Consider the following 57,671-nt stretch of genomic DNA (forward strand, 5'->3'; position numbering starts at 1 on the left):
CAGATCAACGTAGGGCGTTATCACTCCTGGGTGGTGTCGCAGCATGACCTGCCGGCCGAACTGACCGTTACGGCTATCGATGAAAAAGACAACTCGATCATGGCGCTCCGTCACCGCACGCTTGATGTAAGGGGCGTACAATTTCACCCCGAATCGGTACTGACCGAGTATGGCAAGGAGATGCTGCGTAACTGGTTAGCCCCTCAGCATGCTGAAGAGGGTGTTGCTGCTACCGAATCGGTAATGGCCTGAATTTAAGTATGTCATCCCGGGACACGACGCACGCTCTGATCAACACGGATCGCTTCGTGCCTCGCGATGACGGTAACATTTGACGATATGACCATCTTAGATAAAATAGTCGCTAAAAAGATCAAAGAGGTAGAGGCAGCCAAGCTGATCACGCCGCTCAATCACCTCGAAGAACGGGACATGTTCACACGAGAGACCTTGTCGTTCCGTGATTTTTTGCTTGACCCATCGCGTACGGGTATCATTGCCGAGTTCAAGCGCAAGTCGCCTTCAAAAGGCATCATCAATGATCAGGTGAGTGTTAAGGATGTGACCACTGCGTACAATGAAGCGGGAGCTTCGGCCTTATCGGTACTCACCGACCGCCACTTTTTTATGGGTGCCAAAAAGGACCTGCTGGAAGCACGCAAATTCAACAAGATCCCGATCCTGCGTAAGGATTTCATGATCGATGAGTACCAGATCATTGAGGCCAAGACCTTAGGTGCCGACGTGATCCTGCTGATCGCTGCTATATTAACGCCAGATCAGATCAAACGATTCGCATCACTGGCCAAAAGCATAGGTTTAAGCGTATTGCTTGAGGTACATGACCGTGAAGAATTGGACCGCAGCCTGGATGACAACGTAGACGCCGTAGGGGTTAACAACCGCAACCTGGCCGACTTTACCGTATCGGTAGATACCTCGTTCGAACTCGCGCCGCACATACCCGATCGTTTCCTGAAGATATCAGAAAGCGCGATCAGCAATGTGCAGGTGATCGGTCAACTGAAAGAGGCCGGCTTCAACGGCTTTTTGATCGGCGAGAACTTTATGCGTCAGCCTGATCCGGGTACGGCCATGCTGGCCTTCGCTTCGGCGTTGCGCTGATAAGTTCAGGTCAAATGATCTCCGCGATATCAGGATGATAGTGCTGGCCGCTTTTACTTGCTTATAGACCTGCGGGCAGACGAGTTTTTGGTGCCTAAAACGTAGGAGGAAGGCCCGGTCACGCCCGTTCGGTCGGGCATCTATTTGGCAATGATCGGCGGGACTTAGATCTTTAGCCTAACCTCCCATTGATCATACGGCATGGATCAAAGCAGTATTCTTGATCTTAGATCATGTATAAAGCGATCCAGTATATCGCTTTCAGCTATATCGCAGGTAAGCATTTCTAAAACATCGCTCACCATAACGCCCCCTGATCAGCGACTTGCCGTTCATGATCTTAGGGTGGGTAGTTACCTGTTCGAGCAATATTTCCTGATGCGTTAACATATTCGTAATTTTGCAACGTAATGTGATCAATTATCTACCTCCCACTTATTGCCACTGTTATTTTGGCATCCATTTTATTCTAACAAAGTACTTTATGCCCTGTTATTCAATTTGGCATAATGATCGATAAACATTAATTAATGAAGCAAAAATCATATGATACTGCTGTGAAGCAGGAGACCGCTGTGCTGGTGGGTGTGATCACGCCCGGACAAACTGACGCACAGACCAAAGAATATTTAGAAGAGCTGGAGTTTTTGGTGATGACCGCCGGTGGCAATACCGTAAAGACATTTACCCAACGCATGCAGCGCCCCGACCGTGCCACCTTTGTGGGTACCGGTAAACTGGAAGAGATACAAGCTTTTGTAAAGGCCGAAGAGATAGACATCGTAGTATTTGATGACGAGCTTTCGCCATCGCAGTTGCGTAACATTGAGAACGAGCTGCAGGTGAAGATACTGGACCGCAGTAACCTTATCCTCGACATTTTTGCCAACCGTGCACAAACGGCTCAGGCCAAAACGCAGGTAGAACTGGCTCAGCTGCAATACCTGTTACCCCGCCTTACGCGTATGTGGACCCACTTGGAACGCCAAAAAGGTGGTATCGGTATGCGTGGACCGGGTGAGTCGCAGATCGAGACCGACAGGCGTTTGATCCTGAACAAGATATCGTTGCTGAAGGAGCGCCTGCGCCAGATCGATAAGCAGAACGAGACCCAACGCAAGAACCGCCATCAATTGGTGCGTACGGCGTTGGTAGGATACACTAACGTGGGCAAATCCACGATCATGAACATGATATCCAAATCGGAGGTATTTGCCGAGAACAAACTGTTTGCTACGCTGGATACTACGGTACGTAAGGTAGTGGTGGAGAATTTGCCGTTCCTGCTGTCAGATACGGTAGGTTTCATCCGCAAGCTGCCTCACCATTTGGTGGAATGCTTTAAATCGACCCTTGACGAGGTGCGCGAGGCCGATATACTGATCCATGTGGTGGATGTGTCGCATCCTAACTTTGAGGACCAGATCAACACCGTGAACGAAACGCTGAAAGATCTGGGGGCCATCGACAAACCGATGATCACCGTGTTCAACAAGATCGATGCCTACAAGCCGCAGCAGATCAACCCTGATGAGCCTACCGAGCCGTTGACGCTCGAAGATTTCAAGCACAGCTGGATGGCCAGCAATAACAGCCCGGCCATATTCATCTCGGCGCTTAAAAAGGAGAACGTTGACGAGTTCAGGAAGCTGTTGTACGATAAGGTGATCGCCATACATACCGAGCGTTACCCTTACGATCATCTGTTATACTAAGGCGACAAGTCGCTCTTCTGTAAGCTATTTATTCCCAAGCGGGCTGTTCATCACAGCCCGCTTTTGTTTTGGCCTTTTTATTTGGATCAAAGGACGTTTTGTGATCAGCGTGCGCCGTTATTAGAGTTTATTTAGAATTATTAAAAATAAGTTCGGTTTTTTAGAAGGAAGTCATACTTTTGGGCATTGTTTATAACAAGTCTAAATAAATGAAGCCGCTATACCAACACATCCTTATTATTTTTACTTTTTTGGCGATCACTGCGACCGCCGTTAACGCCCAGACCTACGGAACCTTGAAAGGCAAGGTGACCACTTCTGACAATAAGCCGGCCGATAACGTTTCGGTAGGCCTACGGGGTACCAAGTATGGCACCATGACCAATGAGAACGGTGAATACACCTTTAGGGCGCCAGCAGGTGAGCACACGCTGGTGGTATCGCAGGTAGGTGTGCAAAGCGTAGAAACATCAGTGAACGTTATCGCAGGTAAAACATCGACCGTTCCAACCCAGACCCTGAGCAGTAGCGTGGCCGAGTTGAAAGAGGTTAGCATCAGTGCCGAGCGTAAAGGGCGTTTCACCCGTAAAGTGAGTACCGATGCGGCCAAGATACCGCTTACCAACCTCGAGAACTCGCAGGCCTACAGCACCATCACCAATGAATTGCTTAAAGAGCAACAGGTCTTTACCGTAGATGATGCGTTGCGCAACGCACCTGGCATTCAAAAACTTTGGGACGCTACCGGTCGTGGCGGCGATGGCGGCTCGTACTTTACCCTGCGTGGTTTTGTGGTACAAAGCAGCCTGCGCAACGGCGTTGCCGGCTTAGTGACCAACACGGTGGACGGCGTGAATACAGATAAGGTTGAAGTGATCAAAGGCCCATCAGGTACTTTGTACGGTAGCACGCTGCCATCATTTGGTGGCTTGATCAACCGTGTGACCAAAAAGCCCTACGAGACCTTTGGTGGCGAGGTATCGCAAAGCGTAGGCAGTTTTGACTTCGGTTTAGGTAAATACAGTTTGAACCGTACCACTATCGATATCAATACCCCAGTAACGAAGGACGGAAATGTACTGTTCCGTTTAAATGCCGCACACAATTACCGCAGCAGTTTTCAGAACTATGGTCAGGCCAACAACTTTGCTATAGCGCCAAGCCTTTCTATCAAAGCCAATGATAAGCTGTCGTTCCTGGTAGAGTCGGAGATATTCTTTGGTCGCAGTTCGTCAATGCGTCCGTTCTTCTTCTTTTATGATACTCCCAAAGCCATGGGTGTAAGCAAGGTGAGCGATCTGAACATCGATTACAACCAGGCTTATGTCAATGACGACATCACCCAACGCTCACGCAGCATCAACAACTTTGTGCAGGCCAATTACAAGTTATCTGACAAGATCACGTCGCAAACCGTGTTCACCTCATCGAACAGTTTCTCTAATGGGGCAAGCCCATATTTTTACCTCGTGACCGACGAAACGGCCATCAACGGTACCACATTGCCTAATCCTGCGGGCCAAAACAACTATATTCTGCGTTACGATCAGTCGACCGCTAACAGCAACTTCAATGCGATCGAAGTGCAGCAAAATTTTAACGGAGACTTCAACATTGGTCAGTTCCGTAACCGTTTCGTAGTAGGCCTGGATTATCAGCACGTGAACTCTAACCAGTTCTATTACGGTAACTATTATGGCGTAGCGCCAATGAACAGCAGCACGTTCAACTACGGTAACATGAACCGCGCTGCCCAATATGCACTTACTCCAAAACAGTTCAACGATTCGAACACCTATCCTTACATCTACAAGACCAGCACTTACAGCGCTTACGTGTCTGACGTGTTCAACATCACCGAGCAATTACTGGCTTCAGCAGGTGTGCGTGTGGATCGTTTTGAGAATGGCGGCAGCTACAACATGGCAGGCGGTGTAACTGCCGACCCGTTCAAGCAAACCGTGTTCTCGCCTAAATTCGGTTTGGTTTACCAGGCCATTAAAGAGCAGCTTTCATTCTTTGGTAACTACCAAAATGGTTTCGTGAACCCACGCCCATACCAGGATGTTACCGGTGCCTTCATCGCACCAAAAGCTCAAAATGCCAATCAACTGGAAGGTGGTGTTAAGGTGGCCCTGTTCAATGGTAAACTGAACGGTACCGTGAGCTATTACAACATCAAGCTCAACAATATGCTACGCAGCTTACCGGCCACTACTAACGTGCCTAACCCGCAGGTGCAGGATGGTACCCAAAAGTCGGAAGGTTTCGAGACCGAGATCATTGCCAACCCATTTGACGGTTTGAACATAGTAGCCGGCTTTGCCTATAACTACTCTAAGATCACAAAGGCCGCTGCCGATGTAGGCCTGCGCCCTAACACGGCAGGCTCTCCTTACCTGGGTAACTTTTATGTGAGCTACCGCCTGCCGCAAACCGCCGTTAAGGGCTTAGGCTTTGGCTTTGGCGGCAACTATGCTAGCGAGAACAAAGTGATCAACAGCGAAAGCTCAGGCACTTTCTCACTGCCATCGTACACCGTATTGAACGCCAACGTTTTCTTTGATCGTGCTAAATACCGTTTGGGTTTGGCCGCCAACAACGTGGGTAACAAAAAGTACTATACCGGTTACACCACCATCAACCCGCAGGATCTGCGTCAGTTCATCCTGACCGCTGCCTATAAATTCTAAGATCATTTAAGTCCCCGGCCGCATCCATAAATGTGGCCGGGCTGTTTTTACACTCAACTCCCCCTTATTAATGAGAACATTTTACTTGAAGCTAAGCACCGTTATGGTGTTACTGATGGCCACTGTTAGCGCACTTGCGCAGCAAGGACGCGGTACGGTAAAAGGAAAGGTACTGACCTCTGACAACCGCCCGGCCGACAACGTGAGCGTTGGATTGAAAGGTACCAAACATGGCACCCTTACCGCCGAGAACGGTGAGTATAACTTCAAGGCACCGGCAGGTTCATATACTTTAACCGTATCGGCTATTGGCGTACAAAGCCAGGAGGTTTCGGTCACGGTAACGGCCAACCAAACGGTCACACTGCCTACCATCAGTATCAATACCAGCATGTCGCAGTTGGAGGCGGTGAACGTGACCGGCGGCAAGACCAATAAGTTGGCTACCCGCAAAAGTCCTTATGTGGCCAAGCTGCCGCTTACTAACCTCGAGAATCCGCAGGTATACACCACCATATCGAAAGAATTGCTCACGGAGCAGATCAATACTAATTTTAGCGACATCTTAAAGAACTCATCGGGTGTGGACAAGCTATGGTCATCAACCGGCCGAGCCGGTGACGGTGCCGCTTACTACCAGGTACGTGGTTTTTCGGTTCAGCCCACGCTAACCAACGGCATTACTGGTTTGACCAACGGCGACCTTGACCCCGCCAACATCGAGAAGGTGGAAGTGATCAAAGGCCCGTCGGGAACGTTGTTCGGCGGTGCATTGACCAACTTTGGCGGTCTCATTAACGTGATCACCAAAAAACCGATCGATACGGTTGGTGGTTCGGTAAGCTATACTACGGGTAACTACAGCCTGAGCCGTTTAACGGCCGATGTTTACGGCCCGGTTAGTAAGGACAAAAAATTACTGGCCCGCATGAACGCGGCCTACCACTATCAGGCCAGCTTTCAGGATGCCGGTTTCCGCAAGTCGTTCTTTGTGGCGCCATCACTGGAGTATCGCGCCAGCGAAAAACTGACCCTCAACTTTGATGGCGAGTTCTACAACTATGAAGGCACCAACCCTCTGTCGGTGTTCCTGAACCGTGCCCGTCCGCTGATCGCGCGTAACCCGAGTGAGCTGCAGTTCGATTTCAAGCGCTCATACACCAGTAACGATATCACCATCAAAACGCCTACCGTTAACCTGCGCGCACAAGCCACTTACAAGATATCTGATCAGTGGACCTCGCAAACCAACCTGTCGCGCAGCAACCGTAAGGCCGATGGTATATACCAGTATGTGTCGTTCTCTGATGTGACCTCTACCGCTGCCGGCACCATTGCCAATGATACCCTGTTAAGCCGCCTGGCCAGTTTGCAGAACTCGGTAAGCACGGCCATCGATATCCAACAGAACTTTATCGGCGACTTCAAGATCGCGGGTCTGCGTAACCGCTTAGTGGTAGGGCTCGACTTTTTGAACCAGATCACCAACAACAGCAACTCGCCGTACCTAACTTTTGACAAGGTAAGCACCGCCCGTAACGATGCCCGTTACACCGGCCTCAACTATGCTACCTTTATGTCGCGCCTGGGCGCATCTACCGCGGCCTATACCAAGAACCGCACGGTGAGCGATGTTTACAGCGTTTATGCTTCGGATGTGTTCAACGTGACCGAGAGCTTGATGGCCATGGCCAGCTTACGCGTGGATCGTTTCGATAGCCGCGGATCATACAACTTTGCCACCAACATGATGGCTAACAACAGCGTGTATAAGCAAACGGCGGTATCGCCCAAGTTCGGGCTGGTTTACCAGATCGTGAAGGACCAGGTATCGGTGTTCGGTAACTACATGAACGGTTTCCGCAACGTGGCGCCGGTAACGCAGCCGCTTAATGATATTTCGGGCGTGTTCAAGCCGCAACAGGCCAACCAGATCGAAGGTGGTGTTAAAGTGGACGTGTTCCAGAACAAGCTCAACTTTACCGCCAGTTACTACGACATTAAGGTGAACAACACCACTCGTACCGCACCATTGGTACGCAACGGCACCACTTACAACATCACCATACAGGATGGTAAACAAGTAAGCCGTGGTTTTGAGATGGACCTGATCGCCAACCCGGTGATGGGCCTCAACATCGTGGCCGGTTACAGCCACAACAACAGCAAAATGACCGAGAGTGCCGCTTCGGTACTTGGCCGTCGCCCGGTAAGCGCAGGACCTGCCGACCTGGTGAACGCCTGGATCAGTTACACTCAACCTACCGGTAAACTGAGCGGTTTAGGTGTGGGCTTTGGGGGTAACTATGCCGGCAAGAACATCGTTTCGAACGATGCGGTTGTGGGCCAGTTCACGCTACCATCATACACCGTATTAAATTCGACCGTATTTTACAATGCTAAACAGTTCCGCTTAGGCTTGAAAGTAGACAACCTGACCAACAAGACCTATTACAAAGGCTGGACCACTGTAGAGATGCAGCAGCCCCGCGCCGTAGTAGCTAACGTGAGCTTTAAATTTTAACAACGCACGTGTAAAGCCCTTGACCCATATGACCGCTTTTAAAAAAGCTGTATTGTTCATACACCGCTGGCTCGGATTTATCTCCGGGCTTGTGGTGTTCATAGTGAGTATCACCGGGTGCTTGTTCTGCTTTCAGGATGAGATACAGGACGCCATGTACAGCTACCGGCATGTACCGGTGCAAACTAAGCCTTACCTCATGCCCTCGCAGGTGCGCAAATTGGGGGAGGCCAAGGTATCAGGCGGCAAAGCGGGATTGGTGACCTACATGGGCGCCGACAGGCCAGTGATCGTACGGGTGAACGATGCCAAAAAGGCCTTGCACACCTTGTACTTCGACCCCTATAGCGGCAAGTTCCTGCATGATGAGGACCTGCGCACCAACTTCTTCATCATCGTGGAGTTCATTCACCTGTACCTGTTGCTGCCGGTCAAGATCGGTAAGCTGGTGGTAGGTATATCGGTCATCATTTTTGTGGTGCTCATGATCACCGGGCTGGTGCTGTGGTGGCCTAAACGCAAAAGCGACCGGAAGCGTAGTTTCACCATCAAATGGAACGGCCGCTGGCGCCGCGTGAACTATGACCTGCATAACGTATTGGGCTTTTACGCCACGGCCATTGCCATCGTTCTGGCCATCACAGGGCTGTCGTTCAGTTTTGAATGGGTGAACGATGGCTTGTACAAGGCTGCCAACCTGGGTCGCACTTATCCTAACGAAAAAAAGGAATACCACTCCGACTCATTAAGCAAAGGCCATATTACGTCGCTACCGGCAGTGGACGTGGCCTATACTTACATGCGCCAGCGATCGCCCCAGGCACAAATGTACCTGCTCTTTGAAGGTGCCGGGAGCGATGGTGCGTTGTATGGCACCGCGTATGCCAGGTCGTTACATTTTGGGCATAGCGATCTGTACAGCTTTGATCAGTATACCGGCAAGGTGCTGCACTTTTTGCCCAACGCTAAAAAGAGCGCAGGTCTGCAGCTTAACAACCTGAACTATGACATCCATGTGGGGCAGATCGCTGGGTTGCCGGGTAAGATCATTGCTTTTTTGGTGAGTTTCATCAGCGCCAGCTTACCCATTACCGGGCTTATCATTTGGCTGGGAAAACGCAAAAAAGGCACCAAGACCAAAAAGGCCCGTAACCTGTCGCACAAAAGAGCCAAAGCTCATGTAAGGTCTAACCCCCGAAACGACATCGCTCAATAACACTGAAAGACATATAGAACGCCGCCCGTCGCATGACAGGCGGCGTTCTTTTTTGGAAGGGTAGCCTGTGCAAAAGCTGTTGATCTATTCATAACAAAAAGATCACAAACCTTTTTATTTGCAATGCTGATATTTGAAGGCTTAACTGATAGTACGTTGAATAACATGAGGATCAAAAATATACTGCTGGCCGTTATGGCATTTTCGCCGTTGTTAGCATCGGCACAAAAGGCAAAACCTTCGGCACCTGCAGCCGTTACACTGGCCCGCCCTAAACTGGTGGTGGGCATTGTGGTGGATCAAATGCGCTGGGATTACCTGTACCGTTACAACGACCGCTACACCGCCGGCGGCTTCAAACGCCTGTTAGGAGAGGGCTTCACCTGCGAAAATACCCATATCGATTACCTGCCCACCGAGACCGGCCCGGGCCACAGCTGTATCTATACCGGATCGGTACCTGCCGTGCACGGTATCGCTGCCAATAACTTTTACGATCAGGCCACCGGCCGCATGTTATACTGTGCAGGTGACACCTCCGTACAAGGGGTAGGCACCACTTCGGATGCCGGTATGATGTCGCCGCGCAACCTGCTGGCCACTACTATCACTGATGAGTTGCGCATGGCCACCAACTTCCGCTCTAAGGTGATCGGCATCGCACTGAAGGATCGTGGCAGCATCTTGCCTGCGGGCCATAACCCTACCGGTTCATACTGGTTCGATGATGTTACCGGTAACTTCATCACCAGCACCTATTACACCAAAAGCCTGCCCGAGTGGGTCAACAAGTTCAACGCGTTGAAACTGCCCGACAGCTACTTGTCCAAATCATGGACCACCCTATACCCGATCGATACTTACAAGCAAAGCACTGCCGATAATACCCCTTACGAGGGCGCTTACCGCGGCGAGACGGCACCGGTATTCCCGCATGACCTTCCTGCCATCAGGAAACAGGGCCAAGGCTACGCCGTGATCCGTTCATCACCATCGGGCAACACGCTTACGTTGGATATGGCCCGCGCCGCATTGGACGCCGAGCAACTGGGTAAAGGCACGCAGACCGACTTCTTGGCCGTGAGCCTTTCTTCTACCGATTATATCGGTCACCAGTTCGGCCCTAACTCGATCGAGGCCGAAGATATTTACCTGCGCCTTGACCGTGACCTGGCCACATTCCTTTCTTACCTGGACAGTAAAGTGGGCAAAGGCAATTACACCGTGTTCTTGTCGGCCGATCATGGCGCTAACCATAACACCACTTACCTCAAAGAAAATAAGATGCCTACCGGCCTGTTCGATGGGGCGGGCGCTACCACGCAACTCAACGCCATCCTGAAAAAGCAATTTGGCCTGGACCGCGCGGTATTGGGTATCGATAACTACCAGGTGAACTTCAACAACGTGGCCATTGCCAAAGCCGATGCCGATATGGAAAAGATCAAGGCCGCCAGCATCGCCTTTTTAAGCAAACTACCCGGCGTCATCTATGCCGTAGATATGTCACGTGCTAACCAAAGCTCGGTGCCTGCCGATCTGCGCGAACGCATCGTGAACGGCTACAGCCCTGCCCGCAGCGGCGCCATACAACTGGTGCTTAACGCAGGTTGGTACGCCGGCCGTGGCCGCACCGGTACCTCGCACGGCGTAAGCTCGCCTTATGATACCCACATACCGCTGGTATTTATGGGCTGGGGCATACAACATGGCAGCCTCAACCGCGATACGCACATGACCGATATATCGGCAACGTTGGCCGCGCTGCTGCACATCCAGATGCCAAGCGGCTGCATAGGCAAGGTGATACCCGAAGCTTTGAGCAGAAAATAAACAACTGCGCCCGATTTATGTATATTTGAATAAGTTGGCAAAAGACACACCGCCCGGCGTGTCTTTTGTCGTTTTACCAGTATATACACCCTTCATGAAAATCATTATACACGGCGGCTTCTTTAGCGAGTCGAACACTAACTATGAGGTAAAGGTGGCCAAGCAACAGGCCCTTACTGACATTGTTAAGCAAGGCTACGAGTACCTGCGTACGCATACCGCACTGGAGACCGTGACCTATACCACCAGCCTGTTGGAGGACTGCGACCTTTTCAATGCCGGTACCGGATCGCAGATCCAAAGCGATGGCAAGATCCGCCTTAGCGCCTCACTAATGGATGGCGTTACCTCCAAGTTCTCGGGCGTGATCAACATCGAGGATGTGAAGAACCCTATACTGATCGCACAAAAGCTGATGGGCTATGATGACCGTGTACTAAGCGGCAACGGAGCCCAGGTATTTGCCCGTGAGAACGGCTTTGACCACTACAACCCGGAAACGCCCCAGCGCAGGCAGGAGTACGAGCAAAAGCTGCATGATTCGATCCGCTTAGGTACCGTAGGTTGCGTGGCTTTAGATGCGCAGGGTAACCTGGCCGCTGCTACCTCTACCGGAGGTAAAGGCTTCGAGATACCGGGCCGTGTGAGCGATTCGGCCACGGTGGCGGGTAATTACGCCAATGGCTTTGCAGGCATATCATGCACCGGTGTGGGCGAGGATATCGTAAGCGGTGCCATAGCCGCCAAGATCGTGACCCGTGTTACCGATGGGATGAAATTACAATTGGCTGTTGAAAAAACTTTAACTGAAGTGCAACCTTTTGACGGCTTTGTAGGTATAATCGGGCTGACAGCAAATGGAGAGGTTTACCACGCTGATACTCATCCCTATATGGTATGGGCGTGTTATGATGAAGGTGTAGAGGTTTTTAGCTGATCAGCGATCAAAATATCATATACCGGATCATATTAAATGGTACATTTGCTTACTAATTAACAAGATCGAACTATCCAAACCAAAGATCCGTCAATGAAAGTAATTTTACTGGCTTTAGTGTGCACCGTTCAAAGCTTTACCGCATCGGCACAATTGTTCTCCTTTTTGCAACGCCACACCCGCGATCAGCGCGTGCTGGCCGTTACAAGCGCTCCTTTCAATATCAAGGCCGCTAAATTGAACAAGGGCAAGGTGAGCAGGCAGGTGATGGGCAGTAATGAGTACAGCCTGGGCCTTAATGAGTACACCGTGATGAAAACCGCCCAGCATCAGATGCGTTTCAGGCAGTATGAGGATGCCAGCTATAGCTTTGCTGAACTGGCGCGTATTTACATCCAGCTCAATAAACTTTCGGAGGCAAAATGGTTCTTTTTACAAAGCAGCAACCTTTCGCGCCAGCAAAATAATGACCGCCTTACCATCTCTAACCTGATGGAACTGGCCAACATTAAGGCCACCATTGGCGACCTGGCCCTGGCCCAGCAGGATCTGGACGAGGCCCGCACCATGGCCACCGGCCACAACTGGACCGATGATGTGCTTGCCGTTAAACGTACCGAAGAAAATATAGACCGTAAAAAGCTGGCCGCGCTTAAACCTGCCGACAGTGCCTTATCAAAGAACGCACAGGCCGCTTTGTAAGATAACAGCCGTGTTATTTAAGCAGTTGCGCAAGTAAATTACTTAAAGGTAAAAAAGAATAACGCGGCAAAACATTGTGCTACAATATTACATTAGTATACAAGAGACAGCTCCTTAGCTGTCTCTTTTTTTGTTTACTTTACGCGTTGTATAATATAGGCACTAATATTGATGTTTTATAGAATGGTCATCGACCTGAAAACCATAAAAGAGATGTTCAAAAGATCTTACATGTTCCTGGTGGTTGGTGCGGCCCTGGCGTGCCAAGCTGCTACCAGCCCATCCAAAGTTGTTGATGGGTCAAATAACCTACAACCTGATCAGCAGCAAAGCCTGGTACTTAAGGAGGTGGCCTCGCTCATATCTAACTACAATTACAAAAAGGTGCCGTTAAATGACTCATTGTCGGCCGTGGTGTATGACCGCTACCTGAAAGCGCTTGACGAGAACCACAATTACCTGCTGGCAACCGATATCAAGGACATCGAACGTTTCCGTAAGGGATTGGATGACGACATGAAGGCCGGTAACCTGAATAACGTTTTCTACATTTTTAACCTTTACCAAAAACGCTACCTCGAAAGGATCAACTACTCGCTCACACAGATCGACAATAAGTACGATTACAACAAGAACGAGAGTTTTACTTACGACCGCGAAAAAGAACCCTGGATGGCCAACACCACCGAGATGAACAAGCTTTGGAGCCAGCGCGTAAAGTATGACCTGCTTAACCTGAAACTGGCTAGTGCCGATGTGACCAAGAATAAGGAGACCCTGCGCAAGCGTTACCAGAACCTGATCTCGCAATCAAAAAAATTGTCTAACCAAGATGTGTTCCAGGTGTACATGGATGCCTTTACCGAATCCATTGATCCGCACACCAACTACTTTAACCCGGCCAACGCGGCCAACTTCAATATCGAGATGTCGCGCTCGCTTGAGGGTATCGGTGCATCGCTGATGTCGGAGAACGAATATGTGACCATCAAGACCATCGTACCGGGTGGCCCTGCCGATAAGAGCAAGCAAATCAACATTGACGACCGCATCATTGGTGTGGCTCAGGGTAAGGATGGCGAGTTCCAGGATGTGGTGGGCTGGCGTTTAGATAATGCTATTGCCATCATTCGTGGTACCAAAGGCACCGTGGTAAGGTTGAAGCTTTTACCTAAAGGTGTATCAGCCTCTATGAAACCAAAGATCGTGGAGATGGTACGCGAGAAGATCGTTTTGAAAGATCAGCTGGCTAAAAAAGAGATACGCACTTATAACTCCAATGGTAAGACGGTGAAGATCGGTATCATCAATGTGCCGGCCTTCTACATAGATTTTAACGCTTATCGCGCTAAGGACCCTAACTACCAAAGCACCACCCGCGATGTGAAACGTATACTGGATACGCTCAAGAACATGAACGTTGATGGTGTGGTGATGGACCTGCGCCAGAACGGTGGCGGATCGCTGATCGAAGCCATAGAGCTAACAGGCCTGTTCATCAAGAACGGCCCTGTGGTGCAGGTACGTGATACCCGTAACCGCGTAGAGGTGAACGAGGACGAAGACCCTTCAGTGACCTATTCGGGCCCTATGGCGGTACTGACCGACCGTTTCAGTGCATCGGCCTCTGAGATATTTGCAGGCGCTATACAAGATTATGGCCGTGGCCTGGTGATCGGTACTCAAACCTATGGTAAGGGTACGGTACAAAGCGCCATTGAGCTGGACAAGGTGATCAACCCATCATTGAAAGAGATGATCACTGCACTGGCAAAAAAATCAAGTGGCACCGGTGCCGAATCCAAATTCGGTCAGCTGAATCTTACTGTGGCTAAGTTCTACCGCATCAGCGGCAGTTCTACCCAGCACAAAGGCGTAATGCCTGATATCACTTTCCCATCGGTTATCCCGTTAGATAAATATGGTGAGGATACTGAGCCATCGGCACTGCCTTTCGATATGATACAGAAAAGCAACTACACTAAGGTAGCCGATCTGAGCAGCGTGATCCCGCAATTGACCAAACTGCACGAGCAGCGCATGGCGAGCAATGCCAACTACAAATACATGCTGGAAGATATTGCCGATTACAAAAAGCGTGCTGCCGAGACCAGCGTGACCCTGAACGAGCAGGACCTTAAAAAGCAGCGCGACAGCGAAGAGCAAAAGACCTTTGAACGCAATAACCTGCGCCGCCAGGCACTTGGCTTAGCCCCGCTCAAAAAAGGCCAGACACGCCCTAAGAACGAGGACCTGGACTTCCTGAAGATGGAGGCCGGCCAGATACTGACCGACTTTGTGAATATGGAAAAAGCCGCCCGTTATACCAATAACATGGCGCCATCGCAACCGTAACAAGGTTAGATCATATCATCACCCGAACGCCCGGCTTTTGGCCGGGCGTTCGTTGTTTAAAGTAATTTATTATGATCCCAACGCCGTTACAATAAACTAACAAAGATCGGTCGAATATCGTCCGATAGCTGGGAGCCAGTCTGAAGCACGTGAACACGCTGACAGTCTACACTACAGATCTGTAAGCAATATCTTAACTACTGTTTCTGATCCGCGGCGTCAGGGATGTTGCGGGGACCTAAGTATTAAGTGCAAGCGCAAAACGAAGTAGCTTCGTTCCTCTCAACGTCGTTGTGAAAAGTAGCCGCCCTTTTATTTACCCGTGATCATTTTCCGGTGCTCCAGGCCCCATTCGGCCAAATGATCGATAATGGTCTGCAGGGTCTTGCCGTACTGGGTGAGGTTGTAATCGACCGTTACCGGTTGGGTGTTGTGTACCGTGCGTACGATCAGCTTGTTCATCTCCAGTTCTTTCAGTTCCTTGCTCAACATCTTGTTGGAGATACCTTCCACATCATTCAAAATATCCGAGAAACGACGTTTGTTATAATAACAGATGGATGAGATAATGGATATCTTCCATTTACCGTTCAACACATCCATGGCATCGTGCACGGCCATGATCTGCTTTTTGTGTCCGGGGTTACATACATATTCGGCCATAAGTTACCTGGTTACTCAAAAGTTACTGTTACTTTTGGTTACAAAGTAACTAAAATAAATTTAACTATTGTAGGTTTGCTCCTGTAAATCATTAAAACACATACCATGAATTTTTCAGGAAAAAATGTAGTGATCACCGGCGGCACCACCGGCATTGGGTTAGCCACCGCCAAAGCATTTATCAATGCCGGAGCCAAAGTTTGGATCACCGGCCGTAAAGCAGAGAACCTGCAGAACGCAGCAAATGAGATCAATAGTCCCGAATTGAACACGATCGTATCAGATACATCGAAGTTAGCAGATATCCAGTTATTAGAAAAAGCTATTGTCGAAAGCGGTAACAAAATCGATGTGCTATTCCTGAACGCGGGTATAGCTACCTTTACCCCGATCGAACAGGCCACCGAAGCAGATTTTGATGCCCAGTTCAACACTAATGTTAAAGGGCATTTCTTCACTTTGCAAAAGCTGATCCCGCACTTGGCCAGCGGATCGGCCGTGATCTTTACGTCGTCAACAGTGGCTACGGCCACCGGCGTGGGTACCAGTGTATACTCGGCAACCAAAGGCGCCCTGAACAAGATAGCCCAGATCGCTGCTAACGAACTGGCCGACCGGAAGATCCGCGTAAATATCGTAAGTCCGGGCCCTATACAAACCCCCGGTTTAGAATACGCCTTACCTGCTGAAGCCAAGCCACAACTGGCCGCCGCCACAGCATTACAACGTTTGGGGGAGGCCGATGAGGTGGCAAAAACAGTATTGTTCCTGGCCTCAGATGATGCCAGTTTTATTACCGGCACCGAATTACTGGTGGATGGCGGTTACATCAACTATGCGCTTAAGTAAGCGGCATTGATGTTTGGAATGAGAAGCGGCAGCAATGCCGCTTTTTTTGTTACCAAGATCTTAAGATGAACTTTTTGGCCAGGAAATACCGGGCTTAGTGTATTAAAACGTGTTACACCGGTGTAACAAAATTCCCCACTTTTCCCCAGTTTTGGCCGTTACGAAATTCGTAAAAATCCAACTTTTTCAAGAAAAAGCATACAAAAAGGCAGAATGTAACACCAAATGTAACACTCTAACACGCAAATGTAACACCGCTTTGGTGTACCGGGGTGTGGCAAATGTAGGCTTAATGACCGTAAGGTCGGGGTAATTACGAATTTGGCAATGAAGGGTTGATCAGCATTGGTATGACCGGAACAATAGGGTCTACCTTAGGGATAGGGAGTTCATTTGGTAGCGATTCGTCGTCGTCGTCAAAGAAGAACAACACCTGGTCATTATGCAGGCAAATGATGCTGCCATCGGGTTCGGTAAAAAGCTCGATCTTATTTTCCATGCCTGTGTGCCTGCAAGTTACAAATGTAATGGATTTCTCCGAATGGTGAAAACACCCATTTATAAGGTTATGAATAGTGCTTTAAGTACTGCTCTAAACAAAAAAAGAACGCCTCACATCAGGGTATGATGGAGGCGTTCTAGAACATTGGAATGAAGATCCGAGAATATCTTATCTCAAGCCATAAAATATCCTGAAACCTTGCATGATCTTATGGCTGCCATCAAAGGCCACACCATAATCTACCCTGAACACAAAGCGCTGTACGCCTATATAAGCCTCGGTATAGTTGCCTTTTACCGATTGTATCAACTGGTTGTTACCCACACCCGAATAGTTGCTGTGGTTGGCTTGCGCCAGGTAATTCACACCCACCAGTTCTTCCAGCTTTAAAGCCCTGATGTACGGGATCTTGCTCAGGAAGTTTCCCGCAAAATTGTGCTCGTAATGTGCCTCCACAAATGAGCGGTCGGTGCTGTAGGTATAGAACGGCAAGAAGTGGAAGTTCCCGATCGTTGGGTTGAACACCGTACCCTGGTTACCAAAGAAGTGGTTATAATCCATAAAGTACAGGCTGCGGTGGTTCAGGAAGGTACCGGCCGTTAATTTGAATGCCGAGAAGCCTAAGAGGCCAGTTTGCAAGTGGTCGTCAAATATATCGAGCGATAAGAAATCATAGTTAACATCAGACCCTAAAACCCCGTTGATACCCTTACGGTAGTTCAACCGAACCTTAGGATACTTGGCCGGTTCGTAGAACTTGCCATCAGGCCTAACCACGTATTGCTGCCTGAAGGTGTACGTAAGCGATGCCTTGAAAGTAAGTGCCTGGTTGGTAGGGAACAATGGTGACTCCACTGTGGGCGGGTTAGCTAACGGGTTGTTGGCCGTGTATTCCCTTTCCTTGTTGTTAAAAATGTGGTTGAATGAGGTGTTATACAACTGCTGTCTTTCGGCATATGACAACTGCGACTCCAGGAACAGACCGTTCTGGATCTCGCGCTGCCAGGCCACCACACCAAATTTGGAGCGATATAGCTTCACAAAGTTCCTTTCAGATACCAGCGAGCTCAGCGTATTGAAGAACAGGGAACGGGTACCAGCATTGTTGAGGTCGAGCACATCGCTACCAAAGCGCGCCGAGAACGCACCGCGGTTAGATGGATCGTAATTGTACGTAAGCCCCACGTTAGCACTGAACAGCTTGGCTGCAAAGCCATAACGCAGCATCGGCGTCACACTGAACGACTGGCCATTATCAAAGCCTTTGATATAATGCGGACGCAAACGAATACCCCAGCCTTCTACAGTGTTATAAAAAATGGTCTCGTGAGGTGGGTACAGGTATAGCGATTGCCTGGTCTTACGGTCGTAATACTGGTAACCGAATATCAGGTTAGTAAAGGCGCTGAAATGGTTACGTTGCCGCTCGGCCGAATCCAGGTAAGCAGTGGTATGCTGAATGGCAAAAAGGCTATCTTTCTTTTGGTAATCGCGGGCCTCGAGGTCGGTCAGTGGCACAGGGCGGTTATCGGTCCAGTAACGTTTATTACGCGAGTTGGCTACAGTATCGATGCGCATCACCTCACCGTTAAAAAAGTCCTTAGGGAACTTGGGGTCAAGGTTGTAATTGTTGTATACCGCTAAGTAGTAGCCTTTGAACTTAAAGCCCAACACATCGCCCCTAAAGTTGAATTGCGTTGAGGTAGGCAACCATACGCTATCCGTGATCGGGATGTATTGCTGGCTGATGTCCAGCGTATCTACCAGGTTAATGTTGGCGTCCTTCTTGGTCACAAAAAGGTCTACGCTGTATATACGCCAGTCCTCCTCGATCACATAGATGTTGCCCTGGTAAACGGCCTCGTTATGGCGTTTGGGGATCACTTGTATCTTATCGATCTGCCTGCCGCTCTTGATCGAACGGCCCACCAGTTTATAGTTATAAAAGTGGCGTGCATTATCAGCAAATGGCGATACAAAGGCCCGCGAGCTAAGACCTTGGATCACAAAGTCGTTGTCATAGAAGCTTACCTGGAGGTCTGACGCCTTGTTGTAGCTGAACGCTGCATTGGCACCTGCCGTTTTAGAGGCGATCATGACCTCGCGCACCCGGTCAGGATTCTTGAAATTGTATTTTGAAATGGATTCTGATTGGTATATGATACCTTTTCCGCTGGCATCCAACTGCAGGGCGTTAGCCACGCTACGGTTCATTAATGATGCCGGCGAACTCACGATGCTCTGCAAACCTTTTACAAATACCGCACAAGAATACTCGTCTACCTGATCTTTGTGATATTTGCGTTTAGCGATCACCTTTTCCATAATGCCTACCGCAGGGTCGGTCTCCTTACCGGTGCCAGGTTCGGCCTGCAATACGAACGGCTCATTGTATAGGGTAACATTGCGCTCTTCCACCCGGCTGGTGATGGTCACTTTTTCATTGTGTTCCAGATAGCCTACGCAGCGGTAAACAAGGGTATACGTACCGGCAGGGAGTTTGAACTCGTACTCGCCGTCCTCATTAGTGATCGAGCCGTAGGTAGAATTGCGGATATAGATCGATGCGAACGGCACAGGGGCGTTCTTCTCATCGGTGATCTTACCCGAAAGGCGAAAAGTTTGTGCCGATACCTCAAAGGTAAGAATTATAAAAAATAGGAAAAGTAGGTGTGCTCTCATCGTCTGATATTCATGTATATATATTCATTGTGAGTAAAATGTTTGTTTTGGCTATAATTAATTTGGTCGCATGGCATTATATGTCCTTCGTCATATATAATTTTTAACTTTGCGGCTTAACCATTTGTCATGTACGAAACACTAAGACCGGTTTTACAACAGGAGCTCGCCGAGATAGAGAATGCAGGGCTGTATAAGAGAGAGCGGGTGATCACCTCACCGCAAGGTGCTGATATTGAAGTACTGGGCGGGCAGGAAGTGATCAACTTTTGTGCGAATAATTACCTGGGTCTTTCGTCGCACCCGAAGGTTATTGAAGCGGCCAAAAAAGCCATCGATGATCACGGTTACGGGTTGTCATCGGTACGTTTCATTTGCGGTACGCAGGATGTACATAAGGAGTTGGAAAAAAAACTTTCTGAGTTTCTGGGCACTGAGGATACGATCCTTTACGCTGCGGCCTTTGATGCCAACGGAGGTGTGTTCGAGCCATTGTTCAACGATCAGGATGCAATCATTTCTGACGAGTTGAACCATGCTTCGATCATTGATGGTATCCGGTTGTGTAAAGCGCAACGCCATCGCTATAAACATGACGACATGGCCGATCTGGAAGATAAACTAAAGGCCACCCAAGAGCTGCGTCACCGCATCATCGTTACTGACGGCGCGTTCAGCATGGACGGTACCATAGCACAATTGGATAAGATCTGTGACCTGGCCGATCGCTACAATGCCTTAGTGATGATCGATGAGAGCCATTGCTCAGGTTTCATGGGCAAGACCGGCCGTGGTACGCACGAACATCATAATGTGATGGGCCGTATCGACATCATTACCGGTACGCTGGGTAAAGCATTGGGTGGTGCATCTGGTGGTTTTACCTCGGGCCGTAAAGAGATCATTGACATGCTGCGCCAACGCTCACGACCGTACCTGTTCTCTAATACTTTGGCGCCATCTATAGCAGGTGCGTCCATCACAGTTTTAGATATGCTGACCGAGGCTACCACCCTGCGCGATAAACTGGAAAGCAACACGCAATACTTCCGCGCCAAAATGACCGAGGCCGGTTTCGATATCAAGCCAGGTGTACATCCGATCGTGCCGGTGATGCTGTACGATGCCAAGTTATCGCAACAGTTCGCCGCTCGTATGCTGGAAGAAGGTATCTATGTGATCGGCTTCTATTACCCGGTGGTGCCACAGGGCAAAGCACGTATCAGGGTGCAGATATCTGCCGCTCATGACCAGGAGCACCTTGACAAGGCCATTGCCGCCTTTACCAAGGTGGGCAAGGAACTGGGCGTGATCAAATAGGTATAAATTTGGCTATATTTGTGTAGGAGGATAAGTCATGACCACGATCCAGTTGACATTGAACGTTGAGGACGGTATAGCCGAAAAATTAAAGGCTTACACTCAAAGACAACATACTGATCTTAATAAGCTTGTTGAACATCTTTTGGGAGAGGTTGCAGATGAACAGCAGAAGTTGGAGCTTGCTCAGGCTCAGCGTTCGACGAAAACACTTAAGGATTATCCTGAATGGCTGCAAAAGTTAGTGCTTTCCAAAGAACCAACACCGGACTTCGACCATAAAAAAGAATATGGTAAGCACCTTGAGGAGAAATACGGTCTATGACAAGGGTGTTTGTTGACTCTGATATATTATTAGACTTCATTTTACAACGGGTACCATATTTTAACGTAGCAGCAGATATCATACAGTTGAGCGGCGAGGGGTCCGTAAAATGCTTTTCATCAGTTCACGGCATCGTTAATGTTCACTATTTCGCGAAGAAGATATTTGGTGAACAAGCAACGAGAGCGATGTTGCTTGAGATCATGAAATTGGTAGACGTTGTTACAGAAAATAGTAACGCTGTTAAACAAGCGCTCACGTCCGAGTTCTCTGACTTTGAAGATGCCGTTCAGTATCAAGCAGCATTAAATGCAGGAGCCAACTACATCATCACCCGCAACCTCAAAGACTATAAACACTCGGCCATACCGGTCATGACGGCCGAGCAATTTTTAAGAACAATATACAAAGCCTGAAATGCAGGAACAAATAGATCGATATACCGCCGAGATAGAAGCTTATAACCCGGCAAACGCTGAAGAACTGGAAGCTTTCCGGATCAAATATTTAGGTACTAAAGGACTCATCAAAGACCTTTTTGAGCAGTTCAAGACCAATACCACCCCTGAAGAGAAACGTACTTTAGGTAAAGTGCTTAACCAGTTCAAGCAATTTGCCGAAGGTAAATATCAAGCGCTAAAAGAACATTTTGATGCCCAGGTGGTGACCGGCGGCAACCAACAGGACCTGACTCTGCCGGGCGAGGGTTTTGCGGTAGGCTCACGCCACCCGCTATCACTGGTACGTAACGAGATCATCGACATTTTCAAACGTTTAGGTTTCGTGGTGGCCGAAGGCCCTGAGATCGAGGACGACTGGCACAACTTCTCGGCACTGAACTTCCCTGAAGAACACCCTGCCCGCGATATGCAGGACACTTTCTTCATCACTAAAGATGGTAGCCGTGATAGCATCGCGCTACGTACCCATACCTCATCGGTACAGGTGCGCATGATGGAGAGCGGTAAGCCGCCGTTCAGGGCCATTATGCCGGGCCGTGTTTACCGTAACGAGGCCATTTCAGCACGTGCGCACTGCTTCTTCCACCAGGTAGAAGGCTTGTACGTGGACGAGAACGTTTCGTTCGCCGATCTAAAGCAGACATTGTTCCATTTCGTACAGGAGCTTTACGGCGAAGGTACCAAGGTAAGGTTTCGCCCGTCGTACTTCCCGTTCACTGAGCCATCGGCCGAAATGGATATCTCTTGTACCATTTGTAAAGGTGCCGGCTGTAACATGTGCAAACACACCGGTTGGGTAGAGATATTGGGCTGCGGCATGGTAGACCCTAACGTGTTGGAGAATTGCGGTATAGATAGTGAAAAATATACTGGCTTTGCCTTCGGTATGGGTATCGAACGTATCACCAATCTCAAATACGTGATCCGCGATCTTCGCTTGTTCTCCGAGAATGATGTACGCTTCCTGAAGCAGTTCAAGGCTGATATAGTTTAGTATGATGAAAAAGTGGTATAGCTTGTTGTTGATCCTGATAGGTATTGCCGGCTGTGGCAAGGATGATGGCAGCTATATACCCAACGTATCGGTCAATTTCCAGGCACCGCTTACTGATCCGCGACTCACCCGTTTGGGCAGTCCGGGCAGTGCCGTTGCCATAAGTGGCTATGGCGTGGCCGGGTTGATCATTTACCGCACCACATCAGGCGGTTACGTGGCTTACGATCGTTGCAGCAGCTATGAGCCCGAAAAGCGTTGCGCCGTGAATCTTGATGATACCGGCCTCACCGCTACCGATCCCTGCAGCGGTTCAAAATTTCTGCTAAGCGATGGGTCGCCTGTTAAAGCTCCTGCCTCGCGGTCGTTACGCACATACCTTGTAAGTGTGAATAATTTTAACTTAATTGTGTCTAACTGATACATGGAAGCCGATAAAATAAGAGAAAGCATCAAACGATCCTCGCAGGAGCTGTTTCGCAAATTCGGGTACCATAAGACCAGTGTTAACGAGATCGCCAAAAAGACCAAGATCGCCAAGGCCACCATCTATAAATATTTCGAGAGTAAAGAGGCTATTCTGCACTCACTGCTAATGGACTATATCCAGGTGAGTGTAGATGACCTTATCAACGGCGATTCGCCTGAACTGGATGAGGAAACGCACCTGAGTAACCTCATCATGAAGACCTGCCGCCTCTCGTATACGGTGTGCAACGAGTTCATCGGGTGGGATTTCATCCGCGAGTCTACCAACTCGCAGGAATTCCTGCGCAACCTGTCTAACGAGTTGGAGGAATTACTGGTGAGCTCTTTTAACCAGATAGCAGGCAGTATGCGTAAGCACAGCGGTTACCAGCAACGTATCCGTTTCCTGATCAAGTGCAGCAAGAACATCGTATTCAGCTTTGCGTTCACCTCCGTTAGCGATAGCGATGTGCGCAAAAATTTCGTTTCCTTCCAAAAAGAGATACTGCCTTACCTGGTAAAAGCCGCGATCACCGTAGGTTAATGGGCGCTGATCAGATCTGGCCGGCATAACATTCAAAACCGCATTTACACGTATTTTTCCTACTTTTAAGCGCTTTTACCGAAGCTTTACTTTACCTGATGGATCTTATACACACTTTGCTCGGGCCTGATATCAAGGCCGGTCTGCTCATTATCCTCAACCTCATCGTTATTGAAAGTCTGCTTTCTGTGGATAATGCTGCCGTGCTGGCTACCATGGTGCTTGATCTGCCTAAAGAGGAGCGCAAGAAAGCGCTTAGATATGGTATCATCGGCGCCTATGTGTTCAGGGGGATATGCCTGTTGCTGGCCGCTCAATTGGTCAAGGTATGGTGGTTAAAACCATTGGGTGGTCTATACCTGCTATACCTGGCGTTCAACTACTTCAAAGAAAAGCTATCGGGCAATAAGGGTGAGGAAGAAGAGGTCGACAAACAGAAAAGCTGGTTCTATAATTCCACGGTGGGCTTGGTCGGTAACTTTTGGGCCACAGTAGCTTTGGTAGAGGTGATGGACCTGGCCTTCTCTATCGATAACGTTTTTGCGGCGGTAGCCTTTACTGATCACATGTTCCTGATCTATACCGGGGTGTTCATTGGTATACTGGCTATGCGCTTTGTGGCACAGGCTTTTGTACGGCTGATGGAAAGGTTCACCTTTTTGGAGACCGTTGCCTTTTTGGTGATTGGCCTGCTCGGTATCAAACTGGCCGCATCGTTATATACTCATTTTTATAAAGGCTCGCCAGCGGCCGAATTCATTGAGAGCGAGAAGATGGACCTTTTCGTTTCCATATTCACGGTGGCGATCTTCGTGATCCCGGTCATTACTTCCCTGCTGTTCAACGTGCCCAAGCGCCATGAAGTGGAACCTGAGGTAGCGGACAAGGCGGATAATGTGCTCGACAACAGCTGATCATTTTCCGGTATCATTCATCAGCTATCGTACCTTTCTAATTGATCGTTATAACATTTAATATTTGCATGACCTAAAGCTCAGGTAAAAACCATTAGCTTTGATCATACATTTACCTGTTAATAGCTAGATCATGGAAATAGGCGTAGATAGTTTTGCATCGGCCATGTATGGCCGCAACTCGCTCAGCAGCGTTGACGCGATGGAACAATTGCTTGACCGCATAGCTTTTGCCGATGAGGTAGGGCTTGATGTGTTCGGCATTGGGGAACATCATAAAAAAGAGTTCCTGGATTCGGCCACGGCCGTGATCCTGGCCGCCGCCGCCGCCCGTACCAGCCGCATTAAACTCACCAGTGCCGTTACCGTGCTTAGCGCCGCCGACCCGGTGCGCGTATATCAAAGCTTTGCCACCCTGGATCTGATCTCAAAAGGTCGTGCCGAACTGGTGGTAGGGCGGGGTTCATCCGTAGAGGCGTACCCACTTTTTGGATTCGACCTGGACGATTACGATGCCCTCTTTAAAGAAAAACTGGAACTATTACTAAAAGTGCGCGACCAGGAATTTGTGACCTGGCAAGGCCGCTTCAGGGCACCTTTGCATAATTTGCCGGTTTACCCCCGTTCGCTGCAACCTAAACTGCCGGTGTGGCTGGGTGTGGGTGGTACGCCTGCATCATTCATTAGAGCCGGTTCTTTAGGTCTTCCACTAATGGTAGCCGTGATCGGTGGCGATACGCACCGCTTCCGTCCGCTGATCGATCTTTATCGTGAGGCAGGTCAAAAAGCGGGCTTTACGCCTGACCAACTGACCGTAGGCCTGCATTCGCCGGGTTTTGTAGCCGCTACCGACGAAGAGGCCGTTGAGCTATATTACCCCGGTTACGCAGAATTATGGACCCGACTGGGCCGTGAGCGTGGCTGGCCACCGGTTACCCGTTACCATTTCGACTCATTGATCGCACCAAAAGGTGTACTGGTAGTAGGCAGCCCTCAAACCGTTGCCGAGAAGCTATTACGCCACAGTGAAGCCTTGGGTGGTGTTGACCGCTTTACTTTCCAGATGGATAACGCCGGCCTGACCCACGAGCAACTAATGAGTTCGATAGAGCTGATCGGCCAGAAGGTGATACCGCTGGTGAATAAGGCAACCGCCTGACCTGCTTAGCAGGGAGGGTTACCTGATCAAATATGGTCAGGTAGTTCTTTCAATGAATTGATCTTGATCACATCCTTCACGTCGGCAAAAAGGCCAAGGGTATCATATAGCACGGCTTTCATGCCCAGGTCACGTGCGGCTTGTATCTCTGAGGCATCGTCGTCGCCTACCACTAATACTTCTTGTGGGGCAAAGCTGTTAGCCTCGGCGATCTTTTTAAAGCGGGCCTTCTTGTTCTCATTGGTCTTCATCGGGTCAATGATGTGTATCTCCTCAAAATCTCCTTCAAGCTTTAGCTGCGTTACCTTGCTTTGCTGCATTTTGGTAAAGCCTGCGGTGATCAAAAAGCGGCGCAAAGGAAGCTCACGGGTAGAGGCATAATCGGCAAAGGGTGACATGGGCATATCGCAGGTCAGATCCTGCAACATATCGATAGCCTTTTGAGTGAGTTCCTTGCTGAGTCCATGCTTTTGGGCCACCTGCTGAAAAGGCTTACGTTGTATCTCGGCCTTGATGGCTTCCAGGTCATCCAGTTCGCCGCTTTGTTCGATCAGCCCGAACAACGGCTCGAATAGCTCTTCGCCAATGGATGATACCGGATATATAGTGTTATCCAAGTCAAAGAATATCGCTTTTATTTTCATTTGGTATCTCTCTTTAAAGTGTGCTTCATACAAAGCGATATCTGGTGTCTTTCGTTTTAATTAGTGGTAGATAATCGGTGATCGGGCGGGCATAACGTTGTGCTGGTCCAACAGAAAAAGGAGCGTTAATCAGGTGACATGAGGCTGTGTAAGCCGCCCTTCGAACCACTGCGGCCCGTCTAAAGCCTTAGTGTAACGGGTGCTAACTTTGATCAGCTTCACATAGTGTTATGGTAAGGTTAAGGGAGTGCGGTGAAAAAGCGCTTTTTTGACCATTTGTGTTGAATAAATTACACTGATCTTACCGAATATTTAAGAGTTAGGTAAAACACATTTAAACCTCGCAGGTTGTGTTTTTGTAAGCGAAACTTTGCTTACATTGGAAGCCATCAGACCTGAAAAAATGAAGATCTATCACCTTGCCGCCGAGTGCTACCCGGTAGCCAAAGTTGGCGGCCTGGCCGATGTGGTCGGGGCGTTGCCCAAGTACCAGAACGAGGCCGGCCTCCATGCCTCAGTGGTGTTACCATTTTATGATCGCAAATTTGTTCAGGAGAGCGAGTTCGATGTAGTGTTCGTGGCATCTACCCTGCTGGGCAAAAAACGTTACGAGTTCGAGATCTGGAAAGAGCGTACCAATAAACTGGGCTTCGAGCTTTACCTGATCTTTATACCCGGCTTGCTCGACAGGCCCGAGATCTACAGCTACCCTGATGAGCGCGAACAGTTCATCGCCTTTCAGCTGGCCTTTTTAGACTGGATCAACTGGTCGCAACAGTCTCCTGATATCATCCATTGCCATGACCACCATGTGGGGCTCATCCCGTTCCTGATGAAACATTCGGCACTTTACCATAAGCGCCTGTCGAAGATCAAAACGGTATTTACCATTCATAATGGCCAATATCATGGCGCTTTCGGGTACGAGAAATTTGACTACCTGCCAGAAGTGGACATGCGCTTTGCCGGACTGCTCGACTGGAACGGCGGCATTAACCCGCTGGCCTGCGCCGTGAAATGCTGCGATAAATATACCACCGTTTCACCAAGTTATTTGCATGAACTCACCGTCCGTTCTAACGGGCTGGAGTATCTTTTTTATATAGAAGGAGCCAAAGGGCAGGGCATCATCAATGGTATCGATACTGATGTATGGAACCCTGTTACCGACCCCATGATCAAGGCGCCTATTGACGCACTTGACCCTGAAGAAGGTAAGGTGAAGAATAAAAAAGCATTATGCGCACGTTTTGACCTTGATCCAGAACTGCCACTCATCTCGTTCATTGGCCGTTTGGTGGTCGAGAAGGGTGCCGACCTGCTGCCCGAAGCTTTTTCGCGCAGTTTGCGCCAGCATGCAGGCAAGGTGAACATCCTTATGCTGGGTGCCGGTGATCAGGATACCGCCGATGCACTGGTAGAACTGAAGGAATGGTTCCCTGACAATTACCGTACTTATGTGGGGTACAATGAGCAGCTGGCCCACCAGGTGTACGCCGGATCCGACTTTTTGCTCATGCCATCGCGCGTGGAGCCTTGCGGGCTTAATCAACTGTACTCGTTACGTTACGGCACCGTACCTATGGTACGCCGCACTGGCGGACTGATCGATACCGTTATAGACTTTGGTGAAGAAGATGGCTACGGCATTTGCTTTGACCAAAGCACAGCCGACGACATTTGCTACTCGATCGACCGAGCCGTTGAACTTTACCAGAACATCGACCATGTTGATGAGCTGCGCCAACGCATGATGGCCCTCGACTACTCGTGGACCCGCTCGGCCCAACAGTACACACAACTTTATGAAAGCTTAACACCAATTATATGAATTCCAAAGTGATCAGCATCGTACTGGGCGGTGGCCAGGGTACCCGCTTATTTCCGTTAACTGCGACCCGATCTAAACCTGCAGTACCTATTGCGGGTAAGTACAGGCTGGTAGATATTCCTATCTCTAACTGCCTGCACTCGGGCTTTGAGCGCATCTTCGTGCTTACCCAGTTCAACTCGGCATCGCTTAATAAACACATCAAAAATACTTACCACTTCAGCAGCTTCAGCGATTCGTTCGTTGATATACTGGCGGCCGAGCAAACCCCCTCTAACGTGGGCTGGTTCCAGGGCACGGCCGATGCGGTAAGGCAAAGCCTGCATCACCTATCGGTACATGATTTTGAATATGTATTGATCCTGTCGGGTGATCAGCTGTACCAGCTTGATTTTAAGGACATGGTGGAAGCGCATATCCGTAACCAGGCCGAAATATCCATAGCTACTATACCGGTACATGCCAATGATGTGCCGAGCTTTGGTATCTTAAAGACCGATGAGGAGAGCCTGATCACCGACTTTATCGAAAAGCCTAAGAGCGACTTCGAGAGCTGGGCATCAGAGGTGAGTGGGGAGATGGCCGCCAAAGGCCGTTATTACCTGGCCTCGATGGGTATCTATATCTTTAACCGTAAAACGCTTTACGATCTGCTGCAAGGCAATGATCACCCAGATTTTGGTAAAGAGATCATCCCGCAATCCATCAAGACCAATCGCGTGGTAAGCTATCAGTACGAAGGTTATTGGGAAGATATAGGTACCATCCCATCGTTCTTTGAGGCCAACCTGGGTCTAACTGATGATATACCGGCCTTCAACCTGTTCGATAAGCGCCACATCTTTACCCGTGCACGTATGCTGCCGCCGTCGAAGATATCCGGTACCTTGCTCGAGCGCTCTATTATTGCTGATGGATGCATCATCAATGCTCGCCGCATCAACCACTCGATCGTGGGCGTACGTACCCGCATAGGTACCGATACCGAGATCGAGAGCTGTTATGTGATGGGTGGCGATAACTACCAGACCCTGGAGCAGATCGAGGAGTCAAGGGCGGCCGGTACACCGATAATGGGTATTGGCGACCGCTGCAAGATCAAGAACGCTATCATTGATAAGAATGCCCACATAGGTAACGATGTATGCATCAACTGCGGTGAGAAGCTCGAGAACGGCGACTATGGTGCTTATACCGTGCAAGATGGCATCGTGGTGGTGAAAAAACGTGCCGTGATCCCTGACGGAACAGTGATCTAACACATAACACATTATAAAACAACAAAGGCTCCCGCAAGGAGCCTTTGTTGTTCACGGATATATTTGACCGGACCAATGATGGTCCAACAAAAAAGGCCCCGAGCGATCGGGGCCTTCTGTATGAATATGCTTCCCTGGCGAATTAGAAGATGTAATTGGTGCTCAGGAAATTGCTGTCGTGCTTGTTCACGATATCGTTGATGAGCTGCTTGTTGGCGTCGTTCATTTTGGTAGCTAACAATGAACGGATCGAGAATGAACGCAATGCATCATTCACTGATAAGGTACCTTCGGCGCTATCCTTACGGCCGGTGAATGGGAACACGTCAGGGCCACGTTGACACTGTGCGTTGATGTTCACACGGCTTACCAGGTTCACGAACGGATCGATCAGGTCGGCGGTCTCCTGCGCATCAGTGCTGAAGATACTTACCTGCATACCGTGCGGCGAATCGATCTGATACTGGATCGGTTCCTCGATGCTCTCGAACGGGATCACCGGGATCACCGGGCCAAATTGCTCCTCGCGGTACAATTTCATTTTCTCGTTCACGGGGTAAACCACGGCCGGGAACACGAACGAGGCCACGGTCTCGCCGCCATTCTCGTTCACTACCTTGCCGCCGTTAGCAATGGCGTCGTCAATACACTCTTTCAGGTAACCTGGCTTATTAGGCTCGGCAACCGGAGTAAGGTTCACACCTTTTTTCCATGGCATACCGTAGCTCAGCTTGGCAATACCTTCGCTTAGCAACTTCAAAAATTCATCGGCCACATCTTTGTGTACGTGAATGATCTTGATAGCGGTACAGCGCTGGCCGTTGTATGATAAAGAGCCGAGTATACACTCGTTCACTGCGATCTGCAGGTCGGCACTTTTGGTCACAATGGCCGCGTTCTTAGCATCCAAACTTAATACCGCACGTAAGCGGTTGATCTTAGGGTGACGCTTTTTAAGATCGTTAGCTACCTTGCTCGAACCGATAAAGGCCAGTACGTTGATCTTACCGGTAGCCATAAGGCCTGGGGTAACATTGGCGCCACGGCCGTAAACGGTGTTCACCACGCCTTTAGGGAACGATTCCTGGAAGGCTTTCAATAATGGATAGTGAACCAAAGTACCGTGTTTCGGTGGTTTGAAAAGGATGGTGTTACCCATAATGATCGCAGGGATCAGGGTGGTAAAGGTCTCGTTAAGCGGATAGTTGAACGGACCCATACAAAGCACCACACCCAGCGGTGAACGGCGGGTTTGTGCTACTACGCCTTCGGCTATCTCAAAACGTGATGACTCGCGGTCGATGTCCTTAAGGGCATCAATGGTCATGTTGATATAGTCTACCGTACGGTCAAATTCCTTGGTCGAGTCGGCCAGTGATTTACCGATCTCCCACATGATCAGCTTGATCACCAGATCACGCTGTTCGACCATCTTGTAAACGAATTTTTCCATGCACTTGATGCGGTCAGCAACGCTCATGGTAGGCCACTCGCCGCGGCCATTATTATAGGCGGCCTCAGCAGCTTCTAAAGCTTCCATTGCCTCCTTTTCGGTACCCAGCGGGTAACTGCCGATCAGCTTGCGCTGCAGGCCTTCGGGTGTTGGTATGCAAATAGGCGAATACACCTCGCTCACCTCACCATCCCACTGTTTCATCTCGCCGTTAGACAAGTACTCGCGCTGATGAATGGGCTCGATCCGGTATTCCTCCGGTATCTGGCTTTCCTCAACAAATAAGCCGTTAAGCTCGTCTTTGAAACTCATGATAATTGTTTTAAGTTAAATACTGTGTTAGGTTAGTTTTTGTGTTCGTAAAAGTAACATATTGACATGCTAAGGCCCGTTTCACTGCGTTAGCGCGCAATAAATTACATTATTTTAACTTTTAGTTAGCTGTAACGTTGGTCGCGCGGTCGGTTATAACTCTATCGGTCGCATCTTAGGTACCAGGGTCTTCATCACCGTCCAGGCGATCACATAGGCCAGCGCACATAAGATGAAGAGTACCGAATAACCGGTCTCGATGTGGCCCAGCGCCCTGTAATGGTCGAACAGCATACCTGCACCTTTACTGAGCAGGAACGAGCCTATACCACCGGCCATACCGCCTATACCGGTAATAGTAGCGATAGCCTTTTTAGGAAACATATCGCTCACGGTAGTAAAGATGTTGGCGCTCCAGGCCTGGTGTGCCGATGCACCGATCGCGATAAGCCCCACTGCCCACCAGTAGCTGTACTGGCTCAGGTAAGGGGTAAGCAACACCACCAGCGGGAACAAGGCAATGATGAACATGGCGCGCATACGGCCTGCATAAGCCTCATATCCTTTGTTGATAAAATAGGTAGGGAAAGCACCGCCACCTACCGAACCGATAACGGTAATGGTATAAAGGATAGCGATAGGCATAGAGATAGAAGTACCGGTCATGTGGTACTGGGCATCAAAATAAGCCGGTAACCAGAACAGGTAGAACCACCATACACCATCGGTCATGAACTTGCCAAAGGCAAAGGCCCATGTTTGCTTGTATTTAAAGCATTCAAGATAAGTGAACTTACGGCCTTCGTCCTCTCTTTCGATGTGCACAGGCTCATGTTGTTGGATCTCGTCGCTGTGGATGTAGGCATATTCGGCAGCGTTCAGGCTTTTGTTGCGTGATGGTATCTCGTACAGCACAATCCAAAAGATCAACCAAATGAAACCGATAGCACCGATACCGATGAAGGCCCATTGCCAGCCCCAGTGCGCAGCGATCCAAGGCACCAAAATAGGAGCCAGGATAGCGCCCACGTTGGCGCCCGAGTTGAATATACCGGTGGCCAGGGCACGGTCCTTTTTGGGAAAATACTCGGCAGTGGTCTTGATGGCGGCGGGGAAGTTACCCGATTCGCCCACGGCCAGTACGGTACGGCCTAAAGAGAAACCTAATATGTTATTAGGTACCAGGTGTGCAAATGCATGCACGATAGCACCTACCGACCATAAAATGATCGACCATGCATAACCTTTTTTAGTGCCCAGGTAATCAACCACACGGCCGGCAAAAAGCATCGAAAAGGCGTACGCCAGCGAGAACACACCCACAATGGTGCCGTAGTCGCTGTCGGTCCAGTTGAATTCTTTAGAAAGCAGTGGTTTTAACAGGCTTAATACCTGGCGGTCAAGATAGTTGATGGTGGTAGCAAAGAACAGCAGGGCGCAGATGGTCCAGCGGTAGTTGCTCATTTTAAGGTTGGTCATAATTGGTGTTTCTCCGGTTCAGTATCATCGGCTGGTTTGCACCAGTTCGATAGCTTTTAAAGTATCGTTGTATAATTGATCGTAAAGTTTGCCTTCAAGCACCTGCTTGCTGATCAGCTTGCTGCCCATGCCCACGGCGCATACCCCCGCACGGAACCAGGTAGCGATGTTGTTGGCTTCCAGCTCAACGCCTCCGGTAGGCATGAACAATTGCCCGCGGAACAGCTCAGCGATGGACGACAGGAACGCCGGCCCCAGTATATTGGCAGGGAATAGTTTGATCAGCGCGGCATCGGCGCATTGGGCGGTGTAGATCTCGGTAGGGGTCATACAACCCGGGATCCACAACATATTGCGGTCATGCGCCATTTTGGCTACCTCGGTGTTAACGATGGGCGATACCAGGAAATCGGCCCCGGCATTGATGAAGGCATCGGCCTCATGTACCGATTTGATAGTGCCTATACCCAAGTGCAGGTCAGGCATCTCGGCCTGTTGAAGATCCTTTAGCTTTTTAAAGTTGTCTAAAGCTGCATCGCCGCGGTTGGTGTACTCAAATACACGTACACCGGCGCTATATAAAGTACGGGTGATCTCAACGCTTACCTCGGCATCTTTGTAAAAAAAGAGCGGCAGCATGCCCTGGGTCACTATACTATCTAATACTTCCTGTTTGGTCTTCATCATTTTATAGCTTTTTGTATCTCGTCGATGCCTTTATCGGTAGCATCGGCGTTCACGAACAGCTTGGTAAAAGCTGCCGCGGTGGCAAGGTCAACGATCTGTTGCGGGTCATTACCGTTGTAAAAACCGTAGATGAGGCCGGCCATATAACAATCGCCGCTGCCCACCTTATCAATGATCCGCTCGGCACGATGCTCGCCCGAAAGGTACACTTTATCATTGGTATACAGCACGGTGTAATACTCAACATCAGTATTATCATGCGCCGTGAACCTGAAAGTGTTGGCCACCGCCTTACATTTAAGGAAGTTTTTGATGATGTTCTCCGACGTGTTCTGCGCTTCCTTCACGTACAGGCTTTTTTGGCCCGACTCGGTCACCAGTTCATCTACCTTAACACCCAGCATGCGCTCGGCCGCCCAAATGTTACCCATGATCAGGTCGCAGTACTGCGCCAGTTCAGGCATCACATCGATCGGTTCTTTGCCGTATTTCCACAGTTTGGCGCGATAGTTCAGGTCCACCGATATGGTAATGCCTTTGGCCGAGGCTACTTTAAGCACCTCCAAACAAACATCGGCCGCGTTCTGGCTAATGGCAGGGCAAATGGCACTAAAGTGGAACCAGGTAACGCCTTCCAGCACTTTGTCCCAATCTACCTGACCTGGTGTCAATTCGGCAAAGGCCGAGTGGGCACGGTCATAGATCAGGGCGTCGTTCTTCAGATCCTGTCCTTTGGTTAAAAAGTACAGGCCTACGCGGTTGCCGTGGTAATAAATGGCCGAGGTGTCGATCTTTTTGTCGTTCACAAAAGATACGATCTGCTCTGACATACCATTTTTGGGCAGTGCGGTAAAGTAGCGTGATGGAACGTCCCATAATGCCAGTGCGGTAGCTACGTTCAGTTCGGCACCGCCAACAAATACGGGCAGGCAATTATCCTGTAACCACTGGCCATCGGCATCAGGGGTGAGGCGCAGCAGCAGTTCCCCGTAGTTGAGTACCGAACCTGTGGTATGATCTTTACTTAAAAGGTCGTTCATTTGCCGTTATCAAAAAGGGAAATAGTTCTTGGCGTTATAATAGCAAATGTCCTGTACCACTTTACCGGTCCACTCGATATCGTTAGGCAGTTCACCGTTCTCGATATCATCGCCCAACAGGTTACAAAGGATACGGCGGAAGTACTCGTGACGAGGGAACGACAGGAAGCTGCGCGAATCGGTCAGCATACCGATGAAGCGGCTCAGCAAGCCCATGTTCGACAAGGCGTTCATTTGCTTGATCATACCATCCTTTTGATCCAGGAACCACCAGCCCGAACCGAACTGTACCTTACCGGCCACCGAACCATCATTGAAGTTACCGATCATAGTAGCCATCATTTCATTATCGGCAGGGTTAAGGTTGTAGATGATGGTCTTGGCCAGTTTATCCTCAGTATCCAGCTTGTTCAGGAACTTTGACAGGGCACGTGCCTGGCTAAAGTCGCCAATGGAATCAAAGCCGGTATCAGGACCTAACTGGGTCAGTAAACGGGTGTTGTTGTTACGCAGCGCACCTAAGTGGAACTGCTGTACCCAACCACGCTCATGATCCCATAAAGCGAACTGGAACAACAACGCCGATTTGATCTTCAATATCTCCAGCGGTAACAATACCTTGCCGGTGCGGATCTTATCGAATATATCTTTGATCTCGTCTTCAGTATAGTCCTCGGCGTAGATGTTCTCCAAACCGTGGTCTGATACCGAGCAGCCGTTCTCGGCAAAAAAGTCATGACGCTTTTTAAGGGCCGACAGGTAGCTGTTATAATCGGTGATGCTTACGTTGGCCACTTCTTCCAGTTTGTTTATGTACTGGTTCATGGCAACGGTATCATCGGCGTTCATGGCCTTATCAGGGCGGAAAGCCGGTAACACTTTAACCACGGTATCGCCCACCAGTTGCTGGTGAAAGGCCAGGTTATCGATCGGGTCGTCGGTGGTGCAAATGGTCTCCACCTTCATTTTTTTGATCAGTCCTTTAACCGAGTACTCTGGCGTTTGCAACATGGCCGTACAATCATCATAGATCTGCTTGGCCGTTTTAGGCGACAGGATATCATTGATGCCGAAGTAGCGTTGCAGCTCCAGGTGGGTCCAGTGGTATAAAGGATTGCGCAGGGTGTAAGGCACGGTGGCCGCCCATTGCTCAAATTTTTCGTAGTCGGTCTTGTTACCGGTGATGTAGCTCTCGTTAACACCGTTGGTACGCATGGCGCGCCACTTATAATGATCGCCGTACAGCCAAATGTGGGTCAGGTTCTTGAAATTAAGGTCCTGAGCGATCTGGTCTTGTGGTAAATGGCAATGATAGTCAATGATGGGAAGGTCTTTGGCGTACTCGTGGTACAGGCGCTGCGCGGTATCGGTCTGCAGCAAAAAATTCTCGTCTAAAAACTTTTTCATAAGATGGTAGGCAGTCAAGCGTTGCCAGGTTCGTATCGGTGGCCGCCCTGTGCGGGTAGCAATGGTTCGTTATGTTTTATTTACACACGGCTTTAACGGCCATGCGTAAAACACAAACTAAACAATAAAAATCGAGGAATTGAAAGTTTTGGGGCTTAAATGCTGATCAGCACGGCAAAAAACTACGCAAACGTTTGCCATTGGTGTAATGGCCGTTTTTGGCATGATAAGATGTTAGAAAGCATGGATAATTACCGACACTAACCAATAGCTCAGGTAAACGAAGGCGGCCAGGAACAATACCAGCACGATCACGATCATGGCGATCACGCCATTGCCGCTACCTTGGTGCCGGCCCTCCTCATAATGTTCCTTTAATAGCTTGATGTTACGCAGGTTGGCCTTGTAATAAAAGTCGAACACCTGACCGACTAGCGGTATGGCGCCGATCAGGCCATCGATCAGCACGTTCACCAACATCAGGATGATCACCTTGCGGCTGGCACCGTTGCGGGCCATGGTGATCAGCAGGGCAGCGCTCACCATCATACCGGCAGCATCGCCCGCTACGGGAAACAGGTTGATGATGGGGTCGAGCCCGAAGCGGAAGTTGGTGCCCGGGATCCTGAACTGGTCATCAAATAAGTGCGCTATACGCTCTACCCATTTGAGGCGACCGGTGAGGATGACGGGTTGTTTGTTGCTGGGCAGATCACGTGCAGGCATGACCTATTAACTGCTTCACGGGCAGATGGTTTGCATTTGTCCGCTCATTCTACCGGGCCCAGCGCCGAATAAACGTGCTCATCATAGATCACGTCATTCTTATACACTGAACTTTTGATCACGCCTTGCTTTTGGTAACCGGCCTTTTCCAGCACCCGCATCGACTTTGGGTTACCGCTGAACACCAGCGCCTGTATGCTAATGATATCTAAGTTGTAGAACGCATAATTGGTCACCAGTTTTACGGCTTCGGGCATGATGCCGCGGCCCCAGTATTCCTGGCCCAGCCAGTAGCCGATCAGCGGCGTTTTGCGGTACACATCGGCGCGCAGCTCCAGGGCTATGCCGCCCACCACCTGGCCGTCCACATCAATGGCAAAGTTCACCAGCGGGTCCTGCTCCATGCAGTAGGCCACCCAATCCTCAGCATCCTTTAAGGTGTAAGGGTTAGGGTAACGGTCGAACAAATAGGCCGATACGTTGCGGTTATCGGCATGTTCTTGTAATGAGGTCTCGTCGCCGTGCCGCCAGCCGCGCAGGGTAAAAGTGCTTCCGTGTAGTTCCATTTGTGTAAAGATCGCATCGACATTTAGGGTGCGATGCCCTATATGCGCAAAATAGCCATTATATTTATCAGGCTTGTACTTTAACTCCTTTATGAAAAAACTGTTCGCATTATTACTGATCACGGCATCGGCGGGTACCCATGCACAAACGCTCCAAAAGCTCACCATCGAAAAGATCATGAGCGATCCCAAATGGATGGGCACATCGCCCGAGGGCGTACGCTGGGCCGACGACAGCCGCAAGATATACTTCAACTGGAACCCTGATAAGGCCGACCGCAGCGCCCTGTACAGCATTACCACCGGCGATCTGCGCCCGCAAAAGGTAAGCGCCGACGAGCGCCGCACCCTATCTTCAGGCGGTGTTTGGAACAAGGCCCATACCCGCAAGCTTTTTGAAAGTAACGGCGACATCTTTTTGTCGGACGTTAAGAATGGCAAGGTGACCGCCATTGCCGTAACCACCGACCGCGAAAGCAACCCTACTTTTAATGCTGATGAAACGCAGGTACTGTTCACCCGTAATGATAACCTGTATGCGCTCAGGCTGAACGGTGGTGCCTTAAAACAACTCACCAACTTTACCCGCGCAACAGCCGCCGCGGCAGTGCCGACCGCTGGTGCCGGTATGCGTGGCGGTGCAGGCCGTGGTAATGCCACCCCGCCCACAGCTGCCCGAGGTGGCAACGCCGAGACAGGCAACCCGCAGGACCGCTGGCTGCGTGCCGAGCAGTTAGAACTGTTCGAGGTGATACGCGAGAAGGATAAGAACGACAAGGCCACCGCTGCCGACCGCAAGGCCATGCAGCCTCTCAAAAAATTAAAAGAGATCGCCATTGGCGAGCAGTCGCTAAGCTATTTGCAGCAAAGCCCTGATGGTCGCTATATCACCTATCGTCTGATCAGTGCGGCGGTGGGCGCCAAAAATATCCAGGTGCCCAACTACGTTACGCCTACTGGTTATACCGAGGATATCCCCGGCCGTACCAAGGTGGGTGCGCCACAGTCTACCTCCAGGTCATACATTTATGATACCGGGCGCGATACGGTTTACGCCATCTCGACCAAGGGGATACCCGGCATCAAAGACCTACCCGATTATGTGAAGGATTACCCTAAGCAACTGGAAGAGCGCACCAAACGTAACGACGACCGCGCGGTAGTGGTACAAGGACCGATCTGGAACAGCACCGGCAAATATGCTGTAGTGGTAGTTACCGCACAGGATAACAAGGACCGTTGGATCATGAAGCTTGATCCGGCCACCGGCCAGTTGAGCCTGATCGACCGCCAGCGCGACGAGGCCTGGATAGGAGGGCCCGGCATCAGCGGCGGCGGCTTTGGTAACGCCAATACCGGCTGGGTAGATGATACGCATTTTTACTTCCAGAGCGAGGCCACCGGTTACTCGCACCTGTACGTGGTCGATGTGGCCAATGGTCAAAAGAAGCAACTCACCAGTGGCAAGTGGGAGGTGTCAGACCTTTACCTGTCCAATGATCATAAAACGTTTTACTTTACCGGCAATATCGAGCATCCGGGCATCAGCCATTATTATAAACTGCCTGTCAGTGGCGGCAAACCGGTAAAACTGACCGGCATGAAGGGTGGCAACAACGTAAGCCTGTCGCCCGATGAAAAGTGGCTGGCCATCCTATACTCTTACTCCAATAAACCGTGGGAGCTTTACCTGCAACCCAATAAGCCGGGCGCAAAAGCCTCCAAAGTGACCACCTCAACTACGGCCGAATTTAACTCATACGCTTGGCGCGAACCGGAGATGGTGACCTTCAAGAACCGTTATGGTGCCGATGTTCACGCACGTGTGTATGCGCCTAAAACACCGCACCCAAGTAAGCCTGCAGTGGTGTTCGTTCATGGCGCCGGGTATCTGCAAAATGTGCACTACTGGTGGAGCTCGTACTTCCGCGAGTATATGTTCAACAACATGCTGGCCGATAATGGGTACACCGTGATCGATATCGATTATACCGGCAGCGCAGGCTATGGCCGCAACTGGCGCACGGGCATCTATCGCCACATGGGTGGTAAGGACCTTGACGACCAGGTGGACGGTATCAAGTTCCTGGTCGACAAATATGGCGTTGACCCAAAGCACGTGGGTATGTACGGTGGCTCTTACGGCGGCTTCATGACACTGATGGCCATGTTCACACAGCCCGACGTGGTGGCCGCAGGTGGTGCCCTACGCTCGGTGACCGACTGGGCCCATTACAACCACGGCTATACCAGCAACATCCTGAACGAGCCTTATACCGACGAGAAAGCCTACAAGCAAAGCTCGCCCATTTACTTTGCCAACGGCCTAAAAGGCCGCCTGCTCATGGCGCATGGCATGGTAGATGTGAACGTGAACTACCAGGACATCGTTCGGCTTACGCAAAAGCTGATCGAGCTGCATAAAGAGAACTGGGAGCTGGCCTCATACCCAGTAGAGGACCACGGCTTTGTACAACCCAGCAGCTGGACCGACGAGTACAAACGCATTTATAAATTATTTGAGGAGACGCTGAAGAAATAAACGTTATGCTCCTAACGAAGAAAGCCACCCGGTGCATTACCGGGTGGCTTTCTCTTTTTATAGGGTAAGAAAAATTATCGTTCTAACTCCACGGCCGCGGCGCCGATCTTGTGACCGTCGCGGGTGAACAGGAAGCTCATAGGGTGATCGGGGTTCTTGATGATCTCTAACAATACAAAGCCCCAGCGTTTCCAAAAGTTCTCCAGCACCTGGCCGTAGGTCTTATTTTGCCATTCATCAAAGGTGGGGCGGCTGCTGGTACCGCGTAGTGGCATGGCTTCGATAAATATATCGCCACCCACGGGCATCACCTCGTACTCGGGCAAACGGTTGAACAAAAAGGCCGAATAGAATACCCTGGCGCAGAACTCCTCGAACTGGGCCGGGTGCAGTACATCTTGATGGATCTTTTCCAGCATTTCGGCATGGTAGCGCTTGTTGGCGCCATTATCCTGCAGGCAAATGATCAGGCCAAAGTCCTGTATCCTTAGCGAGAAGGTGAGGGTGTTGATCTCGTCGCGGTACGAAAATTCGTTCTCGGCATTATCTACCTTGAAAATGAACAAGCTGAACGGGTTGAACCCATCGAATATGATCGGCAGGTTAAGGGTTTGCAGCATGAGGTGCAGGTTACCGAATTTGTGGATGAGCGCCTCCGAGATGTTGAACTGCTCGCCCTGTGCATGCTGCTGCCTTATGCCGGCCTGTATCTCATTAAAAATGATCCCGTAAAGTAGCTTGCCCGCCCATTGGAATAACCGCAACGGTTCCAGTTTGGTCACGCCCTCATAACCCTTGTTAAAGGCGTACTCGATCTCGGCCTCCAGCGGTAACAGGTACTGGTCATTAACGGCCGATGCGCAGGGCAGTTTCAGGTCCTTGTAGCCTACGTAGTTCTCGTCCAGCAGTTTGATCACCTTGTCTTCCAGGCCGTAGCGGCTCATCAGCCAGGTAGGGAAGACCTGTATCTTCTCTTCTTCGCTGCTCAGCGCCTCACCGGTCAGGAAACACGTGCCATTGCCAAAATTGAACCGTTTGAACGGGTTGTATGAAGTTGCCAACATGCGGCAAAGATACATAGCCCCACCCAAACCCTCCCCGGAAGGGAGGGCTTTTTGTATCCGTTAAAATGCTTAGCTTTATTTTTTGATATGGAACTGACATTTGAGCCCTACGAGTTACAACTGAAACATCGCTTTACCATTGCCCGCTTTTCGCGCACTTTTACCCCGCTTATGCTGGTGAAGATCACGCATGAGGGTGTGACCGGTATAGGCGAGGCCTCAATGGTGCCGTACATGGGCGAGAGCTTGGAGACCGCAACGGCTTTCCTGAATCAGGTGAATGCTGATAAGTTAGATAACGGTTTCCAGTACGCCGAAGTGATGGCCTATCTGGATAGCCTGGCGCCTGGCCAGCCCGCCATTAAGGCCGCCATCGATATAGCCCTGCATGATCTGCAAGGCAAACTCACCGGCCAGCCCTGCTGGAAGTTACTGGGGAGCGACCGTGCACTAATGCCGGTGACCAGCGTGACCATTGGTATGGATACGCCCGAAGTGATCATTCAAAAGGTACGTGATGCTGCCGGTGCCAAAGTGATCAAGGTGAAGCTGGGTGGCGATGACGACCGCATACTGATCGATACCGTAAGGTCGGTAACCGATGTGCCTTTATTTGTAGATGCCAACCAGGGGTGGACCGACCGCGACCGCAGCCTTGAACTGGTACACTGGCTGCACGAGCAGGGCGTGCAACTGATCGAGCAACCCTTTGCTAAAACCGACATCGATAGCAATGCCTGGCTTACCGAGCGCAGCCCGATCCCTATACTGGCCGATGAGGCCGTACAGCGTTTAGCAGATATCGCTCGCGTGGCCGGTGCCTATCATGGCATCAATATCAAGCTCATGAAATCGGCCGGGATGTACGAGGCACACGAGATGATCAAAGCCGCCCGCCAACACCAAATGAAGATCCTGATCGGCTGCATGAGCGAGACCAGCTGCGCCACCCTGGCCGCTGCCGCCCTTGCCCCCCAATGTGACTGGGCCGACCTGGACGGACCGCTGCTCACCAGCAATAACCCCTTTGAAGCTCCGCCCTTTGTGGATGGCAAATGGGTGCTTACTGATAAGCCCGGACTGGGGCTGTGATCAGGAATTTAACTGATCTTCGCGTACCGGCCTCAAGGGCGTTTCGGCGGCCTCATACCTATAGTTGTGGCGTGGGTAGGGCACAATGAACGTGCGTTCAACACGAGCCGATCTTTTAAAGTACGGTATCCAGATAGCAGCTACCACAATGGCCTTAAAAATCGAAAAGACCGCATCGTTACTTACCTTGCCATTGTTCAACTGTGATGCCACAGCATAATCTGCAATATGATAAATGACGCTCAGGGCGTATAGGCCGGTAATGTATTTTGGCAGGATATCGCGTCGGTTGATGAGCAAAACCAAGCAGAAAATGGCATAGCTGATCATGAACGTGTTCATCACCATTTCGAAGATGAGTGTACTCTTGATGGCCCATTGATCAGTTCCAGGTAGCTGAAGGTTCCAGGTCTGCAGGTCAAAATAATTGGCCTGTAACATAGAGACCAATACCGCAAAGGGTGTAAGGAACAGGCTGATCGCGACCAAAATGAGCCAGCCGCCCAAATTGGTAAACCCGGCGCCGGGTTCAAATATGATCCCGTCGGTATCGGTACGGTAGATCTTGATGCCCAGAGCCACTAACCCGCCTGCTAAGAGTGCCGCAACGGCCATCATCCAGTAATTAGGCCTGAACGGTAGCTGTGATCGGTCGGGCGTGTAGCTGATCACGTACGACAGGAGGTCATCACCTGCCTTGTCGGCATCCATTTTATAACGTTTCAACTTGTTCACCGGTACCGCGTTGCTCAGGTTGGTAAATGAATAATACAGGTGCATGGTATCGCCATTAGCCGCGGTGCGTGCCGTAAGGTCGAACAAGCCGTTGTTGATCCTTTGCTGTCCTTCATCGATACTCCAGCCGCCGGGCATGATCACATTGATGGTTTGGTCGATGTGGCAAGGGTAGCTAAGCGCAAGCGGTACATGGGCATCATCAGCAATGTTGAGCATCACGTTGTTCACATAATTAGCATAGAACGATGCCTTATATTTACCTGATACACTGTCGCGCTTCAGCATGTCGGCAATGCGGTAGTGCTCAATGGTGGTCAGTACGTTCTTTACCGGGTCGTCGATCACGGTCAGGGAGTCGGCAGCGGCGGTCTTGGGGTGCGAGCGGGTGTAGTACTCCAGGTAGCCTTTCTCCGTTTCGGCCATACTTTTGTTGGCCAGTTGATCGCGCATACGGTCGGCCTCGTTAAGGGTATATACTGAGGTTACGTCAAGCTTTACGCTATCCTTTTCATTACGTATGGTGTAATTTTCTACATAAGTGGACTTGCCCGCTTTGCCTGGCTCCAGCGTGCTCAGGGCATTGGTGCCCGGCTTAACGATCAATCCTTTAGCGTAGGCTGGGAAGTAGATGTTGGTGCCGGTGCCTCGCTGGTATGACATGGTCGCATCCACATTCACTCGGCGGCCATTCACCACGGCGGTCACCACCGCATGGTCAAAGGCATTGGGCGATGGCAGCAGGTCGGCCACGTGGCCTTTCAGGCTAGAGTTCACCAGTACCATATTGGCTTCTATACCGTTGGCGGTCAACATGGCCACCAGCAGGCGGGCCTTGTCCTTACAATCGCCATAACGCTGGGCAAATACCTTTTCGGGCGCATTGGCGCGGTGCGAGTACTCACCTATCTCGATGCCCATGTAGCGCACCTCGTCTTGTACGAAAGTGGTGGCCAGCCTGAAATATCGTTGGGCATCGCCGTTGGCCTCTTTCTTGAACGCTTGTACCTGCTGGGCCAGCGCACCTTTTACAGTGGGTGCGGGCGGGTTCACCTTGAGCGCCCAGTCGGCCACCTGCTGCCAGTTCCGGTAGTCGGTGATGAGCAGGTGGGCATATTCATTGTGCCAGGAGGCCTCGCCATCGTAATTGTGGGCGGCCGGCATCTGGGTGCTTTGCCATTCGTAACAGGTGAGGCCGTTCTTGCTGCTCACTTTGGGCTGTGGTACCTTGTTCAGGTACTTGAAGTATAACGGCCGCTGAGGCGATACCAGCAGCGAGCGGTATACCTGTGCCACCGGCTGCGACCATTGAAAGTACCAATCCTTTGAAAAGTGCCCGTCAAATATGGGGTTACGACCGGTGATGGTGTATGAATATTCGATGCGGTCGCCTTTTCGGATATCGTCCAATATACAATAGGCCGAGTAACTGCCCTGGTAAATAAAGCGCGAAAGCTCCTGCTCATCGGCCATTACCTTGAAGATGCCTGGCTTTAACCGCTTTTGCGGTAGGCCGTTGCGCCACACGGTAACGTCATGAAAGCTGAGCTGCTCGTAAGCCGGGTCGAAGCCGATGTCGATCTGTGAGCCGTTCTGTATGCCGGCCTCTGATATGATCTCGGTGATCATGTGGCGGTGGGTGGCCTGCGCCTCCACATTGATCTGCTCTTCTACCAATTGGTAAAAATAGCCGTTCTCGACCGTGCGGAGCGGCACCTTTTTATCATAACGTTGGTAAGTGTTGAGCCAGGTTGGGCGTGGCGATATATGTACCGCAGGAGTAGCGGCCCTTGTTGTAAGCGAAAGGCCGGCCAAAAACAGCCCAATGAGCAGGATGGATAAGCGTAAAGGTTTAGTGTGCATAATGTGCCCTTAAATTAATGAATGGCACGATAAAATGCAGCTTATTGATCAAGATATTTTTTAGGCAAGAAAGGACTCGCTAAAGTACTCTTAAAGTGAAGCTCAACTTAAAGCCCTCCCTCCCGGGGAGTGATGGGAGCGCTGTTCGGAGAGGCTGTTCACTGTTACACCGCTGTAACAGAATTCCCCAAATTTCCCCACTTTTCAGCATTACGAAATTCGTAAAAACCCAAATTTTTCCAGAAAAAACAACGTTTTTCAAGAATGTAACACCAAATGTAACAGCATTTAGCCTAATGTAACACCCAAATGTAACACTTGCAGGGCTGTCCGCTGGCGCTAAAAGGGCCGACCGGCGGTATCATTACGAATTTCATAATGCTTGGCAGTACACATCCAGCTACTCTATAGCTCTATTTTTTGGTGCTGGTAAGGTATCTCGATGTTATCAAAACCTTTGTCTTTCAAGGTTTGGGCAAAGTGCTGTTGCACATCATACTCGCCATGGATCAGGAACAGGTTCTTGACCTTGGCCGGGTCCTGGCAGCTTAAAAAATGCAGCAGGTCCTCGTAGTCGCCATGGGCGCTCATGCTCTTGATCACGCACACCTTTGCCTTTACATCATACTGATCACCAAATATATACACCTGCTTGTTGCCGTTCATTAATTGGCCACCCAGGCTGCTTGGCTCGCAATAACCCACGATCAGGATAGTGTTCTTCTCGTTCTCGATGTTATTGCGGATGTGGTGCCTTACACGGCCCGCCTCGGCCATACCTGAGGAGGAAATGATCACCATTGGGCGCGGGTCATCATTCAGGGCCATTGATTCCTCGGTAGACTGCACGAACCGCAACCCTTTGAAACCGAACGGGTCATGGTCGGTCTTCATTACCTCTTTCACCTCTTTATTGTACTCTTCGGGGTGGTCCTTGATCACCTGCGTGGCCTTGTCAGACAGGGGGCTATCTACAAAGTACAGCGTATCCGGCAGGGTATTCTTCAATTCCAGCGAGTTCAATGCATACAGCAACTCTTGCGTACGGCCCACACTGAACGCGGGGATGATCACCTTGCCACGTTTAATGATGCAGGTCTCATGGATGATCTCGCGCAGGGCATCAGCAATGGGGTCAAGGTCTTTGTGTAACGAATCACCATAGGTCGATTCAAGCAGGATATGGTCGGCTTGCGGAAAGGTTTGCGGACTGCGCAGTAACAGATCGCCGTAACGGCCCACATCGCCACTGAAGGTGATGCGCGTCTCTTTGTTATCTTCTTTGATGGTCAAATGTATCGCAGCGCTGCCGATCACGTGCCCGGCATCGGTCAGCATGAACTTTACGTTAGGGTTGATGTCGGTCTCTTGCTGATACTCCACTACCTTGAACAGTCTTAAAGCCTCCATGGCCTGCTCTTCGGTGTATAGCGCGCTTAGTGTTTCCTGGCCTTTCTTTTTGCGCTGGCGGTTCTCAAAATCGGCGTCCTGCTCCTGTATCTTGGCCGAATCCATGAGTAGGATGCGGGCCAGTTCCATGGTGGGAGCAGTGCAGTAGATCGGGCCATCGTAGCCCTCGGCCACCAGCTTGGGTATCAGTCCGCAATGGTCAATATGCGCATGCGACAAGATCATGGCATCTACCTTTTTGGGGTTGAAGCCAAAATGCTCGTTCATCTCCTCGGTCTTTTCGCCAAGGCCCTGGAACATGCCACAGTCCAGCAGTATGCTGGTGCCATCATTAAGCTGAACGATATGTTTGCTGCCGGTCACCTTGCGCGCAGCACCATGAAAAGTTATATGCATCAGTACTTAGGTTTTAAGCTGTACAACTGTGCATGGCAACAAATGTTGGTATAGCGTATAAAATAATTTGTCTACTAAATAATTAGTTGTAGCTTTAAATTATTGAGCATAAGCTGATCGAACTAGTGGTCAGCGTTTTATTCGTACTTTTTATGGAGATCAAAGAACTTACCCGCGCCGAGGAGCAGCTGATGCATGTGCTCTGGCAGATCAAAAAGGGTTATGTTAAAGATGTGATAGACCGCCTGCCTGAGCCCAAACCGGCTTATAACACGGTATCTACCATTATCAGGATATTGGAGACCAAGGGTTTTGTAGGGCATACCGCTTACGGCAAAAGCCACGAATATCATCCGATCATTAGTAAGGATGAGTATCAGAACTTTGCCTCCGACAAACTACTGACCGGCTATTTTGATAATTCGGTGAAAAGGATGTTCTCCTTTTTTGTGCAAAAGGAAAAGATCAATGTAAAAGAGGCCGATGAGATCATGAAACTTATCGAAAAGTTCAAGGACCAATAACCTTTAACCGCATACCGCTATGACCTGGTGGCACTATTTATTGCTGAGCAACCTGTACCTCATCCTGTTCTACGGGTTCTATGTGGCGCTGCTGCGCCGTGAGACCTTTTTTCAACTTAACCGGATCTACCTGGTCAGTTCGGCCGTGGTATCATTTGTGATCCCGCTAATGCAGTATGACCTGGTCAAACAGTGGTTCATTACCCAAAAGGTACAGCAAACCATCTATAGCGCCAGCCCATCGGTCATTTATCAGTTCAACGGCATGCAGCCCGATAACGTGACCACAGGCGAGATACTGCGTTTTATTTACATGGCCGGTATAGCAGTGCTGAGCATTAAGTTGATGTGGCAATTGTTCGCGCTCAATAAGATCATACGCAACGGTACGGGAGCAGCGGCCTGGTCATTTTTTAAAAAGATCAGGGTTGATGATGACCTTGCCGACCGGCAGGTGATCATGGCTCACGAGGAGGTGCATGCCCGCCAATGGCACTCGGCCGATGTGCTGCTTATCGAGGTCATTATGATCATCAACTGGTTCAACCCAATGGTATATCTTTATCGCCGGTCGATCAAAAATATACACGAATTCATCGCCGATCGCGATGCGCTTGAAAGTGGTGTCAATAAGGCCGAATATGCCATGCTGCTGGTGAGCCAAACATTCGATACGCCGGTGCACCATCTACTGAACCCATTCTTTGATGGCAGTGTGCTCAAGCAGCGCATCATGATGCTGCAAAAGAACCGGTCGAGCTATGTGGCACTGATCAAGTACGGATTTTCGGCACCGTTGTTCGCTCTCATGCTGATCTTATCATCAGCAACGATCAATAACAGCAAGGTGATCAAAACGATCAGGAAAGAGGCCCTCACTATCTTAGATGCGCCTGCGCCGGTAACAATGGATCAGATAGCGCCTGAACAGCAGATCGCTGCCCCGCCACAGCCACAAGAGGAATTGCACATGAGTGCCGCCGACCTCAAGACCAGCAATGATTTGGTGGTGCAAGACAAACCCGTTACCATTGCTGCCGACCGCGTTGGTAAAAGCGTTGACACACTTAAGCCTGACGACCATCATGAGGTTTTCACCGTGGTTGAAAAGTTACCGGAGTTCCCGGGTGGCGTTAGTTCGTTCTTCAATTTCCTGCATAAGAACCTGCGTTATCCCGAAGAAGCCAAACAAAACAACGTGCAAGGCCGCGTGAACGTGACCTTTGTGGTAAGGCGCGACGGCTCTCTGGATGATGTGAAAGCATTAAGCGACCGTTTAGGTGGAGGTTTAAGCGAAGAAGCGGTAAGAGTTATTAAAGCCTCGCCTAAATGGATCCCTGGCGAGCAAAATGACCGTAAGGTAGATGTACAATACACCGTGCCGGTGATCTTCAACATGATGAACCAGGAAGATGCACAACTTCGAAAAGATTCACTCCGGGAAGTACCTAAGATCGTGTACCTGCGCAGAAATACTTTTTCGACAGGTTCGGCATCCACCGACAGTACATCAGGAAAGAAAAAGGTCACGGTAGTTTTCGGCTATAAAGTTAAGGACGCCTCCAAAGATGTGGCCCCTCTGTATATGATCGACGGTAAAGAGGCTCCCGAAAACTTCAAGATCGGCTCTTTGTCGCCGGACAAGATCCAATCTATAGATGTACGTAAGCGAGGCGATGTAGCTCAGGGTACGAGCACCGATCGCAGCGTGATCAGTATCACACTTAAAAAGGATAAATAAGTACCTGCTAATAGGAATAACAAAAAGCCCCTCTCATTACCTGAAAGGGGCTTTTTAGTTGTTATGAAAATGCCTGGGATCCTTATCAGCTCAATTCTTCAGTTTCAGGGAAATACTGGTTCACCAGCTCTAATACCATTTCGGGGCGAAGAGGCTTGTGATAGAAAGTGGCTATATCTTTGTCTTTCATGGCCCGGTCGCGGTCGTCGGTGTTGAGCGAGGTGGTCAGCATGATCACCACGATGCGTGCCTTCTGCGTTTCAGGAAGTGCATGATATGCCTCCATAAATTCCCAGCCGTTCATGCCCGGCATATTGATATCTAAAAAGATAATACCCGGGCGTTTAATGTCCTCGGTACCTTCATACTTGCCACTATAGGTCAAAAATTCGAGTGCCTCCACGGCAGAAGTAAGGGCCTGTACGTCCACGTCGAGGCCTGCGCGCTCGATGATCTTTTTGTGCAGAAAATTGGTAGGCTTGTCATCGTCGATCAGCAATACGTGATCAAGATCTCTGATCTTCTTCATCTATAATAAATATTATAAAGCCACAGTGAAACTAAAGGTACTTCCCTGGTCAGGTACCGAGTCTACCTCTATCTCGCCGTTGTGCATAACAGCTATCTTTTTGCAATGGGCCAGGCCAATGCCGTTGCCCGGATACTCGTCGCGGTTGTTGAGGCGCTGGAAGATCAGGAATATCTTGTCCTTGTGTTTTACATCGATGCCGATCCCATTGTCGGCCACAAAGAACCGCCAGCCCATGCTAAATGGTTCTGCCTTGATCGTGATCTCAGGAGCTACACCGCGGCGAGTAAATTTAACGGCGTTAGTGATCAGGTTCTGGAACAACTGGCGCAGCTCGGTAGGGTAGGCCTTAATGATCGGCATATCATCGATATGCAGCCTGGCGCCCGACGCGATGATCAGTGAATCAAGGTCATGGATCACCTCACTAAGCAGGGCGTTCACGTTCACCATCTCCGTGCCACGGCTTTTGCCTATGCGCGAATGGTCCAGCAGGTCCTTGATCAGGTTGCGCATCCGCTCTGATGCCTCTTGTATAAAGTCGATGTACATTTGCGCATCATCGTCATGCACATGAGCGTATTCCGTTTTAAGCAGGTCAATAAAGTTACTGACGGTCAATAGAGGCTCCTGCAGGTCGTGCGAGGCAATGTAAACGAATTGTTCCAACTCCTTGTTCTTAAGCTTTAGCTCGTTCAGGTGCTGTTCGAGGGCCTGTGCGGCCAGCATCTTGTCGGTAAGGTCGCGGGTCACTTTGGTGAAACCGATGATCGTACGCTCTGGGTCACGAATGGGCGTGATGAGCACGCTTCCCCAAAAACGGCTGCCATCTTTACGAACGCGCCAGCCTTCATCAAAAGCCTTACCTTCGATACGGGCCCTGTTCAAAAGCATGTCGGGCTTTCCCTTAAGCCTGTCCTCTTCGCCATAGAACATCCTGAAACTGTTGCCTATAGCCTCTTCGGCTTTATAACCTTTGATCTTTTCGGCGCCTTTGTTCCAGTTCTCGATATTGCCCTCTGTATCCAGCAGCAAGATGGCATAGTCCTCTATCTCGCCCACCATGTTCAGTAACAAAAAGTTCTTTGCCTCGTCGGTCATCATCTATGCGAAAAAAAATGGTCTTTGGGATCTTGCGAGAAATACTTTAGGTAGGATGAAATTAATGAAATGTTTTCCTGTAGAGCAGTATTTTTTGACGAAACAAACGAACACGCTATTTATTTTCACATGGGTAAATTTACCATTACACTATAGTTAAACAGATGTCGTAAGTCAGCGTTATCATGCCATTTTGTAAACATTGCGCCATAAAAAGAGTAGATGAATGACAAAACATTTTCTTAGCCTGATAATTGTGTTGATGAGCACGATATGAACAATATAAAACTAAGTGTGCTTGACCAATCACCCGTGCGTAAGGGTGTGAGTGCAAGCCAGGCCGTTCAGGAAACTGTAGAGTTAGCCAGACTGACCGATCAACTAGGATACACCCGTTTCTGGGTGTCCGAACATCATAATACAGGTAGCCTTGCAGGATCTACCCCCGAAGTGCTTATCGCCCATTTGGCAGGCCAAACGCAGCATTTGCGCTTAGGTTCAGGTGGCGTGATGATGCCCAATCATAGTGCGCTTAAGGTAGCCGAGAACTTTAGGATGCTGGAAGCTATGTTCCCGGGCCGTATAGACCTGGGCATGGGCCGCGCGCCGGGTACCGACAGGCTGACCGCATCGGTGCTTAACCCATCGAACCAGTTTCGCGAACAGGACTTTGTGGAGCAGTTGATGGACCTGCAGAACTATTTTCATGACACGGCGGAAACAGGCCCTGTAGCCGCCAAGATACGTGCCATCCCCATGATCGATACCGTGCCTGCGCAGTGGCTATTAAGCTCAAGCGGGCAAAGCAGCCTATTCGCCGCACACTTCGGGATGGGTTTCTCGTTCGCCCACTTTATTAACCCGGTGGGTGGTGCACAGGCCGTAGAGCTTTATCGTGCGCGTTTCACACCATCGGCCGATCTGGCAGCGCCGGAAGCTAATGTGGCCATATTTGCTTTTTGCTCAGAGGACGAGGAAAAGGTGATGCAGCATCAGGCCGTGATGGACCATCGTTTCCTGCAATTTGAAAAGGGTGGAGGCATCGTACCGCTTAGCTATGAGGATGTGAAAGATGCTCAATATACTGCCCAGGACCAGGAGCGCATCCGGATGAACCGCCGCCGCATGATCGTGGGGACACCGGAGGACATGAAGGCGAAAGTTACCAGTTTGGCCAATACTTATAACGTAGATGAGGTGATGTTAGTGACCATAGCTGAAGACTTTAACGACCGTTTGAACTCATATAAATTGATGGCCGATCAGTTCCAGATATCTTTACAGTGAAATACCGCACCATATACTTTTTTGGGATACAAAGCGTTATAACTGAACGTTAAAAGGTATCAGAGCCGGAGGTTTTACCTGCCGGCTTTTTATGTGGAAAACAATTAACATGTTGCATTATTAATGCTACCTTTGCGCAAATATTTTGTACACTAAAAAATTGTTATAGCATTGTACTATAACAGCTTAACATATGATCATAATCATATTCTTTGTTTGTCACTGGTTCTTGTCGTTGTTCTTTCAAACGTTCTATCTGCATAGGTATGCAGCACACAAAATGTTCACCACTAACAAGGTGACCGAACGTGTGTTCCACACGCTTACTTTTATTTGCCAGGGGCCTTCGTTCCTGAACCCGCGTGCTTATGCGATCATGCACCGCGAGCACCACGCTTACAGCGATACTGAGAAAGATCCTCACTCACCTCACTTCTTTACCGACGTGTTTCAAATGATGTACAAAACGGCCGTTAGTTTCCGTTTGTACGAGAAACGTTTGAGAGAGCCTGAGGCACAATTTAAAGGCAATTATCCGGAATGGCACCTACTTGATTATTACGGATCACATAATATCACTCGTGTGTTCTTTGGTTTGCTGTATGTAGCTTTCTATGCTGTATTTGCTGACCACTGGTACCTGTGGTTGTTACTGCCTATCCAATTCATAATGGGCCCATTGCATGGCGCTATCGTTAACTGGTGCGGTCACAAATACGGTTACACCAACTTTGATAACGGCGATAAATCAAAGAACACTACCCCGTTCGACTTTTTGATGCTGGGCGAACTGTTTCAGAACAATCACCACAAACGCCCTAACAGCCCTAACTTTGGTGCCCGTTGGTTCGAGATCGATCCGGTATATCCGGTGATGAAGGTGATGCACTGGATGCGCATTATTCGCCTGCGTAAACCTGCGGCCGCTTAAGCAGCCACATTAGATACAAACAAGAAGAGCCATTGATCCAACGGCTCTTCTTGTTTTCAGACGCTCCTCGTTGGCTTATAAATGTCAGCGATCGCTGAAAAAATGTATGACCTTTGCAGGTTATTACAGCTTTTTACAAATAGCTCTGTCGGAGCGAATGATCTGGGTTTGGATCAACGGTCTGAGACCTCTTTGAGACAGCGTTATCTTTTTAATTGGTCTGTTAAGGGTCGGGCGGTTTGCCTATCTTTGCCGCTCACAAACATACCATTATGAGCGTTTCGGTACTGGCTCAAACCCTCAAGGGTTCTGAGATCATTAAAATTGGCAACGAGATCAACGAGTTAAAGCGTCAGGGACAGCAGATCGCCAACCTGACCATCGGCGATTTCGACCCGCATATCTATCCTATTCCTGAGGAGCTGCGCGATGGCATCATTGCCGCCTACCAGGACAACCAAACCAACTACCCACCGGCCGACGGTATACTGGACCTGCGTAAACAGGTAGCCACCTTTTTGGCAGATGAGCATGGCATCCAAGTGACCGCCAATGAGGTGCTGATCTCGAGCGGATCGCGCCCGCTGATCTACTCTACCTTTTTAGCATTGGTAGATGCCGGCGACAAAGTGATCTATGCCCTGCCATCATGGAACAACAACCACTACTGCCATATCACCGGCGCTACCGAGATACAGGTAGAGACCAAACCCGAAAATAACTTTTTACCAACAGCTGCCGACCTAGAGCCGCACCTGAAGGGCGCTACGCTATTGTGCCTTTGCTCGCCGCAAAACCCTACCGGTACTATGTTCGGTAAGGAAGAGTTGGAGGCCATATGCGACCTGGTGATCGCCGAGAACGCCAGTCGTGGCGAGGGCGAAAAGCCATTGTACATTATGTACGATCAGATATATGCCATGCTGACCTTTGGCAAAAAGCATTACGACCCGGTTACCCTGCGTCCTGAGTTGAAAGATGTGACCGTTTATATCGACGGTATATCGAAATGCCTGGCCGCTACCGGTGTACGTGTAGGCTGGGGCTTTGGTCCGGAGAACATTATCTCCAAAATGAAAGCTATTGTAGGTCACATGGGCGCCTGGGCACCTAAGGCCGAGCAGGTAGCTACTGCACACTACATTCAGGATACTCAAAAGCTTCACGCTTACCTGGATACCTTTAGTGCACGCGTACAGGCCAGCCTCACCAAGTTATACCAGGGCTTTACTGAATTAAAGAACGATGGCTTTGCGGTTGATGCTATTGAACCAATGGGTGCTATATACCTCACCATTAAATTGGACTACTTAGGCAAGACCACCCCTGACGGACAAGTTCTCCAAACCTCGGGCGATATCAATTTTTACCTCATCAAAGCTGCGCGTGTGGCATTGGTGCCATTTTCGGCATTTGGTACCGGCGAAGAAGTGACCTGGTTCAGGGCATCGGTAGGTACATCCACCCTGGAAGATATCGAGAACATGATCCCACGTATACGCGAGGCGCTGAGCCAACTGAAATAAGCGATCATGTACATTATATAAAAGGCGGTTATTGACCGCCTTTTTTTGTGGCTGATATCTCAATTGGTATTTAACAAATAAGGCCGCCCGTATCGCACCGGCGGCCTTAAAAACAAACACTAAACAAAACTACAGGATATAGAACACTATGTCTTCCGGACCCCGGGCATGACCGTGGTCAGCTTGACGGTCTTTCCGAAAAGCGTTCCTGCATTATCTTTAAGCATTGGCCGCGGCCAATGCTTCCAATATCTTTTTTACCCTACCCGGCAGGTCTGGCTCATGATCGATGGTCATCACCTTCATTCCCAGGCGTTGCACCATCAACTCTGGCGATATGCTGTTCTTATTCAGTTTGCGATACGCATAATGGTTGAGCATCACAATATCGTCCACATCGTTGGTCTGTAAGTAATCTCTGAACACCGCTACGGTACTTCCGTAAAAGAACTCGATGCGGATATCGTGAATACTGTCGGGGTTGGCTTGCTTCAATAAGGCACAGGCATCATAAAAACCACTGCTGATCTTTTGGTACTCCGCCGACCGACGCGATAACTTTTCCAGGTCGGTAGGGTTATCGGTCAGCTTCATCAGGTGCACCAATATCACCTCGATCTTTTGCGGATACAGCCGCTTTGCCAGCACCGTGATGCAGCCCAGCATGGCTGGGTCAAGATCAGTAGGTATGAGCAAAGTCCGTATAGCTTTCATGACTTTAAGCGATCATTGCATTGGTTATATACAATGGTAACGCCGGGTCATTAGTAACTATTAAGATAATGATTAGAATTTGATGAGGATCAGCTTTGGCTTGCAACCGGAAGTTGTACCTGAACCTGCGTGCCGCGGTCGATCATGGATGTGATGTTGACCGTGCCCTTGTGCATGCGCACGATGTTGAAAGTAAGCGGCAAACCCACGCCATGACCCATAAAATTGCTGGTGTTGGAGGCACGGAAGAACGGCTGGAAGATGTGCGGCAACTCGGCGGGAGGGATGCCGATGCCGCGGTCGGTCACAGTGATGTTCACCTGATCGTTCATGTTGGATAGCCTGATCACCACGGGCAGGTCATTAGAGTATTTACAGGCGTTGTTGATGATGTTGGTCAGCGCAAGCAACAGCAGGTTACTTGATCCGTACAGCGTGATCAGCGCCTCATCGTCAGGCATGGCCGATAGGTCGAGCTCGATTTTGCCTGCCGGACGTATCTTCTTTACTTCGGCTATGCACATCCAGATCAGCTCATCGGCCCTAATAAGTTCCCGTTCCTGTTTTTTACCGTCGAATCCCGTTTGGGCCAGCATTAGTAAGCTATTCAGTATGCTGATCAGCTTGTCGGTCTGCTGGTCAATGGTCTTGAACACCTCGCGCTGTTCGGGGTTCAGGTCTTTGCGGCCAAGAGCCAGCTCCAGCTCACTCGTGATCACTGTTAGCGGGGTACGCAGTTCGTGCGAGGCATTGCTCACAAAGTTGTTCTGCGTGTCAAAGGCCGTTTCGAGCCGTATGAGCATGTTATTATAAGTGTGCGTCAGTTCGGCTATCTCGTCCTTGCCGGCGGGCTCCTGCAGGCGCAGGTGCAGGTTATCAGAGCTAATGGTCTTGATCTGCTCGGTAAGTTTACGTATGGGGTCAAAGGTGTAGTAAGAGAATGCCTTACCCACAAAGAATGCTACAATGAGCGAACCTGCAAAGCCAACGAGCAGGATCTTCTGCAATTCTTCCAATTCGCGCAGTCCGTACGGGTTACGTGCCGATACAATGATCAGGTACTTACGGTCGTTAAGGCTCACGGCCTTGCCGGCCAAAAAGGTGTTCCTGTATTTGATGCGGGCGCTGCCGCTGGCCCTCATCTCATCAATGAACTCTTTGGGAAAGCCCTGGGTATCGAACTTGCCTTCTTTATCGGCGCTGATCACATACTCTTTCTCGTCATTAAGTACCTCCAGGTACTTTTTGCGTACTTCGGCATAAGCCCGGCTGCGTTCACCTGGAAAAAGCCGCGTTTGCGCCGTGATGTTCACGCGGGTCTCCAGCCGTTTAAAAAAATCCTCGTAATTGAATTGATAGTCAAAATAAAGAATGAACGCGTTGAGCAGCAACAGAATGCCTGTTGACAGGAGTACGAACAGCAGCGTTATCTTACTCTGTATGTTCATTTACTCTTCGTCGTCCTTCATCATGTATCCCATACCGAACACGGTGTGGATCAGCTTGCGCGAGCCGGTCTTTTCCAGTTTTTTGCGCAGGTAATTCACATAAACGTCCACCACGTTGGTACCCAGGTTAAAGTCGATGTCCCACACACTTTCCAGTATCTGTATGCGCGATAGTACCTTTTTCTGATTCTTGATAAAGTACTCGAGCAAGCGGTATTCGGTACTGGTGAGGTTTAGAGCTGTGCCCCCGCGCGATGCGGTCTTGGCCTCGGTGTCTACCTCAAGGTCATCAATGATATACAAATGACTGGGCTGCTGACCTTCCGTATTGCGGCGCCTGAGCAGGGTACGTAAACGGGCAGCAAGTTCGGCTATCTTAAAGGGTTTTACCAAATAATCATCGGCCCCGGTATCAAGCCCGGTAACGATGTTGTCGGTTGAGTTGAGAGCGGTGAGCATCAGGATAGGGATGTTCTTATCCTTCTCGCGTATGCGGCGGCATATCTGTATACCATCGAGCCCGGGTAGCATCACGTCCAGGATCACCAGGTCAAAGGAATGGTTGAGCGCCATTTGCAGGCCGGTAAGCCCGTTAGAAGCTGCGCTTACCTCGTGACCATGTTCAGCAAGGCCACGTTTGATCACTGATACAACATTCGGTTCGTCTTCAATAAGTAGGATAGCCATATGCAACGGGTAAATTATTGGTTAGCAGGTGACCATGCACCTTAACAAACATAGGAGATATAAATTAGAAAGTGATGAGATGTGGCAGTTGGTGCGGCTTAAATAACCTCATCCTCAATGCAACACCCTGTTCAAATGATGTTTCATCAGACATAATATGCACAGTTAAATACGTTATTAATTAGGGTATTTATGTGTTGATACATATAAAATATCGATCGGTTTCTTATTTACATAACAAATTTGTTATCATATATTTAAGCTGATCGCTCTTAAATTTATAATTTTGCAAAAGCAGTGCTAAAAAAATGGCTACATATCATCCTGTCGGTATGGCTGATCAACTCGGTCACCTACTTTCATGGGAGCAATACGGCCGATCTTTTTAGCCCGGTGCAGGAGCAGCACGACGCTGATGAGGAGTGTGTACACATCAACACCTGGACCGACTGCCTTGGCCACCTCATGGATGACGATGATGACGTTCCTGAGAAGGCCCATAAGATCAAATCTCCGCGCCGTTACGTGCGCTTGCGTAACGCAGGTATAAAGGCGCTTCTGTTCTCGCCACCGCTTAAACTAACGTATAAGTATTTCAGGTCGGCGGTTGCGGGCAATACCAGCAATTACACCATTGGCGTAGCATTGCGTCCTGCTTATTACGCCTTTCTATTCCGGCTCTGCCCTTTCTGATAC

49 protein-coding genes (1 of these 49 only partly in view) are annotated in these 57,671 nt (G+C 49.8%); 29 read left to right on the forward strand and 20 right to left on the reverse strand.

The genetic code is table 11. The annotated features are described in order from the left end of the window. Positions 1-252, forward strand: partial view of an anthranilate synthase component II gene (locus LLH06_RS01540; RefSeq protein WP_228171485.1) — the end only. 399 nt of this gene lie to the left of the window's left edge; the window shows 252 of its 651 coding nt (coding positions 400-651); the start codon falls outside the window, past its left edge; the stop codon is at positions 250-252. 87 nt (positions 253-339) lie between these two features. Continuing rightward, entirely contained in the window at positions 340-1,125 is a 786-nt protein-coding gene (trpC, locus tag LLH06_RS01545; RefSeq protein WP_228171486.1) for an indole-3-glycerol phosphate synthase TrpC, read from the forward strand. Between the two features lie 261 nt (positions 1,126-1,386). Here trpC and LLH06_RS20670 read toward each other — a convergent pair whose 3' ends face one another. Further along, a complete protein-coding gene (locus tag LLH06_RS20670; protein ID WP_262909349.1) occupies positions 1,387-1,515 on the reverse strand; it encodes a hypothetical protein in 129 nt (42 codons plus the stop codon). Positions 1,516-1,655: 140 nt separating this feature from the next. On the opposite strand from LLH06_RS20670, the gene hflX reads away from it, so the two are divergent. The 8 genes from hflX to LLH06_RS01585 all read left to right on the forward strand — a co-directional run bounded on the left by hflX (position 1,656) and on the right by LLH06_RS01585 (position 15,100). Continuing rightward, the gene (gene hflX / locus LLH06_RS01550) at positions 1,656-2,840 is read left to right on the forward strand and encodes a GTPase HflX (protein ID WP_228171487.1); all 1,185 of its coding nucleotides are present in this window, start codon (positions 1,656-1,658) and stop codon (positions 2,838-2,840) included. A 251-nt stretch (positions 2,841-3,091) separates the two neighbouring features. Beyond that, on the forward strand, positions 3,092-5,533 hold the full coding sequence (locus LLH06_RS01555) for a TonB-dependent receptor (protein WP_228171488.1): 2,442 nt from the start codon (positions 3,092-3,094) through the stop codon (positions 5,531-5,533). Between the two features lie 70 nt (positions 5,534-5,603). Further along, positions 5,604-8,057: a TonB-dependent receptor gene (locus tag LLH06_RS01560; RefSeq protein WP_317206709.1), complete on the forward strand. Its 2,454-nt coding sequence runs from the start codon at positions 5,604-5,606 to the stop codon at positions 8,055-8,057. A gap of 28 nt (positions 8,058-8,085) precedes the next feature. Continuing rightward, complete coding sequence (locus LLH06_RS01565; protein ID WP_228171489.1) at positions 8,086-9,273, forward strand: PepSY-associated TM helix domain-containing protein; 1,188 nt, start codon at positions 8,086-8,088, stop codon at positions 9,271-9,273. Positions 9,274-9,438: 165 nt separating this feature from the next. Beyond that, positions 9,439-11,106, forward strand: coding sequence for an alkaline phosphatase PafA (pafA, locus tag LLH06_RS01570; protein WP_228171490.1), 1,668 nt, complete (start codon positions 9,439-9,441; stop codon positions 11,104-11,106). Between the two features lie 94 nt (positions 11,107-11,200). After that, the gene (locus LLH06_RS01575) at positions 11,201-12,043 is read left to right on the forward strand and encodes an isoaspartyl peptidase/L-asparaginase (protein WP_228171491.1); all 843 of its coding nucleotides are present in this window, start codon (positions 11,201-11,203) and stop codon (positions 12,041-12,043) included. A gap of 93 nt (positions 12,044-12,136) precedes the next feature. Then, on the forward strand, positions 12,137-12,745 hold the full coding sequence (locus LLH06_RS01580) for a hypothetical protein (RefSeq protein WP_228171492.1): 609 nt from the start codon (positions 12,137-12,139) through the stop codon (positions 12,743-12,745). 213 nt (positions 12,746-12,958) lie between these two features. Next, positions 12,959-15,100 carry a carboxy terminal-processing peptidase gene (locus LLH06_RS01585; RefSeq protein ID WP_228171493.1) on the forward strand — a complete coding sequence of 714 codons (2,142 nt, stop codon included), beginning with the start codon at positions 12,959-12,961 and terminating at the stop codon, positions 15,098-15,100. A gap of 312 nt (positions 15,101-15,412) precedes the next feature. Here the strand turns inward: LLH06_RS01585 and LLH06_RS01590 are convergent, their stop codons facing one another. After that, positions 15,413-15,763, reverse strand: a complete 351-nt coding sequence (locus tag LLH06_RS01590) for a winged helix-turn-helix transcriptional regulator (protein WP_228171494.1) — start codon at positions 15,761-15,763, stop codon at positions 15,413-15,415. Positions 15,764-15,868: 105 nt separating this feature from the next. Here LLH06_RS01590 and LLH06_RS01595 point away from each other — a divergent pair, with 105 nt between their 5' ends. After that, complete coding sequence (locus LLH06_RS01595; protein WP_228171495.1) at positions 15,869-16,612, forward strand: SDR family oxidoreductase; 744 nt, start codon at positions 15,869-15,871, stop codon at positions 16,610-16,612. Between the two features lie 313 nt (positions 16,613-16,925). Here the strand turns inward: LLH06_RS01595 and LLH06_RS01600 are convergent, their stop codons facing one another. Beyond that, positions 16,926-17,111, reverse strand: coding sequence for a hypothetical protein (locus tag LLH06_RS01600; RefSeq protein ID WP_228171496.1), 186 nt, complete (start codon positions 17,109-17,111; stop codon positions 16,926-16,928). Positions 17,112-17,282: 171 nt separating this feature from the next. Next, the gene (locus LLH06_RS01605) at positions 17,283-19,796 is read right to left on the reverse strand and encodes a DUF5686 and carboxypeptidase regulatory-like domain-containing protein (RefSeq protein ID WP_228171498.1); all 2,514 of its coding nucleotides are present in this window, start codon (positions 19,794-19,796) and stop codon (positions 17,283-17,285) included. A gap of 129 nt (positions 19,797-19,925) precedes the next feature. On the opposite strand from LLH06_RS01605, the gene kbl reads away from it, so the two are divergent. From kbl to LLH06_RS01645, 8 genes are all read left to right on the forward strand, one after another. Beyond that, positions 19,926-21,116 (forward strand): glycine C-acetyltransferase, encoded by a 1,191-nt coding sequence (kbl, locus tag LLH06_RS01610; RefSeq protein ID WP_228171499.1) that lies wholly within the window; start codon positions 19,926-19,928, stop codon positions 21,114-21,116. A 37-nt stretch (positions 21,117-21,153) separates the two neighbouring features. Then, positions 21,154-21,441, forward strand: a complete 288-nt coding sequence (locus LLH06_RS01615) for a DUF6364 family protein (protein ID WP_228171500.1) — start codon at positions 21,154-21,156, stop codon at positions 21,439-21,441. Next, a complete protein-coding gene (locus LLH06_RS01620; RefSeq protein WP_228171501.1) occupies positions 21,438-21,857 on the forward strand; it encodes a PIN domain-containing protein in 420 nt (139 codons plus the stop codon). Before LLH06_RS01615 ends, LLH06_RS01620 begins: the two co-directional genes overlap by 4 nt. 1 nt (position 21,858) lies before the next feature. Continuing rightward, positions 21,859-22,896, forward strand: coding sequence for a phenylalanine--tRNA ligase subunit alpha (gene pheS / locus LLH06_RS01625; protein WP_228171502.1), 1,038 nt, complete (start codon positions 21,859-21,861; stop codon positions 22,894-22,896). 1 nt (position 22,897) lies between these two features. Next, positions 22,898-23,317, forward strand: a complete 420-nt coding sequence (locus LLH06_RS01630) for a Rieske (2Fe-2S) protein (protein WP_228171503.1) — start codon at positions 22,898-22,900, stop codon at positions 23,315-23,317. A gap of 3 nt (positions 23,318-23,320) precedes the next feature. Further along, positions 23,321-23,908 carry a TetR/AcrR family transcriptional regulator gene (locus LLH06_RS01635; protein WP_228171504.1) on the forward strand — a complete coding sequence of 196 codons (588 nt, stop codon included), beginning with the start codon at positions 23,321-23,323 and terminating at the stop codon, positions 23,906-23,908. 98 nt (positions 23,909-24,006) lie between these two features. Further along, entirely contained in the window at positions 24,007-24,822 is an 816-nt protein-coding gene (locus LLH06_RS01640) for a TerC family protein (RefSeq protein WP_228171505.1), read from the forward strand. A gap of 133 nt (positions 24,823-24,955) precedes the next feature. Further along, entirely contained in the window at positions 24,956-25,981 is a 1,026-nt protein-coding gene (locus tag LLH06_RS01645; RefSeq protein WP_228171506.1) for an Atu2307/SP_0267 family LLM class monooxygenase, read from the forward strand. A gap of 26 nt (positions 25,982-26,007) precedes the next feature. Here LLH06_RS01645 and LLH06_RS01650 read toward each other — a convergent pair whose 3' ends face one another. After that, positions 26,008-26,625, reverse strand: coding sequence for an HAD family hydrolase (locus LLH06_RS01650; protein ID WP_228171508.1), 618 nt, complete (start codon positions 26,623-26,625; stop codon positions 26,008-26,010). Positions 26,626-27,028: 403 nt separating this feature from the next. Here LLH06_RS01650 and LLH06_RS01655 point away from each other — a divergent pair, with 403 nt between their 5' ends. Beyond that, complete coding sequence (locus tag LLH06_RS01655; RefSeq protein WP_228171510.1) at positions 27,029-28,456, forward strand: glycogen synthase; 1,428 nt, start codon at positions 27,029-27,031, stop codon at positions 28,454-28,456. Next, positions 28,453-29,715 carry a glucose-1-phosphate adenylyltransferase gene (locus tag LLH06_RS01660; protein ID WP_228171511.1) on the forward strand — a complete coding sequence of 421 codons (1,263 nt, stop codon included), beginning with the start codon at positions 28,453-28,455 and terminating at the stop codon, positions 29,713-29,715. The genes LLH06_RS01655 and LLH06_RS01660 overlap by 4 nt, the downstream gene beginning before the upstream one ends. Before the next feature lie 142 nt (positions 29,716-29,857). On the opposite strand, the gene LLH06_RS01665 is transcribed toward LLH06_RS01660, so the two are convergent. From LLH06_RS01665 to LLH06_RS01695, 7 genes are all read right to left on the reverse strand, one after another. Then, positions 29,858-31,480: an NADP-dependent glyceraldehyde-3-phosphate dehydrogenase gene (locus LLH06_RS01665; protein ID WP_228171512.1), complete on the reverse strand. Its 1,623-nt coding sequence runs from the start codon at positions 31,478-31,480 to the stop codon at positions 29,858-29,860. Positions 31,481-31,633: 153 nt separating this feature from the next. Beyond that, entirely contained in the window at positions 31,634-32,959 is a 1,326-nt protein-coding gene (locus tag LLH06_RS01670) for an MFS transporter (protein ID WP_228171513.1), read from the reverse strand. Between the two features lie 24 nt (positions 32,960-32,983). Then, on the reverse strand, positions 32,984-33,646 hold the full coding sequence (locus tag LLH06_RS01675; protein WP_228171514.1) for a bifunctional 4-hydroxy-2-oxoglutarate aldolase/2-dehydro-3-deoxy-phosphogluconate aldolase: 663 nt from the start codon (positions 33,644-33,646) through the stop codon (positions 32,984-32,986). Further along, positions 33,643-34,686: a sugar kinase gene (locus tag LLH06_RS01680; protein WP_228171515.1), complete on the reverse strand. Its 1,044-nt coding sequence runs from the start codon at positions 34,684-34,686 to the stop codon at positions 33,643-33,645. The genes LLH06_RS01675 and LLH06_RS01680 overlap by 4 nt, the downstream gene beginning before the upstream one ends. 9 nt (positions 34,687-34,695) lie before the next feature. Further along, positions 34,696-36,093: a glucuronate isomerase gene (gene uxaC / locus LLH06_RS01685; RefSeq protein WP_228171516.1), complete on the reverse strand. Its 1,398-nt coding sequence runs from the start codon at positions 36,091-36,093 to the stop codon at positions 34,696-34,698. A 234-nt stretch (positions 36,094-36,327) separates the two neighbouring features. Beyond that, positions 36,328-36,819, reverse strand: a complete 492-nt coding sequence (locus LLH06_RS01690; protein WP_228171517.1) for a DUF4112 domain-containing protein — start codon at positions 36,817-36,819, stop codon at positions 36,328-36,330. Between the two features lie 44 nt (positions 36,820-36,863). Beyond that, the gene (locus LLH06_RS01695; RefSeq protein WP_228171518.1) at positions 36,864-37,385 is read right to left on the reverse strand and encodes a GNAT family N-acetyltransferase; all 522 of its coding nucleotides are present in this window, start codon (positions 37,383-37,385) and stop codon (positions 36,864-36,866) included. A gap of 91 nt (positions 37,386-37,476) precedes the next feature. Here LLH06_RS01695 and LLH06_RS01700 point away from each other — a divergent pair, with 91 nt between their 5' ends. Beyond that, entirely contained in the window at positions 37,477-39,927 is a 2,451-nt protein-coding gene (locus LLH06_RS01700) for a prolyl oligopeptidase family serine peptidase (protein WP_228171519.1), read from the forward strand. A 74-nt stretch (positions 39,928-40,001) separates the two neighbouring features. On the opposite strand, the gene LLH06_RS01705 is transcribed toward LLH06_RS01700, so the two are convergent. Further along, entirely contained in the window at positions 40,002-40,991 is a 990-nt protein-coding gene (locus tag LLH06_RS01705) for a hypothetical protein (RefSeq protein ID WP_228171520.1), read from the reverse strand. Positions 40,992-41,078: 87 nt separating this feature from the next. Between LLH06_RS01705 and LLH06_RS01710 the strand changes: the two genes are divergently transcribed. Beyond that, positions 41,079-42,083 carry a dipeptide epimerase gene (locus LLH06_RS01710; RefSeq protein ID WP_228171522.1) on the forward strand — a complete coding sequence of 335 codons (1,005 nt, stop codon included), beginning with the start codon at positions 41,079-41,081 and terminating at the stop codon, positions 42,081-42,083. Here LLH06_RS01710 and LLH06_RS01715 read toward each other — a convergent pair whose 3' ends face one another. Continuing rightward, the gene (locus LLH06_RS01715) at positions 42,084-44,681 is read right to left on the reverse strand and encodes a DUF3857 domain-containing protein (protein WP_228171523.1); all 2,598 of its coding nucleotides are present in this window, start codon (positions 44,679-44,681) and stop codon (positions 42,084-42,086) included. A gap of 405 nt (positions 44,682-45,086) precedes the next feature. Then, positions 45,087-46,487, reverse strand: coding sequence for an MBL fold metallo-hydrolase (locus LLH06_RS01720; RefSeq protein WP_228171524.1), 1,401 nt, complete (start codon positions 46,485-46,487; stop codon positions 45,087-45,089). A gap of 152 nt (positions 46,488-46,639) precedes the next feature. Between LLH06_RS01720 and LLH06_RS01725 the strand changes: the two genes are divergently transcribed. Together LLH06_RS01725 and LLH06_RS01730 are read left to right on the forward strand one after the other, a co-directional pair. Continuing rightward, positions 46,640-47,011, forward strand: a complete 372-nt coding sequence (locus LLH06_RS01725) for a BlaI/MecI/CopY family transcriptional regulator (protein WP_228171525.1) — start codon at positions 46,640-46,642, stop codon at positions 47,009-47,011. Positions 47,012-47,030: 19 nt separating this feature from the next. Next, positions 47,031-48,752 (forward strand): M56 family metallopeptidase, encoded by a 1,722-nt coding sequence (locus LLH06_RS01730; RefSeq protein WP_228171526.1) that lies wholly within the window; start codon positions 47,031-47,033, stop codon positions 48,750-48,752. An 85-nt stretch (positions 48,753-48,837) separates the two neighbouring features. Here the strand turns inward: LLH06_RS01730 and LLH06_RS01735 are convergent, their stop codons facing one another. Both LLH06_RS01735 and LLH06_RS01740 read right to left on the reverse strand, forming a co-directional pair. Further along, positions 48,838-49,281 (reverse strand): response regulator, encoded by a 444-nt coding sequence (locus LLH06_RS01735; protein WP_228171528.1) that lies wholly within the window; start codon positions 49,279-49,281, stop codon positions 48,838-48,840. 12 nt (positions 49,282-49,293) lie between these two features. Continuing rightward, the gene (locus tag LLH06_RS01740) at positions 49,294-50,385 is read right to left on the reverse strand and encodes a sensor histidine kinase (RefSeq protein WP_228171529.1); all 1,092 of its coding nucleotides are present in this window, start codon (positions 50,383-50,385) and stop codon (positions 49,294-49,296) included. A gap of 270 nt (positions 50,386-50,655) precedes the next feature. Between LLH06_RS01740 and LLH06_RS01745 the strand changes: the two genes are divergently transcribed. From LLH06_RS01745 to LLH06_RS01755, 3 genes are all read left to right on the forward strand, one after another. Next, positions 50,656-51,669 (forward strand): LLM class flavin-dependent oxidoreductase, encoded by a 1,014-nt coding sequence (locus LLH06_RS01745; protein ID WP_228171530.1) that lies wholly within the window; start codon positions 50,656-50,658, stop codon positions 51,667-51,669. A 193-nt stretch (positions 51,670-51,862) separates the two neighbouring features. After that, positions 51,863-52,600: an acyl-CoA desaturase gene (locus LLH06_RS01750; RefSeq protein ID WP_228171531.1), complete on the forward strand. Its 738-nt coding sequence runs from the start codon at positions 51,863-51,865 to the stop codon at positions 52,598-52,600. A 272-nt stretch (positions 52,601-52,872) separates the two neighbouring features. Beyond that, positions 52,873-54,126: a pyridoxal phosphate-dependent aminotransferase gene (locus tag LLH06_RS01755; RefSeq protein ID WP_228171532.1), complete on the forward strand. Its 1,254-nt coding sequence runs from the start codon at positions 52,873-52,875 to the stop codon at positions 54,124-54,126. Between the two features lie 219 nt (positions 54,127-54,345). Here the strand turns inward: LLH06_RS01755 and LLH06_RS01760 are convergent, their stop codons facing one another. From LLH06_RS01760 to LLH06_RS01770, 3 genes are all read right to left on the reverse strand, one after another. Further along, the gene (locus tag LLH06_RS01760; protein ID WP_228171534.1) at positions 54,346-54,840 is read right to left on the reverse strand and encodes a hypothetical protein; all 495 of its coding nucleotides are present in this window, start codon (positions 54,838-54,840) and stop codon (positions 54,346-54,348) included. 89 nt (positions 54,841-54,929) lie between these two features. Then, positions 54,930-56,288 (reverse strand): HAMP domain-containing sensor histidine kinase, encoded by a 1,359-nt coding sequence (locus tag LLH06_RS01765; protein WP_228171535.1) that lies wholly within the window; start codon positions 56,286-56,288, stop codon positions 54,930-54,932. Then, positions 56,289-56,975 carry a response regulator transcription factor gene (locus LLH06_RS01770; RefSeq protein ID WP_228171537.1) on the reverse strand — a complete coding sequence of 229 codons (687 nt, stop codon included), beginning with the start codon at positions 56,973-56,975 and terminating at the stop codon, positions 56,289-56,291. Positions 56,976-57,272: 297 nt separating this feature from the next. On the opposite strand from LLH06_RS01770, the gene LLH06_RS01775 reads away from it, so the two are divergent. Next, positions 57,273-57,668 (forward strand): hypothetical protein, encoded by a 396-nt coding sequence (locus LLH06_RS01775; protein WP_228171538.1) that lies wholly within the window; start codon positions 57,273-57,275, stop codon positions 57,666-57,668. Positions 57,669-57,671: the final 3 nt, after the last annotated feature.

Source organism: Mucilaginibacter daejeonensis (assembly GCF_020783335.1).
In the GTDB taxonomy this organism is placed as follows: domain Bacteria; phylum Bacteroidota; class Bacteroidia; order Sphingobacteriales; family Sphingobacteriaceae; genus Mucilaginibacter; species Mucilaginibacter daejeonensis.

Coding starts and splice junctions, on each gene's coding strand:
- trpC (WP_228171486.1), top strand. CDS start 340: ATGACCATCTTAGATAAAATAGTCGCTAAAAAGATCAAAGAGGTAGAG.
- LLH06_RS20670 (WP_262909349.1), bottom strand. CDS start 1,515: ATGTTAACGCATCAGGAAATATTGCTCGAACAGGTAACTACCCACCCT.
- hflX (WP_228171487.1), top strand. CDS start 1,656: ATGAAGCAAAAATCATATGATACTGCTGTGAAGCAGGAGACCGCTGTG.
- LLH06_RS01560 (WP_317206709.1), top strand. CDS start 5,604: ATGAGAACATTTTACTTGAAGCTAAGCACCGTTATGGTGTTACTGATG.
- LLH06_RS01565 (WP_228171489.1), top strand. CDS start 8,086: ATGACCGCTTTTAAAAAAGCTGTATTGTTCATACACCGCTGGCTCGGA.
- pafA (WP_228171490.1), top strand. CDS start 9,439: ATGAGGATCAAAAATATACTGCTGGCCGTTATGGCATTTTCGCCGTTG.
- LLH06_RS01575 (WP_228171491.1), top strand. CDS start 11,201: ATGAAAATCATTATACACGGCGGCTTCTTTAGCGAGTCGAACACTAAC.
- LLH06_RS01580 (WP_228171492.1), top strand. CDS start 12,137: ATGAAAGTAATTTTACTGGCTTTAGTGTGCACCGTTCAAAGCTTTACC.
- LLH06_RS01585 (WP_228171493.1), top strand. CDS start 12,959: ATGTTCAAAAGATCTTACATGTTCCTGGTGGTTGGTGCGGCCCTGGCG.
- LLH06_RS01590 (WP_228171494.1), bottom strand. CDS start 15,763: ATGGCCGAATATGTATGTAACCCCGGACACAAAAAGCAGATCATGGCC.
- LLH06_RS01595 (WP_228171495.1), top strand. CDS start 15,869: ATGAATTTTTCAGGAAAAAATGTAGTGATCACCGGCGGCACCACCGGC.
- LLH06_RS01600 (WP_228171496.1), bottom strand. CDS start 17,111: ATGGAAAATAAGATCGAGCTTTTTACCGAACCCGATGGCAGCATCATT.
- LLH06_RS01605 (WP_228171498.1), bottom strand. CDS start 19,796: ATGAGAGCACACCTACTTTTCCTATTTTTTATAATTCTTACCTTTGAG.
- kbl (WP_228171499.1), top strand. CDS start 19,926: ATGTACGAAACACTAAGACCGGTTTTACAACAGGAGCTCGCCGAGATA.
- LLH06_RS01615 (WP_228171500.1), top strand. CDS start 21,154: ATGACCACGATCCAGTTGACATTGAACGTTGAGGACGGTATAGCCGAA.
- LLH06_RS01620 (WP_228171501.1), top strand. CDS start 21,438: ATGACAAGGGTGTTTGTTGACTCTGATATATTATTAGACTTCATTTTA.
- pheS (WP_228171502.1), top strand. CDS start 21,859: ATGCAGGAACAAATAGATCGATATACCGCCGAGATAGAAGCTTATAAC.
- LLH06_RS01630 (WP_228171503.1), top strand. CDS start 22,898: ATGATGAAAAAGTGGTATAGCTTGTTGTTGATCCTGATAGGTATTGCC.
- LLH06_RS01635 (WP_228171504.1), top strand. CDS start 23,321: ATGGAAGCCGATAAAATAAGAGAAAGCATCAAACGATCCTCGCAGGAG.
- LLH06_RS01640 (WP_228171505.1), top strand. CDS start 24,007: ATGGATCTTATACACACTTTGCTCGGGCCTGATATCAAGGCCGGTCTG.
- LLH06_RS01645 (WP_228171506.1), top strand. CDS start 24,956: ATGGAAATAGGCGTAGATAGTTTTGCATCGGCCATGTATGGCCGCAAC.
- LLH06_RS01650 (WP_228171508.1), bottom strand. CDS start 26,625: ATGAAAATAAAAGCGATATTCTTTGACTTGGATAACACTATATATCCG.
- LLH06_RS01655 (WP_228171510.1), top strand. CDS start 27,029: ATGAAGATCTATCACCTTGCCGCCGAGTGCTACCCGGTAGCCAAAGTT.
- LLH06_RS01660 (WP_228171511.1), top strand. CDS start 28,453: ATGAATTCCAAAGTGATCAGCATCGTACTGGGCGGTGGCCAGGGTACC.
- LLH06_RS01665 (WP_228171512.1), bottom strand. CDS start 31,480: ATGAGTTTCAAAGACGAGCTTAACGGCTTATTTGTTGAGGAAAGCCAG.
- LLH06_RS01670 (WP_228171513.1), bottom strand. CDS start 32,959: ATGACCAACCTTAAAATGAGCAACTACCGCTGGACCATCTGCGCCCTG.
- LLH06_RS01675 (WP_228171514.1), bottom strand. CDS start 33,646: ATGATGAAGACCAAACAGGAAGTATTAGATAGTATAGTGACCCAGGGC.
- LLH06_RS01680 (WP_228171515.1), bottom strand. CDS start 34,686: ATGAACGACCTTTTAAGTAAAGATCATACCACAGGTTCGGTACTCAAC.
- uxaC (WP_228171516.1), bottom strand. CDS start 36,093: ATGAAAAAGTTTTTAGACGAGAATTTTTTGCTGCAGACCGATACCGCG.
- LLH06_RS01690 (WP_228171517.1), bottom strand. CDS start 36,819: ATGCCTGCACGTGATCTGCCCAGCAACAAACAACCCGTCATCCTCACC.
- LLH06_RS01695 (WP_228171518.1), bottom strand. CDS start 37,385: ATGGAACTACACGGAAGCACTTTTACCCTGCGCGGCTGGCGGCACGGC.
- LLH06_RS01700 (WP_228171519.1), top strand. CDS start 37,477: ATGAAAAAACTGTTCGCATTATTACTGATCACGGCATCGGCGGGTACC.
- LLH06_RS01705 (WP_228171520.1), bottom strand. CDS start 40,991: ATGTTGGCAACTTCATACAACCCGTTCAAACGGTTCAATTTTGGCAAT.
- LLH06_RS01710 (WP_228171522.1), top strand. CDS start 41,079: ATGGAACTGACATTTGAGCCCTACGAGTTACAACTGAAACATCGCTTT.
- LLH06_RS01715 (WP_228171523.1), bottom strand. CDS start 44,681: ATGCACACTAAACCTTTACGCTTATCCATCCTGCTCATTGGGCTGTTT.
- LLH06_RS01720 (WP_228171524.1), bottom strand. CDS start 46,487: ATGCATATAACTTTTCATGGTGCTGCGCGCAAGGTGACCGGCAGCAAA.
- LLH06_RS01725 (WP_228171525.1), top strand. CDS start 46,640: ATGGAGATCAAAGAACTTACCCGCGCCGAGGAGCAGCTGATGCATGTG.
- LLH06_RS01730 (WP_228171526.1), top strand. CDS start 47,031: ATGACCTGGTGGCACTATTTATTGCTGAGCAACCTGTACCTCATCCTG.
- LLH06_RS01735 (WP_228171528.1), bottom strand. CDS start 49,281: ATGAAGAAGATCAGAGATCTTGATCACGTATTGCTGATCGACGATGAC.
- LLH06_RS01740 (WP_228171529.1), bottom strand. CDS start 50,385: ATGATGACCGACGAGGCAAAGAACTTTTTGTTACTGAACATGGTGGGC.
- LLH06_RS01745 (WP_228171530.1), top strand. CDS start 50,656: ATGAACAATATAAAACTAAGTGTGCTTGACCAATCACCCGTGCGTAAG.
- LLH06_RS01750 (WP_228171531.1), top strand. CDS start 51,863: ATGATCATAATCATATTCTTTGTTTGTCACTGGTTCTTGTCGTTGTTC.
- LLH06_RS01755 (WP_228171532.1), top strand. CDS start 52,873: ATGAGCGTTTCGGTACTGGCTCAAACCCTCAAGGGTTCTGAGATCATT.
- LLH06_RS01760 (WP_228171534.1), bottom strand. CDS start 54,840: ATGAAAGCTATACGGACTTTGCTCATACCTACTGATCTTGACCCAGCC.
- LLH06_RS01765 (WP_228171535.1), bottom strand. CDS start 56,288: ATGAACATACAGAGTAAGATAACGCTGCTGTTCGTACTCCTGTCAACA.
- LLH06_RS01770 (WP_228171537.1), bottom strand. CDS start 56,975: ATGGCTATCCTACTTATTGAAGACGAACCGAATGTTGTATCAGTGATC.